Origin of the sequence: Sphingomonas cannabina, from assembly GCF_021391395.1 — a bacterium.
Lineage (GTDB): Bacteria > Pseudomonadota > Alphaproteobacteria > Sphingomonadales > Sphingomonadaceae > Sphingomonas > Sphingomonas cannabina.
Genome location: NZ_CP090059.1, coordinates 1,593,917 through 1,650,218, shown reverse-complemented (window position 1 = coordinate 1,650,218; position 56,302 = coordinate 1,593,917). Strand labels below are relative to the sequence as shown.

52 protein-coding genes (2 of these 52 cut by a window edge) are annotated in these 56,302 nt (G+C 69.2%); 29 read left to right on the top strand and 23 right to left on the bottom strand.

Annotated features, from left to right (window positions below):
* A protein-coding gene (locus LZK98_RS07930) for an endonuclease V (RefSeq protein ID WP_233785860.1) crosses the window boundary here: on the bottom strand, positions 1 to 517 show its 5' portion. The gene continues 182 nt to the left of window position 1, outside the view; the window shows 517 of its 699 coding nt (coding positions 1-517); the start codon lies at positions 515 to 517; its stop codon lies beyond the left edge, outside the window.
* Positions 518 to 726: 209 nt separating this feature from the next.
* Between LZK98_RS07930 and LZK98_RS07925 the strand changes: the two genes are divergently transcribed.
* Together LZK98_RS07925 and glnA are read left to right on the top strand one after the other, a co-directional pair.
* The gene (locus LZK98_RS07925) at positions 727 to 1,065 is read left to right on the top strand and encodes a P-II family nitrogen regulator (protein WP_233785859.1); all 339 of its coding nucleotides are present in this window, start codon (positions 727 to 729) and stop codon (positions 1,063 to 1,065) included.
* Positions 1,066 to 1,159: 94 nt separating this feature from the next.
* Positions 1,160 to 2,572, top strand: a complete 1,413-nt coding sequence (gene glnA / locus LZK98_RS07920) for a type I glutamate--ammonia ligase (RefSeq protein ID WP_233785858.1) — start codon at positions 1,160 to 1,162, stop codon at positions 2,570 to 2,572.
* A gap of 210 nt (positions 2,573 to 2,782) precedes the next feature.
* Here glnA and LZK98_RS07915 read toward each other — a convergent pair whose 3' ends face one another.
* Positions 2,783 to 5,050: a TonB-dependent receptor gene (locus tag LZK98_RS07915; RefSeq protein ID WP_233786530.1), complete on the bottom strand. Its 2,268-nt coding sequence runs from the start codon at positions 5,048 to 5,050 to the stop codon at positions 2,783 to 2,785.
* A gap of 225 nt (positions 5,051 to 5,275) precedes the next feature.
* Between LZK98_RS07915 and LZK98_RS07910 the strand changes: the two genes are divergently transcribed.
* A complete protein-coding gene (locus LZK98_RS07910; protein WP_233785856.1) occupies positions 5,276 to 6,586 on the top strand; it encodes a M20/M25/M40 family metallo-hydrolase in 1,311 nt (436 codons plus the stop codon).
* A 144-nt stretch (positions 6,587 to 6,730) separates the two neighbouring features.
* On the opposite strand, the gene LZK98_RS07905 is transcribed toward LZK98_RS07910, so the two are convergent.
* On the bottom strand, positions 6,731 to 7,708 hold the full coding sequence (locus tag LZK98_RS07905; RefSeq protein ID WP_233785854.1) for a quinone oxidoreductase family protein: 978 nt from the start codon (positions 7,706 to 7,708) through the stop codon (positions 6,731 to 6,733).
* 88 nt (positions 7,709 to 7,796) lie between these two features.
* Here LZK98_RS07905 and LZK98_RS07900 point away from each other — a divergent pair, with 88 nt between their 5' ends.
* A complete protein-coding gene (locus tag LZK98_RS07900; protein WP_233785853.1) occupies positions 7,797 to 9,221 on the top strand; it encodes an aldehyde dehydrogenase family protein in 1,425 nt (474 codons plus the stop codon).
* Here the strand turns inward: LZK98_RS07900 and LZK98_RS07895 are convergent.
* The 4 genes from LZK98_RS07895 to LZK98_RS07880 all read right to left on the bottom strand — a co-directional run bounded on the left by LZK98_RS07895 (position 9,218) and on the right by LZK98_RS07880 (position 18,002).
* Positions 9,218 to 9,985: a nuclear transport factor 2 family protein gene (locus LZK98_RS07895; RefSeq protein ID WP_233785851.1), complete on the bottom strand. Its 768-nt coding sequence runs from the start codon at positions 9,983 to 9,985 to the stop codon at positions 9,218 to 9,220. The two genes, LZK98_RS07900 and LZK98_RS07895, sit on opposite strands and share 4 nt — an antisense overlap.
* A gap of 76 nt (positions 9,986 to 10,061) precedes the next feature.
* A complete protein-coding gene (locus tag LZK98_RS07890; protein WP_233785850.1) occupies positions 10,062 to 11,819 on the bottom strand; it encodes an SLC13 family permease in 1,758 nt (585 codons plus the stop codon).
* Positions 11,820 to 11,862: 43 nt separating this feature from the next.
* A complete protein-coding gene (locus LZK98_RS07885) occupies positions 11,863 to 16,050 on the bottom strand; it encodes a translocation/assembly module TamB domain-containing protein (protein ID WP_233785848.1) in 4,188 nt (1,395 codons plus the stop codon).
* Complete coding sequence (locus tag LZK98_RS07880; RefSeq protein WP_233785846.1) at positions 16,047 to 18,002, bottom strand: autotransporter assembly complex protein TamA; 1,956 nt, start codon at positions 18,000 to 18,002, stop codon at positions 16,047 to 16,049. The genes LZK98_RS07885 and LZK98_RS07880 overlap by 4 nt, the downstream gene beginning before the upstream one ends.
* A 329-nt stretch (positions 18,003 to 18,331) precedes the next feature.
* Between LZK98_RS07880 and LZK98_RS07875 the strand changes: the two genes are divergently transcribed.
* Together LZK98_RS07875 and LZK98_RS07870 are read left to right on the top strand one after the other, a co-directional pair.
* The gene (locus LZK98_RS07875; RefSeq protein WP_233785845.1) at positions 18,332 to 18,517 is read left to right on the top strand and encodes a hypothetical protein; all 186 of its coding nucleotides are present in this window, start codon (positions 18,332 to 18,334) and stop codon (positions 18,515 to 18,517) included.
* A 69-nt stretch (positions 18,518 to 18,586) separates the two neighbouring features.
* Positions 18,587 to 19,486 (top strand): hydrogen peroxide-inducible genes activator, encoded by a 900-nt coding sequence (locus LZK98_RS07870; protein WP_233786529.1) that lies wholly within the window; start codon positions 18,587 to 18,589, stop codon positions 19,484 to 19,486.
* A gap of 125 nt (positions 19,487 to 19,611) precedes the next feature.
* Here the strand turns inward: LZK98_RS07870 and LZK98_RS07865 are convergent, their stop codons facing one another.
* The 3 genes from LZK98_RS07865 to pgsA are packed head-to-tail and all read right to left on the bottom strand — an operon-like array spanning position 19,612 to position 20,869.
* A complete protein-coding gene (locus LZK98_RS07865; protein ID WP_233785844.1) occupies positions 19,612 to 20,061 on the bottom strand; it encodes a molybdenum cofactor biosynthesis protein MoaE in 450 nt (149 codons plus the stop codon).
* Positions 20,058 to 20,315, bottom strand: coding sequence for a molybdopterin converting factor subunit 1 (moaD, locus tag LZK98_RS07860; protein WP_233785843.1), 258 nt, complete (start codon positions 20,313 to 20,315; stop codon positions 20,058 to 20,060). Before moaD ends, LZK98_RS07865 begins: the two co-directional genes overlap by 4 nt.
* Positions 20,315 to 20,869, bottom strand: coding sequence for a CDP-diacylglycerol--glycerol-3-phosphate 3-phosphatidyltransferase (gene pgsA, locus LZK98_RS07855; protein ID WP_233785842.1), 555 nt, complete (start codon positions 20,867 to 20,869; stop codon positions 20,315 to 20,317). The genes moaD and pgsA overlap by 1 nt, the downstream gene beginning before the upstream one ends.
* Positions 20,870 to 20,985: 116 nt before the next feature.
* Between pgsA and LZK98_RS07850 the strand changes: the two genes are divergently transcribed.
* A complete protein-coding gene (locus LZK98_RS07850) occupies positions 20,986 to 22,281 on the top strand; it encodes an MFS transporter (RefSeq protein WP_233785841.1) in 1,296 nt (431 codons plus the stop codon).
* A 130-nt stretch (positions 22,282 to 22,411) separates the two neighbouring features.
* On the opposite strand, the gene LZK98_RS07845 is transcribed toward LZK98_RS07850, so the two are convergent.
* The 8 genes from LZK98_RS07845 to LZK98_RS07810 form a co-directional block, all read right to left on the bottom strand.
* A complete protein-coding gene (locus LZK98_RS07845; RefSeq protein WP_233785840.1) occupies positions 22,412 to 22,576 on the bottom strand; it encodes a hypothetical protein in 165 nt (54 codons plus the stop codon).
* A 73-nt stretch (positions 22,577 to 22,649) separates the two neighbouring features.
* Positions 22,650 to 23,879, bottom strand: a complete 1,230-nt coding sequence (locus LZK98_RS07840; protein WP_233785839.1) for an NAD(P)/FAD-dependent oxidoreductase — start codon at positions 23,877 to 23,879, stop codon at positions 22,650 to 22,652.
* 165 nt (positions 23,880 to 24,044) lie between these two features.
* Positions 24,045 to 27,254, bottom strand: a complete 3,210-nt coding sequence (locus LZK98_RS07835) for an autotransporter outer membrane beta-barrel domain-containing protein (RefSeq protein WP_233785838.1) — start codon at positions 27,252 to 27,254, stop codon at positions 24,045 to 24,047.
* Positions 27,255 to 27,332: 78 nt separating this feature from the next.
* Positions 27,333 to 29,816, bottom strand: a complete 2,484-nt coding sequence (locus tag LZK98_RS07830; protein WP_233785837.1) for a TonB-dependent receptor domain-containing protein — start codon at positions 29,814 to 29,816, stop codon at positions 27,333 to 27,335.
* Positions 29,792 to 30,718, bottom strand: coding sequence for a FecR family protein (locus LZK98_RS07825; RefSeq protein ID WP_233785836.1), 927 nt, complete (start codon positions 30,716 to 30,718; stop codon positions 29,792 to 29,794). Before LZK98_RS07825 ends, LZK98_RS07830 begins: the two co-directional genes overlap by 25 nt.
* 36 nt (positions 30,719 to 30,754) lie before the next feature.
* Positions 30,755 to 31,270, bottom strand: coding sequence for an RNA polymerase sigma factor (locus tag LZK98_RS07820; RefSeq protein ID WP_233785835.1), 516 nt, complete (start codon positions 31,268 to 31,270; stop codon positions 30,755 to 30,757).
* A gap of 95 nt (positions 31,271 to 31,365) precedes the next feature.
* The gene (locus tag LZK98_RS07815; protein WP_233785834.1) at positions 31,366 to 32,271 is read right to left on the bottom strand and encodes a FecR family protein; all 906 of its coding nucleotides are present in this window, start codon (positions 32,269 to 32,271) and stop codon (positions 31,366 to 31,368) included.
* Positions 32,268 to 32,798 (bottom strand): RNA polymerase sigma factor, encoded by a 531-nt coding sequence (locus tag LZK98_RS07810; RefSeq protein WP_233785833.1) that lies wholly within the window; start codon positions 32,796 to 32,798, stop codon positions 32,268 to 32,270. Before LZK98_RS07810 ends, LZK98_RS07815 begins: the two co-directional genes overlap by 4 nt.
* Before the next feature lie 178 nt (positions 32,799 to 32,976).
* Between LZK98_RS07810 and LZK98_RS07805 the strand changes: the two genes are divergently transcribed.
* The 11 genes from LZK98_RS07805 (at position 32,977) to LZK98_RS07755 (ending at position 46,080) form a co-directional block, all read left to right on the top strand.
* Positions 32,977 to 36,348: a TonB-dependent receptor gene (locus tag LZK98_RS07805; protein ID WP_233785832.1), complete on the top strand. Its 3,372-nt coding sequence runs from the start codon at positions 32,977 to 32,979 to the stop codon at positions 36,346 to 36,348.
* Positions 36,348 to 38,078 carry a gamma-glutamyltransferase gene (ggt, locus tag LZK98_RS07800; protein ID WP_233785831.1) on the top strand — a complete coding sequence of 577 codons (1,731 nt, stop codon included), beginning with the start codon at positions 36,348 to 36,350 and terminating at the stop codon, positions 38,076 to 38,078. The genes LZK98_RS07805 and ggt overlap by 1 nt, the downstream gene beginning before the upstream one ends.
* Before the next feature lie 128 nt (positions 38,079 to 38,206).
* On the top strand, positions 38,207 to 39,673 hold the full coding sequence (locus LZK98_RS07795; protein ID WP_233785830.1) for an amidohydrolase: 1,467 nt from the start codon (positions 38,207 to 38,209) through the stop codon (positions 39,671 to 39,673).
* 99 nt (positions 39,674 to 39,772) lie between these two features.
* A complete protein-coding gene (locus LZK98_RS07790; RefSeq protein ID WP_233785829.1) occupies positions 39,773 to 40,357 on the top strand; it encodes a DNA-3-methyladenine glycosylase I in 585 nt (194 codons plus the stop codon).
* Positions 40,358 to 40,392: 35 nt separating this feature from the next.
* Positions 40,393 to 41,553, top strand: a complete 1,161-nt coding sequence (locus tag LZK98_RS07785; RefSeq protein ID WP_233785828.1) for an alpha-hydroxy-acid oxidizing protein — start codon at positions 40,393 to 40,395, stop codon at positions 41,551 to 41,553.
* Between the two features lie 131 nt (positions 41,554 to 41,684).
* Entirely contained in the window at positions 41,685 to 42,791 is a 1,107-nt protein-coding gene (locus LZK98_RS07780; protein WP_233785827.1) for a DUF47 family protein, read from the top strand.
* A 16-nt stretch (positions 42,792 to 42,807) separates the two neighbouring features.
* Positions 42,808 to 43,821: an inorganic phosphate transporter gene (locus LZK98_RS07775; RefSeq protein ID WP_233785826.1), complete on the top strand. Its 1,014-nt coding sequence runs from the start codon at positions 42,808 to 42,810 to the stop codon at positions 43,819 to 43,821.
* 69 nt (positions 43,822 to 43,890) lie between these two features.
* Positions 43,891 to 44,493 carry an FMN-binding negative transcriptional regulator gene (locus LZK98_RS07770; protein WP_233785825.1) on the top strand — a complete coding sequence of 201 codons (603 nt, stop codon included), beginning with the start codon at positions 43,891 to 43,893 and terminating at the stop codon, positions 44,491 to 44,493.
* Entirely contained in the window at positions 44,490 to 45,176 is a 687-nt protein-coding gene (locus tag LZK98_RS07765) for an HAD-IA family hydrolase (protein ID WP_233785824.1), read from the top strand. Before LZK98_RS07770 ends, LZK98_RS07765 begins: the two co-directional genes overlap by 4 nt.
* Positions 45,173 to 45,391, top strand: a complete 219-nt coding sequence (locus LZK98_RS07760; protein WP_233785823.1) for a hypothetical protein — start codon at positions 45,173 to 45,175, stop codon at positions 45,389 to 45,391. The genes LZK98_RS07765 and LZK98_RS07760 overlap by 4 nt, the downstream gene beginning before the upstream one ends.
* Positions 45,388 to 46,080 (top strand): ATP12 family chaperone protein, encoded by a 693-nt coding sequence (locus LZK98_RS07755; RefSeq protein WP_233785822.1) that lies wholly within the window; start codon positions 45,388 to 45,390, stop codon positions 46,078 to 46,080. Before LZK98_RS07760 ends, LZK98_RS07755 begins: the two co-directional genes overlap by 4 nt.
* On the opposite strand, the gene LZK98_RS07750 is transcribed toward LZK98_RS07755, so the two are convergent.
* The 3 genes from LZK98_RS07750 to LZK98_RS07740 are packed head-to-tail and all read right to left on the bottom strand — an operon-like array spanning position 46,069 to position 47,541.
* Positions 46,069 to 46,635 (bottom strand): hypothetical protein, encoded by a 567-nt coding sequence (locus tag LZK98_RS07750; protein WP_233785821.1) that lies wholly within the window; start codon positions 46,633 to 46,635, stop codon positions 46,069 to 46,071. The genes LZK98_RS07755 and LZK98_RS07750 overlap by 12 nt on opposite strands.
* 14 nt (positions 46,636 to 46,649) lie before the next feature.
* Positions 46,650 to 47,306: a guanylate kinase gene (gmk, locus tag LZK98_RS07745; protein WP_233785820.1), complete on the bottom strand. Its 657-nt coding sequence runs from the start codon at positions 47,304 to 47,306 to the stop codon at positions 46,650 to 46,652.
* 31 nt (positions 47,307 to 47,337) lie between these two features.
* Positions 47,338 to 47,541 carry a hypothetical protein gene (locus tag LZK98_RS07740; protein ID WP_233785819.1) on the bottom strand — a complete coding sequence of 68 codons (204 nt, stop codon included), beginning with the start codon at positions 47,539 to 47,541 and terminating at the stop codon, positions 47,338 to 47,340.
* A 107-nt stretch (positions 47,542 to 47,648) separates the two neighbouring features.
* Between LZK98_RS07740 and LZK98_RS07735 the strand changes: the two genes are divergently transcribed.
* Entirely contained in the window at positions 47,649 to 47,987 is a 339-nt protein-coding gene (locus LZK98_RS07735; protein ID WP_264757870.1) for an ArsR/SmtB family transcription factor, read from the top strand.
* Positions 47,984 to 48,466: an SRPBCC family protein gene (locus LZK98_RS07730; RefSeq protein WP_233785817.1), complete on the top strand. Its 483-nt coding sequence runs from the start codon at positions 47,984 to 47,986 to the stop codon at positions 48,464 to 48,466. The genes LZK98_RS07735 and LZK98_RS07730 overlap by 4 nt, the downstream gene beginning before the upstream one ends.
* 142 nt (positions 48,467 to 48,608) lie before the next feature.
* On the opposite strand, the gene fumC is transcribed toward LZK98_RS07730, so the two are convergent.
* A complete protein-coding gene (fumC, locus tag LZK98_RS07725) occupies positions 48,609 to 50,003 on the bottom strand; it encodes a class II fumarate hydratase (RefSeq protein WP_233785816.1) in 1,395 nt (464 codons plus the stop codon).
* A 106-nt stretch (positions 50,004 to 50,109) separates the two neighbouring features.
* A complete protein-coding gene (locus tag LZK98_RS07720) occupies positions 50,110 to 50,589 on the bottom strand; it encodes an SspB family protein (RefSeq protein ID WP_233786528.1) in 480 nt (159 codons plus the stop codon).
* 73 nt (positions 50,590 to 50,662) lie between these two features.
* Here LZK98_RS07720 and hisB point away from each other — a divergent pair, with 73 nt between their 5' ends.
* From hisB to LZK98_RS07675, 9 genes are all read left to right on the top strand, one after another.
* On the top strand, positions 50,663 to 51,250 hold the full coding sequence (gene hisB, locus LZK98_RS07715) for an imidazoleglycerol-phosphate dehydratase HisB (protein ID WP_233785815.1): 588 nt from the start codon (positions 50,663 to 50,665) through the stop codon (positions 51,248 to 51,250).
* The gene (locus LZK98_RS07710; RefSeq protein ID WP_233785814.1) at positions 51,250 to 51,558 is read left to right on the top strand and encodes a YciI family protein; all 309 of its coding nucleotides are present in this window, start codon (positions 51,250 to 51,252) and stop codon (positions 51,556 to 51,558) included. Before hisB ends, LZK98_RS07710 begins: the two co-directional genes overlap by 1 nt.
* Entirely contained in the window at positions 51,555 to 52,157 is a 603-nt protein-coding gene (hisH, locus tag LZK98_RS07705; protein ID WP_233785813.1) for an imidazole glycerol phosphate synthase subunit HisH, read from the top strand. Before LZK98_RS07710 ends, hisH begins: the two co-directional genes overlap by 4 nt.
* Positions 52,158 to 52,296: 139 nt before the next feature.
* A complete protein-coding gene (hisA, locus tag LZK98_RS07700) occupies positions 52,297 to 53,016 on the top strand; it encodes a 1-(5-phosphoribosyl)-5-[(5-phosphoribosylamino)methylideneamino]imidazole-4-carboxamide isomerase (RefSeq protein WP_233785812.1) in 720 nt (239 codons plus the stop codon).
* Positions 53,017 to 53,155: 139 nt separating this feature from the next.
* Positions 53,156 to 53,917, top strand: coding sequence for an imidazole glycerol phosphate synthase subunit HisF (hisF, locus tag LZK98_RS07695; protein ID WP_233785811.1), 762 nt, complete (start codon positions 53,156 to 53,158; stop codon positions 53,915 to 53,917).
* 24 nt (positions 53,918 to 53,941) lie between these two features.
* Complete coding sequence (locus LZK98_RS07690; protein ID WP_233785810.1) at positions 53,942 to 54,130, top strand: hypothetical protein; 189 nt, start codon at positions 53,942 to 53,944, stop codon at positions 54,128 to 54,130.
* Between the two features lie 33 nt (positions 54,131 to 54,163).
* Positions 54,164 to 54,478: a phosphoribosyl-ATP diphosphatase gene (locus tag LZK98_RS07685; protein WP_233785809.1), complete on the top strand. Its 315-nt coding sequence runs from the start codon at positions 54,164 to 54,166 to the stop codon at positions 54,476 to 54,478.
* 17 nt (positions 54,479 to 54,495) lie between these two features.
* Positions 54,496 to 54,873, top strand: coding sequence for a histidine triad nucleotide-binding protein (locus tag LZK98_RS07680; RefSeq protein ID WP_233785808.1), 378 nt, complete (start codon positions 54,496 to 54,498; stop codon positions 54,871 to 54,873).
* 99 nt (positions 54,874 to 54,972) lie between these two features.
* Positions 54,973 to 56,302, top strand: partial view of an amino acid permease gene (locus LZK98_RS07675; RefSeq protein WP_233785807.1) — the 5' portion only. 224 nt of this gene lie beyond the right edge of the window; the window shows 1,330 of its 1,554 coding nt (coding positions 1-1,330); the start codon lies at positions 54,973 to 54,975; the stop codon falls past the right edge of the window.

Sequence of the window (56,302 nt, the reverse complement as noted above, 5' to 3'; positions counted from 1 at the left end):
CGCCCACCACCTCGTCGCGGTCGACCAGCGGCGCGCGGTCGCCTGGCGCCGGCCCCAGCTCGCCTTCGACGCGGCCGCACAGCAATGTCTTCGCGCAGCCGATCGTCGGCACGTCGGCGACGACACCGAGATGGGTCGCGATCCCGCAGCGGCGCGGATGCGCGCGGCCGTGTCCATCGACCAGGATCAGGTCGGGCATCGCGCCGAGCCGCCGCAGCGCCGCGACGATCGCCGGCGTCTCGCGGAAGCCGAGATAGCCGGGGACATAGGGAATCCGCGGCACCATCGTCACGCTCGCCGCCGGCAGCGGCTCGCCCGGCGGCCAGGGCAACGGTGCGACCGCCGCATGGATCGGCCCGCGGACGTCGCGCCAGCGCATCGAGGTATCCACGCCCGCGACCATGCGGACCGGTCCCACCCGGTCGGCGGTCTCCCCCGCCGCCGCGATCTCGCGCTGGACCTTGGCGGCAGCCGAGAGATCGGGCGGGGCCAGCCAATCCGCGGGAACGTCACGCATCCGTCCGTCTCTCCTTCCCTGCCGCCCAATTGGGCAACGGAGCACCCGCTGCCCAATTGCTGGGCAACGCTCGAAGCCCATTAGCGATGCGGCGGTGCAACGGCGCGAGGATTTCCGCCGCATTTGCGAATGGCACGCTTGCTGCAAGCCGCGCGATCAGGGAGTATGGGGCCGCTCTCAACAAGCGACCAACAGGGAAACCCAAGCCGGTGAAGAAGATCGAAGCCATCATCAAGCCGTTCAAGCTCGACGAGGTGAAGGAGGCGCTGCACGAAGTGGGCGTGTCCGGCATCACCGTCACCGAGGCCAAGGGCTTCGGCCGGCAGAAGGGGCATACCGAGCTTTACCGGGGTGCCGAATATGTCGTCGACTTCCTGCCGAAGGTGAAGCTGGAAGTGGTGGTCGAGGACGGACTCGCCGAACGGGTGGTGGAGGCGATCGCTTCGGCGGCGCAGACCGGCCGGATCGGCGACGGCAAGATCTTCGTGATCCCGGTCGAGACGGCGCTGCGCATCCGCACCGGCGAACGCAATGAGGATGCGATTTGACGCGACGCAATAATCTGTGAAGACGGTGCGCCGCGGCGCAACATGATTCTGCCGCATCCCGGCGGCACATTTTTTAGAGAGCAAAGGGCAAGACATGGCGAATTCGGCGAGTGACGTCCTCAAGATGATCGAGGAGAAGGAGATCGAGTGGGTCGACCTCCGCTTCACCGATCCCAAGGGCAAGTGGCAGCACCTGACGATGGTCTCGTCCGTGCTCGGCGAGGACGAGCTGACCGACGGCCTGATGTTCGACGGCTCCTCGATCGCGGGGTGGAAGGCGATCAACGAGTCGGACATGATCCTGAAGCCGGATCTCGACGCGGTCTATGTCGATCCCTTCTCGGCGACGCCGATGCTGATCCTGATCTGCGACATCGTCGAGCCGTCGACCGGCGAGCTCTATGCCCGCGATCCGCGTTCGACCGCCAAGCGCGCCGAGGCCTATCTCAAGACCACCGGCATCGGTGACACCGTCTACGTCGGCCCCGAGGCCGAGTTCTTCATGTTCGACGACGTCCGCTTCGAGAACGGCTACAACACCAGCTATTACAAGATCGACGACATCGAGCTGCCGACCAACACCGGCCGCGAATATGAGGGCGGCAACCTCGCCCACCGTCCGCGCGCCAAGGGCGGCTATTTCCCGGTCGCGCCGGTCGACAGCGCGGTCGACATCCGCGGCGAGATGGTCTCGACCATGCTCGAGATGGGCCTTCCTTGCGACAAGCACCACCATGAGGTGGCGGCGGCGCAGCACGAGCTCGGCCTGACCTTCGGCACGCTCACCACCACCGCCGACCGGATGCAGATCTACAAGTACGTCGTGCACCAGGTCGCGCACGCCTATGGCAAGACCGCGACCTTCATGCCCAAGCCGATCAAGGAGGACAACGGCTCGGGCATGCACACCCACTTCTCGATCTGGCAGGGCAAGGAGCCGCTGTTCGCCGGCAACGGCTATGCGGGCCTTTCCGACACCTGCCTCTACTTCATCGGCGGCATCATCAAGCATGCCAAGGCGATCAACGCCTTCACCAACCCGACCACCAACAGCTACAAGCGGCTGGTGCCGGGTTACGAGGCGCCGGTGCTGCTCGCCTATTCGAGCCGCAACCGCTCGGCCTCGTGCCGCATCCCGTACGGCGCGGGCGCCAAGTCGAAGCGCGTCGAGGTGCGTTTCCCCGATGCGATGGCCAACCCCTATCTCGCCTATGCGGCGCTGATGATGGCGGGCCTCGACGGCATCCAGAACCGCCTCCATCCAGGCGAGGCGATGGACAAGAACCTCTACGACCTGCCGCCGGCCGAGCTCGCCAACGTGCCGACCGTGTGCGGTTCGCTCCGCGAGGCGCTCGACAGCCTGGAGGCCGACATGGACTTCCTGCTGAAGGGCGACGTGTTCTCGAAGGACCAGATCGAGGCCTATATCGAGCTCAAGCGCGAGGAGGTCGCCCGCTGGGAGATGACGCCGAGCCCGGTCGAGTTCGATATGTACTACAGCGCGTAGGTGCGGCCACGCCGCGCCGTTGCGGACCGGCGAAGCCCGGTCCGCAACGCGCTGTACGGCCGGCCTCGCCAGAGCGAGGACCGACGGCGCGGCTTCGCCGCGGCGTCCTGCCCGACAAAGAAAAGGGCGCCCGGATCACTCCGGGCGCCCTTCTCGTTTCCAGCTTGGAGCATCCTTAGCCCCTCCCCTGAAAGGGAGAGGCTAAGAGCCTCAGCGGAACTTGCCGCTGAGCTGGACGCCGATGATGCGCGGTTCGTTGAACACCGCTGCCATGTAGTTCTCGATCACGCCCTTGAGGTTCTTCTCGTTGGTGATGTTGCGCGCGAACAGCGCGACCTCATAGGCATCGTTCTCCGCGGCATAGCCGATCTTCAGCCCGCCCTCGAAGTTGCCGTTCGAGGTGAACTCCTTGGTCCGGTAGAGCACGAACTGGGTGTAGCCCTGCAGGTTCCAGTCGGTCGCCACGAACGCACGGCCGCCGTTGCCGAGCGGCAGATCGTAGCGGGCGTTGACGTTGAGGTTGTACTCCGGCGCATTGGGCAGCGGCTCGCCGTCGATCTGCGCGAACACCGCCGGCGCGCCGAACACCGGGCGCGTGATCGTCGGGTCCTCGACCGTGCACACCACGACCCCGTTCAGCGCGCAGACCTGCGCATAGACGCGCTTGTCCTTGATCTCGCTGTGCAGCAGGCTGAGGCCCAAGCCGGCGGTGAAGTTGCGCGTCGGCCGCCACTCCAGGTCGGCCTCCAGGCCATAGGCATAAGCGTGGTTCGCGTTGAACAGCACGCCGTTGCCGTCGGCGTCGTTGCCGTTGAGCTGGATGTCCTTGACCGAATAGGCGAAGGCGGTAGCGTTGAAGCGCAGCGTGTTGTTGAACAGGTTGCTCTTGAAGCCGGCCTCGAGCGACGTGATCGTCTCCGAATCCGCGGTGGTGAAGTCGGAGTTGAACACCGCCGAACGCCCCTGGATCGTCGGACCGCGGAAGCCGCGTGCCAAGCGGGTGTAGAAGCTGAGGTCGGGGTTCGCCTGCCACATCAGGCTGACATCCCAGCTCGGCGTCGTGTCCGACAGGCGGACGTGGCGGCGGCCTTTGTAAGTCACCAGGCCGGCCGCAGTGTCGGCGGTCTTGAGCAGGTCGGTCTTCTTGGTGTCATTGGTCTCGCGCGCGCCGACCGTCAGCGTGAAGTCCGGGGCGAACTGATAGCTGAGCTGACCGAACACCGCCCACGACGTGTTGACGTTGTGCAGGCGCACCCAGTTGTTCGGGTTATTCGCCGGCGGCGTCAGGAAATAGGCGCGCTGGTAGAAGTCGGTGATGTCGCGGCTGTCGAAGTACATGCCGCCGACCTGCCACTTGAACGGGCCGTTGCCGTTGCTGGCGAGGCGGACCTCCTGCGTCCACTGGTCGAGGTCGCGGACGTTGCCCTGCGACTGGCCGAAGCCGTTGGGTGCGCCGTTCACCGGGAAGTTCGCCGCCGCGCCGCCGTCGGTGTCGCCGCGGCTGTAGCCCGAGGTGGTCTCATAGGCGGTGATCGAGGTCAGCGTGACCGGGCCGAAATCATAGGCGGCGCGCAGCGACCCGCCGTAGGTGTCGTAAGCCTGCGGATTGTCATGCGCCTCGTCATAGGCGACCGTGCCGCGCGGCTCGTCCGAGACGTCGTTCGAACCCTTCTTGAGCGCGGCGCGGTGGAACAACGTCGAGGTGCCGTCGTACCAGCGGGCATGGGCCGACGCAGTGATCGACAGCGCGTCGGTCGGCTCGAGCAGCAGCTGGAGGCGGACGTTGCGGTCGTCGTAGCCGCCCATCGCATCCTTTTTCGGCGTCTTCGTGCCGTCCGCGCTGGCGCCGGCGAACGTGTTGTCGACCCAGTCGTCGCGATGCTGGATCAGCGTCGACAGGCGGAAGGAGATGCCGTTGGCGATCGGCCCGCCGACGCCGGCGTCGAGGCTGACCGTGTTGTAGCTGCCGTAGGACAGGTCGGCGCGGCCCTCGAAGTCGTGGCTCGGCTGGATGGTGTCGAACTTGACGATGCCGGCGGTGGTGTTGCGCCCGAACAGCGATCCCTGCGGCCCACGCAGTACCTCGACCTGGCGGATGTCGTAGGCCGGGTTGGACTTGAGCACGACATGCTCGAGCACGACGTCGTCCTGGATGATCGACACCGGCTGCGATGCGCCGAGGTAGAAGTCGATGTTGCCGAGCCCGCGGATGTAGAAGCGGGGGAAGATGCGGCCGGTGGTGGATTCGGCGTAGAAGCTCGGCACGCGGCCCGACAGCGCCAGCAACGTGTCGTCACCGCCGCTGGTGTAGGTGCGCAGATCCTGCCCGCCGACCACGCCGACCGAGACCGGCACCTTCTGGAGGTTCTCCGAGCGGCGCTCGGCAGTGACGACGATGTCGCCGACGCCGTCCTGCGGCGCGGCGTCGGCCGCCGGTGCGGCGCTGTCCTGCGCATGGGCGGAGACGGCGCCGAGCATCGCCGTGGCGGCGCTCAGCAGCAGAATGGATTTGGTGAGTTTCAGATGCGGCACGAAGGCCCTCCCTGGGACTGAGATTTGGTTCTGTCCCCTCCAGTGCCGGCGTTCTTCGACGCCCGGCGCGGGCGCGGTATCGGTGGGTTGTGACCGAATCATGACCTGCCGGGCCGTGCTGTCATGCAACCGCCGCTTCCCTCGCCGCATGGGCTTTGTTAGCCCGGCGGAATGATCCGAACTCCATCCACCCTGATCGCCGCCGGCCTCGCCGTTGCCGGCCTGCCCGCCGCCGCGCAGAGCCTTGCTCCCACCGAGGCGAAGATGAAGACGGTGATCGCCGCCGAGCAGGACCGCGACATCGCGCTGCTCGAACGCGCGGTGAACCAGAATTCGGGGACGCTGAACCTCGAAGGGGTACGCAAGGTTGGCGACATCTTCCGCACCGAGCTGGAGCCGCTCGGCTTCACCGTGCGCTGGATCGACCAGTCGGCGGTCGGCCGCGCCGGGCACCTGATCGCGACGCACAAGGGCAACGGCCGAGGCAAGCGCATCCTGCTGATCGGTCACCTCGACACCGTGTTCGAGCCCGATTCTCCGTTCCAGAAGTTCGTCCGCGACGGCAATCGCGCGACCGGCCCCGGCACCAGCGACATGAAGGGCGGCAACGTCGTGATCGTCGCGGCGATGCGGGCGATGCAGGCGGCGGGGACGCTCAAGGGCGCCGACATCCAGATCCTCCTGACCGGCGACGAGGAACGCACCGGCACCCCGCTGGAGGTCGCGCGCAAGGACCTGATCGAGGCGGGTCAATGGGCCGATGTCGCGCTCGAATATGAAGGGCTGGCCGAGCAGGACGGCCGCGACATGGGCACCGTCGCCCGGCGCAGCGCGGCGAGCTGGGAGCTCAGGACCAGCGGCAAGACCGGCCATTCGGGCGGGGTGTTCGGTCCATCGCTCGGCTATGGCGCGATCTACGAGATGGCGCGCATCCTCGACGATTTCCGCCGCGAGCTGCCCGAGCCCAACCTCACCTACAACGTCGGCGTGCTGGCAGGCGGGACTCCGGCCGAGATCGATTCGTCAGGCTTCCGCGTCACCGCGCAGGGCAAGACCAACGTCGTCGCGGCGAGCGCGGTCGCGCGCGGCGACCTGCGCTCGCTGACGCCCGAGCAGGACGCGCGGGCGCGGGAGAAGATGCAGGCGATCGTCGCCAAACACCTCGCCGGCACCGACGCGACGCTCAAGTTCTTCGACAGCTACCCGCCGATGGCACCGACCGAGGGCAATCGGGCGCTGCTGGCGAAGCTCAACGGAGTCAACCGCGACCTCGGGCTCGAGGAGATGGGCGAATACGACCCCGCCAAGCGCGGCGCGGCGGATTCAGGCTTCGTCGCCGCCTACGCGGACACGCTGGGCGGCATGGGCGTCGGCGGCGGGGGTGCCCATGCGGAGGGCGAATGGGTCGACCTCGACAGCATCCAGCGCCAGGCGCTGCGCTCGGCGGTGCTGATCAGCCGGCTGGCTAAAGAGCGGCGGTAACGCAAAGCTCCTCCCCGGCACGGGGAGGGGGACCGCGCACGAAGTGCGTGGTGGAGGGGGATCACCTCCCGGCCGTCGCTTGTGGCCTACCCCCTCCACCGCCTTCGGCGGTCCCCCTCCCCGCAAGCGGGGAGGATCTTGGAGTTACGGAATCAGCAAGCTGCTCCCCAGCGTCTCCCCCGCCTCCATCGCGCGGTGGGCGTCGGCGGCGTCCTCCAGCGCGAAGGTGCGGCCGATCTCAGGCTTGATCGCCCCCGCGCGCAGCATGGCGAACACGCGCTCGACGCCGGCCTTCCGCTCCTCGGGCGTCGCATAATAGTCGAACAGCGTCGGCCGGGTGACGAACAGCGATCCCTTGGCGGACAGCACGCCGAGATTCACCCCCGTCACCGCCCCGCCGGCATTGCCGTAGCTCACGATCAGCCCGCGCCGCGCCGCGCTCGCGAGCGACACTTCCCATGTCGCCGCACCGACGCCGTCGAACACTACCGGCACGCCCGCACCGTCTGTAATCTCGCGCACGCGCTTCGCAACATCCTCGGACTTGTGGAGGATGACATGGTCGGCGCCAGACTTTCGCGCGGCCTCAGCCTTCTCCTCGCTGCCGACGGTGCCGATCACCGTCACGCCCAATGCCTTGAGCCAGCCGACCAGCAGTTGTCCCACCCCGCCCGCGGCGGCATGGACCAGCGCAGTCTGCCCCGGCTCCACCTTCGCGATGCGCTCGACGAGGTATTCGGTGGTGCAGCCCTTCAGCATCAGCGCTGCGGCGGTGCGTTCGTCGATGTCGTCGGGGAGATGGAACAACTCCTTCGCCGGCACATTGCGCGCGGTCGTGTAGGCGCCGCGGGTCGGGCCGAACGTCGCCACTCGATCGCCGGGCGCGAAACCCTCGACGCCCTCGCCCACCGCCTCGACCACGCCGGCCGCCTCTCCGCCGAGCCCGGTCGGCAGCTCGAGCGGATAGAGTCCGCTACGATGATAGGTATCGATATAGTTGAGCCCGATCGCAGTATTGCGCATCCGGACCTCGCCGGGGCCGGGCTCGGGCACCTCGACGTCGACGATGCGGATCACCTCCGGTCCGCCGGTTGCCTCGATCCTTGCCGCCCGTGCCTGCATCGTCACCTCCGAACGCGTTTCGACTTGCAACTCTCCGCCCGCATCGCCATCCACATACCCAAGGTTCGAACCCGAGATGGAGGCGAGGATGCGGAGCTATCTCAACCACTATATTGGCGGCCGCTGGGTCGAAAGCCAGGGTGGCAAGCGCCATGAGGTGATCAACCCCGCGACCGAACAGCCCTGCACCGAGATCACGCTCGGCACCGCCGCCGATGTCGATGCCGCGGTCAAGGCGGCGCAGGCGGCGTTCGAGCGCTTCAGCCGCACCTCGGTCGACGAGCGCGTAGCGCTGCTCGAGGCGATCCTCGCCGAATACAGGAACCGTGCGGACGACCTCGCCGAGGCGATTGCGCTGGAGATGGGCTGCCCGATCGGCATCGCCAAGACGGCGCAGGTCGGCTCGGGCCTTGGCCATCTGATGGCGGCGATCAAGGCGCTGAAGGAGTTCCGGTTCGAGGAGACGATCAACCAGAGCCTGGTCGTCCACGAGCCGATCGGCGTGGTCGCGCTCATCACGCCATGGAACTGGCCGATGAACCAGATCGTCGCCAAGGTCGCGCCCGCGCTGGCAGCGGGCAACGCGATGATCCTGAAACCGTCGGAGGAAGCGCCCTCCTGCGCCGCGATCTTCGCCGAGGTGATGGACAAGGCAGGCGTGCCGGCCGGCGTGTTCAACCTGGTCCAGGGCGACGGCCCCGGCGTCGGCACGGCACTCGCGCAGCATCCGGGGATCGACATGGTGAGCTTCACCGGCTCGACCCGCGCCGGCATCCTCGTCGCCAAGAACGCCGCCGACACGGTCAAGCGCGTGCACCAGGAGCTCGGCGGCAAGTCGCCCTCCGTGGTGCTCGACAGCGCCGATTTCAGCCGCGCGGTGCCGGGCACGCTGATGAGCGTGCTGCTCAATTCCGGCCAGAGCTGCATCGCGCCGACGCGCCTGCTGGTGCCCAAGGGCCGGCAGGAGGAGGCGGTGGCGATCGCCAGGCAGGTGATGAGCGCGACCGAGACCGGCGATCCGCTTACCGAAGGCCGCCACATCGGCCCGGTGGTCAACAAGGCGCAGTGGGACAAGATCCAGGGCCTGATCACCAAGGGGCTTGAGGAAGGCGCCAAGCTGGAGGTCGGCGGCCCGGGCCGGCCCGACGGGATCGACAGCGGCTATTACGTCCGCCCTACCCTCTTCTCCAATGTCACCAACGACATGACGATCGCGCGCGAGGAGGTGTTCGGCCCGGTCGTCACCATCATCCCCTATGAAGACGAGGAGGATGCGGTACGCATCGCCAACGACACAAACTACGGCCTGTCGGCGGTTGTGTTCGGCGATGCGGACGGCGTGAAGCGCGTCGCCCCCCGTCTGCGCGCCGGCATGGTCTATGTGAACGGCGGCGCGCCCGATCCGAACGTACCGTTCGGCGGCTACAAGCAATCGGGCAATGGCCGCGAGTATGGCAAGTTCGGGCTCACCGAGTTCATGGAGGTGAAGTCGCTGATCGGTGCGCTAGCCTAATCGGCGGGCGCGTCCTTCACGAACAACAACGCCATCATTCGCCAGCGGCCGTCGGGCCGGCGCATGATCAGCGCGCGATCGCTCCAGTCACTGCCGCTCGGCGAATGGAAGGTCCAACGCGCCGCGCCGATGCTGCCGCGGACATCCACCTGCCGGCTGGTGACCGTGACGGCATTTCCGGGCGAATGTTTCCGCCGCTCGACGTAACGCGCCTGCCATTCGGCCAGCGTCGCGGCGACGAACTCGCCGTTCTCGACGGTCATCACCAGCGCGCGGGCGTCGATGCTGTCTGCGAGCAGCGCGCCGTTCCAGGCGCGGTCAGCGGCCAGCTTGGCGTCGATCACCCGCTCCGCCGCGGCCGTGGCCGGCGGGATCGAGTCATCCACGCCAGCCTCGCAGAGTTTGCCGACGATCCGCCATCCCTCACGAAGCCGTGCGATCAGCAGGTAATCGGTGAAGCGCAACGCTCCGCGCACCGCGGTCAACCGCGCCACCGCGCTTTCCTTGCCCTCGTCGAGCCAGTCGATGCGCGTCGAAGCCGGCGTCGGTGGCAGGCTCGCGGCAAGCTTGGTCTTCCATTCGACTTGGCCGGTGGCGCGGGTATCGGTACCGTCGGCACAATACATGACTGCGCTCGGCTGAACCGCTTCGTTCAGCGCTTCGGGATCGCTCCGCTCGGTCGCTCGCGCGTAGGCGGCGATGGCGTCGCGCGGCGTCGTATTAGCGGTGGCGGCAAGCGCGGCCAGCAACAGGAGCGGTGACATGCCGGTCATGCTATGCGCTCGACCATCATTCGAAAATTCGATGTTTATATGTTGATAATTCGGGCAGGCCGAATGTTCACCTCACCGGCCACACCCACAGGATCAGCGGCGTCGCGACCAGCAGCACCAGCAGCGACAGGGGAGCGCCGAGGCGGGCGTAATCGCCGAACCGATACCCGCCCGGTCCCATCACCAGCGTGTTGCACTGGTGGCCGATCGGCGTCAGGAAATCGCACCCCGCCCCCACGGCGGTCGCCATCAGGAACGCCTCGGGCCGATAGCCGAGATCGCCGGCGAAGGTAGCGGCGATCGGCGCCATCACCAGCACGGTCGCGGCATTGTTGAGGAACGGCGTCACCGCCATCGCCGCCGCCAGGATCAGCGCCACCGCGCCCCAGGGCGGCAGGCTGGCGGCGGCATGGGACAGCCAGGTGCCGATCAGCTCGGTGACGCCGGTGGTGCGCAGGCTGTCGCTCACCGGGATCAGCGCGCCGAGCATGATCAGGATCGGCCATTCGATATGATCATAGGCCTCGCGCGCCGGCAGTGCACCCGTCGCCATCACCAGCCCCGCGGCAGCGAAGAAGGCGACCGCCACCGGCACCAGTCCCGTCGCCGTCGCGGCCATGGCGGCGGCGAGGATCGCGATCGGCAGCAGCCATCTGCGCGGGCTGCCGAGCCGGAGCTCCCGCTCGGCGAGCGGCAGCACGCCGAGGTCGGCCAACCGCTCAGACATCTGCTTGAGAGGCCCCTGGAGCAGCAACAGGTCGCCCGCGGCGAGCGTGATCCGCGCCAGCCGGCGATCGAGCCGTTCACCCCGGCGCGAGATCGCGATCAGGTTGACCCCGGTCCGCTCGCGCAGGTGAAGGTCGCCGGCGGTCTCGCCGACCAGCGGCGAATCGATCGTCACCACCGCCTCGATCACGCCGATGTCGTCGCCCTCGTGCTTGTCCTGGCCGACCAGCTCGAGCTCGTCGCGGGCGATCACCCGCTCGAGCACGTCGGGCGCGCCGCCCAGGATCAGCACGTCGCCTTCGCGCAACTTCATGTCGGGCAGCGGCGCGGTGCGCAGGCCCGCACGCAGCAGCGCCGCGACGGCGACGTCGCCCTCCCCGCGCTCCAGCAGCTCGCCGAGCGGAACGCCGATCGCGCTCGATCCCTCGCCGACGCGCACCTCGGTGACATAGCTCGCCACATCCAGCGCCTGCCCCATCGTCGCAGGTGCCTGGCGCAGCGCCTGGACGCGATAGGCGAAGCGCAGGAAAATAAGCCCGACCACCGTCAGCGTCAGCCCGACGGGGGCATAGTCGAACATCCGGAACGGTTCACCGGTCATATCCTCGCGCACGCGGCTGACGATGATGTTGGGCGAGGTGCCGACCAGCGTGATGAGGCCGCCGAGCAGCGAGGCGAACGACATCGGCATCAGGAATACCGACGGCGAGCTGTCCGACCGCTTCGCCATCGAGAAGGCGGCGGGCATCAGCATCGCCAGCGCGCCGATGTTCTTGACCAGCGCCGACGCGAAGCCGACGCTGGCGGTCAGCAGCAGCAGTTGCGAGCGCACCCGCGTCACGCGCTTGGCGAGCGACCCCAGCAGCCGCTCGATCACCCCCGAGCGCTGCACCGCGCCGGACATCACCAGCGCCGAGCCGACGATGATGACGATGTCGTCGGAAAAGCCGGTGAAGGCGTCCTTCGGCTCGACCACGCCGACCGCCAGCGCAGCAAGCAGCGCCAGGATCGCGACGATGTCGTAGCGCAGCCGTCCCCAGACGAAGAGCGCCATCATGCCCGCGAGCACGGTCACGGACAGGATCTGCGGCAGCGTCATCGCTCAGCGCTGAACCGCGCTGGCGCCAAGGGGTTCCGGTGCCTCAATAATCCTTCGACACCCGGACGTTCACGCTCTGGCGTCCGATCGTCGAGACCGATGCGAGCAGCGACAGCCAGCGCGTCAGCCGGAACTCCAGCCGCGTCGCAGAATAGCCCTGCCCGTCGGTGATGATCTCCGCATAGGTCCGCCGGGTGATGTACTTGCCCGCCGCGATCGACGTGGCCGCGCCGGTCTGCGGGTCGGCGGGCAGGATGCGGAGGCGATCCAGGCCCGCGGCGCGGCGCACCGCGTTGATCGGGTTGAGCCCGTCGCCGCCGTCGCCCTGCAGCGCGGCCACGGCCGCGGCGAGCTGGAGCGCTTCCGGCGCCGACAGGTTGGTGATCGAGGTGCCGAACAACAGCCGCGACAACAACTCGTCCTCGGGCAGCGCCGGCGTGCTGGTGAAGCTGATGTCGGGCTTGGACGCGGTGCCGGTGACACGGATCGTCGCGTTGAGCCCTTGGGCGTCAGCATCGGCGGAGATGTCGAGCGCCGGATCGGCGGGTACGCTGCCGTCGAAGCGGATAACCCCGCGTTCGAGCTCGAAGGTGCGCCCGGCGAACTCGTAATCGCCATCGACCAGATTGAGCTGGCCGGTGATCTTGGGATTGGTCGGCTCGCCGGCGATGGCGAGATCGCCCGACCAGCGGCTGTCGAGGCCCAGGCCCTGCACGCTGATGCCGCTCGGCGCCCGCGCATGGACATCGAGCTGCCATGGCACGGCGGCGGCCGCCTCATCGTCATCGTCGGCGCCGCGAACGTTGATCTCGCGGATGTTGAGCCTCGGCACAGCGGCGGCGGTAGCTGCCTTGCCGAGCTGATAGCGGCCGTTGTTGATGACGATGTTGCCCGAGATCGTTCCGCCCGATCCGTCCGAATGGAAGCGCAGCGGTCCGGTCACCGTGCCGGCGATGTCGTCGCGCGCGATCAGCCGGGCGCGCTGCGCCTGGATGTTGAGATCGATGCCGAGCCCGTTCGCGCGGGATAGGTCGAACACACCACTGCCGCTGACCGTCCCCTGCCCCGGATCCTGCGCCGCCAGCCGGTCGAGCACCAGGCGCGAGCCATCGAACCGGCCCGAGGCCTGGACGTTGCGCAGCACCGTGCCGGTGACTGCGCTTTCCAGCCGGGCATTGTCGGCACGCACCGACCCGCGGATGCGCGGATCGTAAAGGCTGCCGGTGACGTCGGCGCCGATCGCGACCGGGCCGGACAGGTCGAACAGCTCGATCCCGGTCATCCGCCACAGGGTATCGGCCGGCCCCGCGTAACGGAGCTGCGCGAACAGCGGCGCGTTCATCAGGCGGCTGGAGAGGTCGCCCTCGCCCAGCGGTGCGATCTGCATCTGCGCGCGACCGATGACGCTGCCGCCGCGATTCGCCACCACCGCGCGCGCCGCCGCCTTGTTCGGCTGGAGGATGCCGGCGATACCGACGTCGATCGGGGTCGAGGACAGCACTAGCCCGGACCGGGTCAGCCCGCGGACGGTCATGTCCATGCGGCCGGTCGGCGCGCCGTCGCCGCTCTGCGCATAATGAAGCGTGCCCGAGGCACTGCCGCCGAGACCGAGGCCTGGATAGCCGATGTCGAGCACCGACATCGGCATCCGCGACAGCGTGGCGTCGAGGGCGGTCCCCTCTCCCGAGAATCGACCGGAGACCTGCGCCGTGCCGCCGGCGAAGCTGAGCTGGGCCGGCTGCAGCTGCCAGCCGTCGCCGTCGCCGTCGCGGACGATCACCGCCGGCGTGGTCAGGCTGATCGGCCGGCGATCGACCGTGCCCTGCGCCTGCACCGTGTAGCGGTCCGGCGCGATGCCGATCACCGACTGGATGTCGAACGCGCGCCCGCGCCGCCCGCTGATCGCGACGCGCGCCTCGCCGGTGCCGCCGGCCAGCTTGACGGTGGCGTCGAGCCGCCCGACCGCCATCGCGCCGCGGCGCACGCCTCGCGCGCTGATGGTCGCGTCGATGTTGGCGCCGTCGGGATCGAGCACGATGCTCCCCTCCAGATGCCCGCGGCGGATGCGCAGCCCCTCGGCGAGGCGCGCCCGATCGGCGTCGACGCTGGCGTCGATCCGCTGCACGCCGTCCTGCGGTCGGAAGGCGAGCACGCCGGTGAGCCCGTTGCCGGCGATGTTGAGCCGCCCCTCGAACCCGCCGGTGACGATGTCGAGCCCGCCGTTCGCGCGCATCCCCGCCACGTCGAGACGGGCGATCTCGATGCGGCTGGTGCCGCCCTTCGGCAGCAGGATCGCGCCTTCCCCGGTGAAGGCGCCGAGCAACGATCCGCCTGCGGCAGTGAAGGCAAAGCCGGCTGGCGTGGGAGTGAGATGTGCTTTGACGTCACGCAGCCCCATCGCCGCATTGGGCCGCGCGAGGATCAGGTCGATGGTCGGACGGCTGATGTCGCCGTCGAGGCGGAGCTGCACGGGGCCATAGGTCGCCTGGCTGCCCGAGCCTTCGAAATGGAAGGTGCCGTCGCGGCGGCGGAAGCCGTTGCCGCTGAGCTTGAGCCCCGGCGAAGTCAGCACCAGCCCGCGGAAATAGAGCACGCCGTCGGGCCCGCGCTCCAGGCCCGTCGTGATGCGCGGCAGGCCCTCGGTCAGCGACGCGAAGAAGCTGTTGTCGAACCGCACCACCTGCGCCACGCCGCGCCCGACCACGCGGGTGCCATGTCCGCCCGGCCCCGGCACCACCGTCAGGCGGGAGGTCACGTCGACCAGGCCGATGCCGGGGATGAGATAGCGCCGGAGCCCGCCGCTGAGGCCGACCTCATAACGGCCGGTGCGCAGGTCCAGGAACAGGCTGATGCGGCCGTTGAGCTTGTCGGACCGCAGCACCAGGTCGTCACCGGTGACGTTCTGGGCAGTGACGCGCAGCGGCCCGCGCACGCTGAGGTTGCGCAGGATGCCGCCGGCAACGTCGCCCACGCCGGTGACGCGTGCGGCAGTGAAGGCGACCGGCACCAACACCGGCGGCTTCGACAACCGCCCGCGCCCGGCGGCGCGTGCCACCTCGAAGCCGGTATTGTCGAACGCGAAGCGGTCGGCGGTGATGCGATAGTCGAAGCTCGCAGTCGCGAAGGTGCCGTCGAGGATCGCACGCAGCTCGATGTTGCGCCCGGTCATGTTCGGGAACAATGCCGGCGGCCGCAGCAGCCGCGCGGTGACGCGCAGGTTGCGATAGGCGCTGACCGCGAGGTCGAGCCCGCCGGTCGCCTCGACCGCCAGCGATGCCGAGCGTAGCGACAGCGTGCCCTCCATCCGCCGGTTGGCGAGCGTGCTCGCGCCGCTCACGATCACGCGCGGCGCGGTCAGCCGCTGGAGCTTGCCCTTGAGCAAGCTGCCGGGGGTCACCGTGCCGCCGAGCGAATAGCGGCCGGCATCGTTGGCGAGGCGCAGGTCGATCACCCGCGTGCCGCCAACGTCGGCGGTGCCGGCGCCGCGCCATGCCTTCCAGCGGCCGTCGCCCTGGACGTCGAGCGCCAGCGGGCGCGATACGCCGGCGAGCTTCGCCAGCACGCCGTTCGCCGCACCGCGCGCGGTGAGGTCAATGTCGAAGCGGTCGCGGTCCGGCTCGGCATCGAGCTTAAGGATGAGGCGGTCGCTCCCCTGCACCACCGCCGCCAGGTCGATCATCGCGCGGCCCGAGCGGATGTCGGCGCGTCCCCTGAGGCTGCCGTTGCGGATGACGCCGGTGACGGCCGGCGCCACCGTCAGCCGGTCGACGCGCAGCTCGCCGATCGCGATGTCGAAGCTCGGCAGGATCGGTCCCTTGCGCCCGGTCGGGGTCGTCTGCGGCAGCTTGGCCAGCGTCGCGCGTGGGATGACGAGGCTGCGGATGACGAGGCGATTGTTGAGCCATTCGAGCGGCCGCCAATCGAGCTCGGCTCGCTGCGCCTGGAACACCAGCCCCTTGGGATCGCGCACGCGCACGTCGATCAGCACTGCCTTGCCGTAGATCGATCCCTCGATCCGCCCGACCGAGTAGCGCAGGCCATTGGACGGCCGGAGCGCCCCGATCCGGTCGGCGATGAGGCGGTGGCCGATGCTGGTGTCGAGCAGCACCACCGCGCCGCCCGCGAGCACTGCCAGCAGCACCAGCAGCCCGACGATCCACTGCCACCAGCGCCAGCGGCGCGGGCGCGCGGGCGGCGGCGGCGCGGAAAGGGCCTCGGGCTCGTCGCTCAAAACGCCTGTCCCAGCGAGACGTAGACGGCGATGCGGGCATCCCCCGGCTGCGGGTTGATCGGCGTGCCGACGTCGACGCGGATCGGGCCGAAGTTGGAATAATAGCGCACGCCCACGCCCGCGCCGTACCGGAAGCCCGAGAATTTGGGCAGCGCGGAGGTGTAGATGTTGCCCCCGTCGAAGAACGGCACCACGCCGAAGTTACCGAACGCCTTCACCCGCGCCTCGAGCGAGAACTCCGCCAGGCTGCGTCCGCCGATCGGGTCGTTGTTGGGATCGCGCGGCCCGATGCTCTGATAGCCGTAGCCGCGCACCGAGGCGCCGCCGCCCGCATAGAAGCGCCGCGACGGCGCGACCGCGTCGCGCGGCGCGCCGCCGATCGTGCCGAGCCGCACCCGACCCGCGACGACGACGCGATCGTTGACCGGCTGGTACATGCTCCCGTCGAGCTGGATGCGGGCGTAGCCGAACGCCTTGCCGACCAGCGACAGCTCGGGGCTGATCCGCGCACCGAGGCGGAAGCCGCGCGTCGGGTTGAGCAGGTCGTCGGAGCCGTCATAGGTGAGATTGCTCGGCAGCGCGCCGATGAAATAAGTCCGCCGCCGGGGCTGGCCGGTCGAGACGATCACGTCGCGCTCGTCCGATGCGACCAGCTCGGCACCGAGCGACCACACCCATGCCTTCTGGAAGAAGATGTTGGTCTGCCGCTCGATGCTGCCCATCAGCGACAGCGTGTCGGCCTCATAGGCGTCGCGTTCGAGGTGCGCGGCGGTGAGCTGCGCGGTCAGGATGCGGTCGCGCTCGTGGAAATTGTTGCGGCGGAAGACGATGCTGCCGAGCTGCTCGCGCGTGCCGAGCACGCCGCGCAGGGTGATCGCACCCTCCGGCCGGAAGAAATTGCGGTGCGTCCAGCTCACCTCGGCCCGCGCGCCCTCGCCGGTGCCGTAGCCGAGCTCGCCCGCGATGGTGCGCGGCGGCGCCGGCTCCACGTTCACCGCGACGTCGACGGTCGAGGGATCGCCGCTCTCGACCGGCTCGACCTTCACCGTCGAGACGAGGCCGGTCTGGACGAGCGCGCGGCGCAGGTCGTCGAGCGCGGAGGCATCATATTCCTGGCCCGGCTTGAAGCGGGCGATGTCCTGGACGTGCTTGGGTCCGAACACGGGGCGCGGTTCCGGCATCACGATCTTGCCGAAGCGGCGGAGCGTCCCCGGCTCGACATTCTGCACCAGCGTCGCGGTCTGGGTGGCATGGTCGACGACGATCTCGGGCTCGCCGACCTTTGCGAAGGCAAAGCCCTCCTCGCCCACCGCCGTCCTCAGCCGCGCGTCGGCAGCGGCGATGGCGTCGCTGTTGACCGGCGCATCCTTTTCGAGACCGAATGCCTTGGTCAGCGCCCCGGCCTTGCCGTCCGCGCGCTCGACGCCGGCGAGCGTCACGTCGGACAGACGATAGAGCGGCCCCGGCTCGGCCTCGAGCGTGACGATGAGCTTGCCTGCCTGGGGCTCGACCCGCGTCGCGATCTGCGCGTCGTAATAGCCTTCGGAGCGCAGCAGCGTGGTCAGCAGCTCGGCATCCTCGCGCGCACGGCGGTCGAGCTGCGCGGCGTTGGCCGGCTCGCCGCGGTTGGCGCGCAGCGTCGAGCCGGCATCGAAGCGCTGGCGCATCAGCGGGCTGCCGACGCCGTCGATGCCGGTGATCCGGTAATCGTAACGGATCTCGGTCGCGACCTCGGCCCGCTCCTGCGACACGACATCCTGGCCCGCCGGCGCCTTGCTGAGGTCCGGCCACTCGACGCCGAGGTCCGGCAGCGGCGCCATCGGCGACGTGGGATCGAGCGCGTCCTGCGCGGCCGGCGGCGGTTGAGGGGTTTCCTGGGCAACGGCGGAAAGCGGCGTCAGCGCAAGGCTCGCTGCCGCCCACACGCTGTGCCGACGGACGAACGCGGACATGGACAGGACTTAACCCGATTACCCGCGCCAAGCCAACCGGTTAGTGGACGGTTACGGCCGCACCGTCGCCCGAAGGCAACACCGCCAGCTGCTCGATCCGGCACCGGCGGGCGAGGGCCCAGACATTCCAATCCTCCCCCGCCAGGGGGAGGTGGCACGCGAAGCGTGACGGAGGGGGAGGAAGCGAGCCGATAGTGAGTTGCCGTCCTCCCCCTCCGTCAGCCTGCGGCTGACACCTCCCCCTGGCGGGGGAGGATTAAATGGGCCACACCTTCACGGTTCCGACAGGGACGGTGGCATCTGCGGCCGGGACATGGCAGGAGGGAAGGATGCCGACCCCCGATCCCGCTCCGTCTCCCAAGTCGCCCACCGGCGGCGGTGCCCTGTTCGTCCTCGCCCTGTTCGCCGGCATCGTGATCGGCTTCCTTCTCGGCCAGACGACGATCGGCTTCCTGGCAGGCGCCGCGATAGGGATCGCGATCAACCTGTGGCTGCTGTGGCGCGATAGACAATAGCCCCAGGCTGGGGCTGGCGTCATCGTCGGAACCGCTTATCTAGGCCGTGACCATCGACGGAGACGATCACTGGCCGCCACTTATCTTCCCACGCTCAAGCAGCTCCAGTATCTCGTGGCGCTGAAGGACCATGGCCATTTCGGCCGCGCTGCCGAGAGCTGCTTCGTCACCCAGTCCACCCTCTCCGCCGGCATCCGCGAGCTGGAGACGCTGATCGGCATCACCTTGGTCGAGCGCACGCGCCGGGTGGTGCGCTTCACGCCCGTGGGCGAGCGCATCGCCGACAAGGCGCGGCGGGTGATCCGCGAGGCGGAGGAGCTGGGCGACATGGCCCGCGCCGCCGGCCGGCCGCTGTCCGGCGAGATGCGGATGAGCGTGATCCCGACGATCGCCCCCTTCATGCTGCCGCGCATCCTGCCGCGGCTCCGGGCCGATTACCCGGACCTCAAGCTCTACCTGCGAGAGGAACCGAGCGGTGCGGCGTGCGAAGGACTCAGTCACGGGCGCACCGATTGCGTGCTACTAGCCCTCCCCTATGCCTGCGGCGACGTCGAGGTGGCGCGGCTGTTCCAGGACCGGCTGTTCCTCGCCTATCCCGAAGGCGAGATCGCGCCGACCCCGCCGGGCGTGAAGCCCAGCGAGATCGACGAGACGCGGCTGCTGCTGCTCGAGGACGGCCATTGTCTCAAGGACCATGCACTGGCGGCGTGCAACCGGCCGGAGATCCGCGCCGAGGCGACGATGCTCGGCACCTCGCTCCACACCATCGTACAGATGGTCGACAACGGCCTCGGCGTTACGATCCTGCCCGAGATGGCGATCGAGGCGGGCATCCTCGACAGCACCCATGTCGACGCGACGCCGCTCGCGGCCGACAACCCGGCCCGCGATATCGCCCTGGTATGGCGCCGCGCCTCGCCGCGCGAGAAGGACTTCCGGCTGCTGGCCGAGGTATTGGCGGAAGGGTGAGCCTTTCGATCGCCTCTTCTCCCGTTCGCCCTGAGCTTGTCGAAGGGCCGTCCTTCTCCCGCAACCGCTCGAAAGAAAGTATGGCCCTTCGACAAGCTCAGGGCGAACGGTGGAATGGGCGGACTCTACTCCGCCAGCCAGCGAGCGGAAGCGGCGATGTCGCCCTCCCTGGTCTCCACCCAGCGCGCCGCATCGCCACGTAGCTCGCGCTTCCAGAACGGCGCATCGGTCTTGAGCCGATCGATCAGATAGGCGCAGGCCTCCAGTGCGGCAGCGCGATGGCTCGCCGCGGCTGCGACGAACACCACCCGCTCGCCCGGCGTCATCCGGCCGACCCGATGGACGACGGTCGCGCCGAGCAGCGCCCAGCGCTCGACTGCCTCGTTGGCGAGATGGCGCAGCGCCGCCTCGGTCATGCCGGGATAATGCTCCAGCTCCAGCGCGGTGACGCCGTCGTCCGCGCGGACCAGGCCGGTGAAGCTCGCGACCGCGCCGGCCCCGCCGGCTTCCGCTTCAGCTAGCGCCAGCTCGGCGGCGGTGTCGATCGGCTCGGGCTGGACAACGACGCGGATCATCCGCCGGTCACCGGCGGGAAGATCGCGATCTCCCGCGCGCCCGCGATCGGCGCATCGAGCGGGGCGAAACGCTGGTCGACCGCCGCGCGCAGACGCCCCCTGTCGGCGAAAGCCGCGGCGTGGGGCCGGCTGTGCCCGCCGAGCCAGTCGAGCAGGTCGGCGACCGTCACCACCTCGGCGGGCGGTTCGATCGTTTCGCCGCCCCTCCCCACCGCCTCGCGCACCCAGGCGAAATAGAGCATCTCGACCGCCATCAGCTTTCCATGTGCCTGAGGCCGATGCGCAGATAGTCCCATCCGGTGATCAGCGTCAGCGCGGCGGCAGCCCACAGCGACGCCAGCCCGACCACCTTGATCCACAGCCACCCCGGCAGCGCGCCCGACAGGATCAGCGCGCCCAGCGCGACGAGCTGGAGCGCGGTCTTCCATTTGGCGAGTTGCGACACCGGCACCGAGACCTGGATGCCGCCCAGAAACTCGCGCAGGCCCGACACCATGATCTCCCTGAGCAGGATGACCAGCGCGGGGATGAGGTGAAAGCCCTCGATATCGTGGGTCGCGACCAGCATCAGGATCACCGCGGCGACCATGATCTTGTCGGCGATCGGATCGAGGAAGATGCCGAGCTTCGACACCGCCCCCTGCGCGCGGGCGAGATAGCCGTCGAGGTAATCGGTCGCCGCGATCACGCAGTAGAGCACGAACGCCAGCCAATAGCCGACCGTCCATTGCGGCCACCACAGCATCCACACGAGCAGCGGCACCGCGAAGATCCGCGAGAGGGTCAGGATGTTGGGCAGCGTCAGCATCATGTCCCGACTAGCACTCCGCTCCCGGGAGCGGGAGGGGTATGAGAGTTGCCCGCTCCTCCCCCGCTCGGCTATGGCGGCGGGGCTGTCTTAACGACCGGGGTGTATCCTCTTCCATGATCAACGCCCTCGGGCTCCTCAGGCAACGGCGTTTCCTGCCGCTGTTCGTCACCCAGTTCCTCGGTGCCTTCAACGACAATCTGTTCAAGACGACGATGGTCCTGTTCGCGACCTACGAGATCTTCAACGACGCCAAGCTCGAATCGAACTTCAACGCGCTGGCGACCGGTTTGTCGCTGATTCCCTTCTTCCTGCTCTCCGCCCTGTCCGGCCAGCTCGCCGACACGCACGACAAGTCGAAGATCATCCGGCTGGTGAAGACCGCCGAGATCGCGATCATGCTGTTCGGCGGCGCCGGGATGCTCGCCGCACGCGCCGGGCACACCACGATCGGCATCGGCATGATGCTGGCGTCGGTGCTGTTCCTCGGCATCCATTCGACCTTCTTCGGCCCGATCAAATACGCGATCCTGCCTCAGCACCTCAAAGAGGACGAGGTGCTGGGCGGCACCGGGCTGGTCGAGGCGGGGACCTACCTCTCGATCCTGATCGGCACGGTGGTGGCGGGGTTCGTGGTGCACGACATCCGCCTGGCCGCGGGCATGACGCTGGCGGTGGCGCTCGCGGGCTGGGTGACCGGCCGGATGGTGCCCCCGGCGCCGCGCGTCGGGCCGCAGCTCGCGATCAACTACAATCCCCTGACCTCGTCCTGGCGGCTGATCAGCGCGACGATGCACATTCCGCGCCTGTTCCTGGCGATCTGCGCGATCAGCTTCTTCTGGACGATCGGGGCGGTGCTGATCATCATCTTCCCCCCGCTGGTGAAGAACGTGCTGACCGCCGACGAGCGCGTCGCGAGCATGACGATCGCGATCTTCTCGATCGGCGTCGCGATCGGATCGGTGATCATCAACGCCATGCTCAAGGGCCGCATCTCGGCCAAATACGGGCCGATGTCGGTGCTGCTGATGGCGGTGTTCGTCGTCGCCTTCTCGCTGGAAGCGCGCAATTTCGTGCCGGCGCCCGACGGCGGACTCTACAACATCGCCGAGTTCGTGACGATGCCGCAGTCGCTGCTGGTGATCGTCACGCTCGTCGCGATCGCGATCACCGGCGGCATGTTCGTGGTGCCGCTCTACGCCTTCCTCACCACCACCGTCACCAAGGACCAGACCGCACGCACGGTGGCGGCGAACAACGTCGTCAACTCCGGCGCGATGGCCGTTGGCGCGGTGGTGGTGATCGCCCTCACCGCCCTGGGCGTGACATCGGAGAACATGCTGCTGCTGGTGGCGGTGATGTGCCTGATCTCGGCGTGGCTCGCGCAGAAGCTGCACAAGGCGTGTGACTAGAGTCCGTCCGGTTTGAAACTACACGAGTGCTCCTGCGAAAGCAGGAGCCCAGGCCGCTAGTGCGCCGCTCATGATCCAGGGCTCCTGCTTTCGCAGGAGCACGAGTTCACTTCATCCGGACAGCCTCAGCTCAGAACAGGAACGTATAGAAGCAGATGAAGAAGGCGGTGAAGCTCAGCGCGAAGAGCTTCAGGTCCTGATCATCGTCCCTGAGGCGCTCGATCCGCTGCGGCGGGAGCGAGCGGCGGAAGGGGTGGCGCCGGCCTTCATCGGTGAGAACGAGATAGCGTCGCATGGGCGGAAGTTAACGCCCCGTTTACGATTCTGGCCATGCGAAAAGGTGGTTAACCGGCGTCCCGGTGCGGGATTCAGCCGGCGAGCCCCTTGAGCGGCACCGCCGGATCGGCGAGCGCAGTCTTGTCGGGCGTAGCGCCGTTCACCACCAGCGCACGGCCCTGGACATAGTCCTTGACCGCGTTGACGCAGTCGAGGGCGATCACCCGCCCTTCCCTCAGATAGATCAGCGAGAAGGCGCGCGAGGCAGGATCGCCGCGCAGCACCGTCTCGTCGTGATCCGCCGACAGGCCCACCGTCTGCAGCTTGAGATCATATTGGTTCGACCAGAACCACGGCACCGCGCGATAAGGCTGCGGCTGGCCAAGGATCGCCTTCACTGCGGTCGCGGCCTGATCGTTGGCGTTCTGGACTGATTCGAGCCGGATGCGCCGGCCACCACAGAAGCCGTTCTCATGCGCGGCGCAGTCGCCCACCGCATAGACGTCCGGCAGCGAGGTGCGGCACAGCTCGTCGACGTCGACGCCGTTCCCGCCAGCTGCGCCCGCCTCCAGCAGCGGTTCGACGTTGGGAACGATCCCGATGCCGATCACCACCAGTTCGGCCGGTACGATCTCGCCTCCCGCGAGGCGTACCCCAGCCACGCGGCCATCCGCGCCGGTGAAACCCTCCAGCTGCGTCTCGAGCCGCACGTCGACGCCGTGCGCGCGATGCTCGGCTTCGTAGAAGCGCGACAGCGGCTCGCCCGCGACGCGCGCGAGCACGCGCGGCAGCGCTTCGAGCAGGGTGACGTGCTTGCCGAACTTGCGGAACACCGCCGCCGCCTCCAGCCCGATATAGCCGCCGCCGATTACCGCGACATTGGTCACGCCGCCGAGCGCCGCCGCGATCGCATCGGCGTCGGCGAGCGTACGCACGAGATGGATACCGGCGAGGTTCGCGCCCTCGCAGGCGAGCGTGCGCGCCCGGCCGCCTGCGGCCCAGATACAGGTGCGATAGCCGATCGCGTCCCCGTCCGAGAGGGCCAGCCGATGCGCCGCAGGATCGAGCGCGGACACGCGCCGGCCCGGAAGCAGGGTGACGTCGCGTCCGCGCCAGAACTCCGCCGGGCGGAGGTAGAGGCGCTCGACCGGCTTCTCGCCGAGCAGATACTCCTTGGAGAGCGGCGGCCGCTCATAGGGCAGCCCCGGCTCGTCGCCGACGAGCGCGATCGACCCGGCGAAGCCGTGCTGGCGCAGCAGGATCGCCGCCTGCGCGCCGCCATGGCCGGCGCCCACGATCACCACGTCGAACTCAGCTGCCATCATGCCACCCCCGCGGCGGGACGCCGCATGAAGCCTATAGGCACAACAGCCCGGCCGACATCAATCCGCAGCGGAAAAAGGGTGCGGCCGCGACATTGGGGAGAATGCCGCGGCCGCGATTGTCTGCCGTGCGGGGGACCGGTGCCCGGCAGCCAATCAGAGGGACTAGAGCCCGATCTGGAGCGAGGCGCGGATGCCGAGGACGAAGCGATCCTGCTGCTCCTCGGCGCTGGCCTCGCCGACCAGACGGAAATAATTGTTGCCGCCCATCGCGCGGAGCTTGCCGACCCAGCCGTTGGTGCGGTCCTCCGGTACCAGGGTGAAGGTCTCGCCGCCCTGGAAATGGGCCTTGGTGACGCCGAGCTCGCCGCCGACGATCTGGCGCCGGCCGCCCTCAGCCTCGACGCGGAACCAGCCCTCGTCGCGCTCGTAGAAGCCCATGAAGTCGATGCCGGCCGCCATCGCGCCGGTGACCGCAAGCTCGTCGCTGGTGCGCCCGGCGACGGTCAGGTTCATTGCGGTGCCGCCGCCGGTCTCGGTGTAGCCGTCCTCCTTGAGCTTGTAATAGTCGACCGCCGCCGACGGGCGGATGAAGAACATCGCGCCGCCGCTCTCGTGCGAGACCGCCGCCGAGAAGGAAGTCAGCTTGCCGCCCCAGCTGCCCTTGGCGACACGGCTGACCGCCTCGGTGCCGATCGATCCGTCGAAGCGGCGGGTGCTGTCGAAGTCGATCTTGGCCAGCGACGCGCGGACATTGGCGGCGAAGCCGTTCCAGCGCCCCTTCCAGTAGCTGCCGAGCTCGTACTGGTTGCCCATCACGTCGTTGTCGGTGCTGTTGTCGTTGTCCTGGCTCCACATGTACGCGGCGTAGACGCCGACGTTGCCGAAGCCGGTCTTGGTCTCGACGCCGCCCGCCGCGGTCCAGCCGCCGGCATTGTAGCCCGCGGTCGCGTCGCGATCCTTGGACGTGCCCCACACGGTCGAGGTGACCCAATAGCCCCAGTTGCCCTCGTCCTTGAACGGGCCGTGCGGGTCGGAAACCATGCGGGCGACGCTGCGCGAGCCCTGGGTCGCCGCCTCGAACGCGCCGCCGGCATGGTCGGGCAGGAGCTGGCGGAGCGAGCCGCGGAACACCTCGCCGTCGGTGATGTTGAGGAAGGCATCGCCGACCTTCTGATCGGTGCCGAGCGCCGTGTAGATCGCGTTGAACGCCGAGCTTTCCGAGCGGTTGAGCTCGAGCTCGGTGGTGGTCTTGCGGACGACGTCGACCGCGAGCTGGTTGGCGACGCTGGTGTTCAGCGTGCCCTTGAGGAGATAGGGCAGCAGCACCGAGCTGGTCTTGAGCTTGTCGGCGCCGGTCAGCGAGCCGGCCTGCAGGACGACGTAATGCCCCTCCACGTCCTTGATGCTGGCGACCTTCAGCGCCAGCGTCGCCCCATCGGCGAAGCTGGCGTTGCCGGCGACGTTGATCATCGTTCCGGTGCCGCCGGTCTTGTCGAGCGTGACGGCGAGTACGCCGCTGGCCCCGACGTTGAGCGAGGCGATCGACGCGGTCTTGGTGACGTCGAAGGCACCGTTGGTGACGGTGACGGCCAGGCCACCGGCATTGGCCAGCGAACCCGCGAACAGCGATCCGCCGTCGATCGTCAGCACGTCCGATCCGCCGCCGAAGTCCGCCGACCCGGTGAACTTCGAGGTGCCGGTGAGCGCCAGCGTGTCGTTGCCGGCGCCGAAGGTGGCCGCGCCGGTGTAGGTGCCGTCGCCCGACAGCGCCAGGCGGTTGTTGCCGGCGCCGAATGACACGTTGCCCTTGACTGCGCCGTCGGCGATGTCGAGCACGTCGTTGCCGGTGCCGAAGCGGATGTCGCCGGTGATCGAGGGCGCGGTGACGCCGCTCGCCACCGCGGTCTGGCGGACGGTGGCGCCGCTGGTGTTGGCCGAGAGGTCGATCGCGACGTTGCGGGTCGAATCGGCCTTGGCACCCGAGGCGGAGATGGTGCCGCTGTTCTCGACCAGCACCACGCTGCCCGACCGGTCGAGGATCGCGGTGGCGGTGCCGTCGTCGCCGCCGGCGACCGCCTTGATCGTGCCGCTGTTGCGGATGGTGCCGACCGAGGCGCCCTGGTCGATCAGGATCGCGGTGGTCAGCGAGGTGGTCGACTTGCCGCCGGCCGCGCTGATCGTGCCGCTGTTGCGGATCTCGGGCACGGTCGCCTGCGCGCCGATGCGGATCGCGGTCGCGCTGGCGCCGTTGCTGTTCGCCGAGACGGTGCCGCTGATGCCCATGCCGCCCGCGACCGTCACCGCGCCGCCGCGGCCGCCGATCACCAGGCCGTTGCCGTCGATGCCCGAATAGACGCCGTCGCCCTTGATCGTGCCGTCGATGATGATGCCGAAGCCGGTGCCGGTGCCCGCGACCGGGCCGATGGTGATCGCACGGTCGGTCGCGCCGATGACGACTGCCGGCGCCGCGCCCTGTGAGGAGACGGCGGCGCTGCCTTCCTTCGAATCCTCGATGCCGTCCTTGTCCTCGTCGTTGTCGGTGGTGCTGTTGTCCTTGGGCGGCACCGCGAAGATGATGCCGCCGCCGACATTGCCCGAGACGATCAGCGCCGAGCCGCCCTGGAGCAGGTCGTCGCCGTCGAGCTTGGAAGTATCGGTGGGCGCGGTCGGAAAGCGATAGCCGCTCGAGCTGATCGTGCCCTGCACCACCATTGCGCCGGAGATGTCGCCGGCGAAGCGGGCGCCGATCGCGTCCTTCCCCTGCGCGGTGACGGTCCCGGCGAGGCGCACGTTGCCGTTGATCGCGCCCGCGTCGACGCCGATCGAGCGGTCGCCGATGACCGTCGTCTTGCCGTCGTGGGTGAAATTGCCGGTCAGCGGGCCGCCGAGGCGGATGCCGGCGGAATCATTGCCTTCGACGGTGATGACGCCGGCCGTGCCGTTGACGATGTTGCCGGTGTAGGCGCCTTGCGTGCGGATGCCGGCGCGGTTGCCGCCGACCGCGAAGGGGCCGTCGGCGTCGCCGTCATTGTCGGCGTCGGCCGCGGTATAGGTCTCGTCGATGGTGATCGCGCCGTTGTTGGTGATGCCGCCGCCGGTGCCGGCGTTGGCGCCGATGCCGATCGCGCCGTCCGAATTGGTGATCTGGATGGTGCCGCCGTTGGTGACGGCATGGTTGGTGTCGACCGTGACCGCGGTACCGCTGGCCGGCTTGACCGAGCCCTTGTCGGTGATGTTGATCGCGTCGGGCGTGCCGTTCTTGATGGTCGAGGTGCTGATCGGCGTAGTGCGCGCAGTATCGACATTGGTCTGCGCGGCGGCGGGCGCCGCCATCGCGGCGAGCGCGGTGGAGGCAAGCAGGTAACGACGCATCAAGGGTCCCTTTTGCAGATGTTCTGATCTGCAGGACGGAGCCGATCGGCCGGCGCCTTGGCCGGTCCGCGATTTTTTTCAGAAGCTGGCGTCGAGACCGAGGCGGACGGTGCGCGGGCGCAGCGGCGTGATCTGGTCGCGTCCGGTGGTGAAGGGCGTGCCGAGCGCAAAGCGATTGCCCTCGACATCGGCGATGTTGGTGACGCTGAGCGTCGCGCCGATCCCCGGCGTGCCGATGCGGACGGTGAGGCCGCTGTCGAGATAGTCGCCCTGCCGCGCGCCGAGCTCCGGCCCGACGCCGAGCCGCGACGGACCGACGTAACGTACCCATCCGTTGGCGGTGAGCGAAAGATCGCCAATGAGATGCCGGCGATAGTCGAGCCCCGCCCGCCCGCCGAAGCGTGCGATGTTCGGCACCTGGTTCATCCGCGCGATCACCGCGAGCGCCCGCTGCCCGGCGCTGACCGGCGTCGCCGGCAGGCCGATGGCGTAGTCGAATGTCGGGGTCGAGATCGAATAGGGGAAGTCGCGCGCCGGCTCGTCGATGCGGCTGTCGTTGTAGCTGACGCCCGTGTCCAACCTGAGGCCCGGCGCCAGGCGCACGCTGGCGGCGGCGCTCAGCGACCAGATGCGGCCGTCGCCGATGTTCGCAGTGCTGGGCAGGCCCGTCGCGTCGATGAAGTCGGCCTGGATGTCGCGCCAGCGCGTGTAGGACAGGCTCGCCGACAGCGCGAACGGGTCCGAGCCGCGGCTGCCGTGGCGCGCGCCGATCTCGATGCTGGAGGCGCGGTCGTTGCGGAAGCGGCGGACGAAATCGGCTTCGACCGCGAGGCCGCCCGGGCGGAACCCCTCCTGATAGCGCACATAGATGCTGGTGCGCGGCAGCACCGCGGCGATCACCGACGCCGAGGGCAGGAAGGCGGTCTCGACCCGTCCCGCGGTCATTTCCGCGCGGGCGTAGGCGAGCGTCTCGGTCGTCGCCGGGGCGACGTCCTCACCCGCGCCGTCGAGCTCGGAGCGCGTGTAGCGCGCGCCCGCCGTGGCGGTGAGGCCGGGCACCAGCTCGACGCTGCCCTCGCCGAACAGCGACAGCTCATCGACGCGGTTCTCGACGCCGGTCACCGGCTGCGGGTCCTCGGGCGTGCCGAGCTCGCGCGACAGCCGGGTGGTGTTGTGGGTGAAGCTCACGCCCACCATGCCGCCCCACCCGTCCGCCATCGGCCGCCATAGCCGCGTCTCGTGCGCGATCATCGTGGTGTGGTTGTGCTGGACGAACAGCCGTGGCGCCTGATCCGGCAGCGTCGCGTCGTAGCGCTCCTCGAGCACCTGTCGGGAGATGCCGGTGGACGAGCTCAGCTTGAGGTCGCCGATCGGCCCGGCGACGACGACCTGCCCCTGCGCATAGTCGGCGTCGAAGCCCTCCTCCGTCCGCGCGGCGCGGGTGAGCGGCGGGCCATCGCGATCGGCGTACTGGCTGTCCTCGCCGCGGGTGCGCTGGCCGAGGCCGATCAGGTCGACCGTCCAGCCACCACCCGCGTCGAAGCGCAGCGCCGCACGGCCGCCGGAGATGCGGGTGCGGTTGACGTCCTTGCGGTCCAGCAGCGGCTTGTCGATGTAGCCACCCTCACTGGCGACGTCGGCGACGAGGCGGAGGCCCAGCCGCCCTTCCTCGATCGGCACGTTGAGCACCGCGCTCGCATCCGCTCCCGGTGCGCCATGCCAGGTCGCCGAGCCGCCGAACGCGATCGAGCCGCTCACTGTGTCGAGGTCGGGAGCGTTGGGCACCAGCCGGATGATGCCGCCGAGCGATCCCGCGCCGTAAAGCGTGCCCTGCGGCCCCTCCAGCACCTCGACCGCGGCGAGATCCGTCAGGCGCAGGTCCGGGTCGGGCGCGTTGTAGCTGAGGCGGAGGTCGCCGAAATATTGCCCGACTGTCGATTGGGTCGGGCCGGTGAAGCTCGAATCGGCGATGCCGCGGATGAACAGCTTGTTGCGGCCCGCACCGAGATGGGTGGAGGAAACGCTGGCGACGCGCGCCACCAGCCGGTCGGTGCCGCCGGCCCCGCCGAGCGAAAGCTCCGCCCCGTCGATGCGCGAGACCTGCCCGGCGAAATCGCGGAGCGTCAGGTCGCGCTTGCTGGCGGTGACGACGATGTCGGGTTGCGGCACCTCCACCACCGGTGCGGGAGGCAGTGGCGGAGGCGCCTTGCGGGGCACGGCCACGACGCGCGGGCGCGGCGGCTCGGGACGACGCGCAACCAGGCGCCAGCCGGTCGGACCGGCCGGCTGCACCTCGGCATTGGCGGCGCGGGCGAGCCTCTCCAACGCCTCCCGCGCGGTGTAGCGCCCGCGCAGCGCCGGCACCCGCCGGCCCCACAATGATGCATCCGCGACCGCGATGTTGGTGCCCGTCTGCCGCCCGAGCGCGAGCACAGCATCACCCAGCCTCCCCGCTGGCAGCACCAGCGCGACAGGTTCCGCAAGAGCGGGTGCGGCGGCGACCAGCACGGCCGCCGCGAGGATGCGGGCAGCGGCGATCACGGTCCTGCGGTCAGCACCCACCCTTCGCCCGACCGTTTCGCCGCAACGCCGAGCAGCGGCGCGACGGCGGCCGGGTCCTTCCTGAGCGTGGCCACGGCGAGCGTGCCGCGGAACGGGCGCTCCGCGACGTCGGGCGCGGCGGCGATCGACACGCCGAGCGCCCGCGAGAGATCGGCGGCCACTTCGCCGATCGGTTCGCCCTGATAGCTGAGCCGGCCCTCGCGCCAGCCGCCGACCGCCTCCGGCTCGATGCTGGAGAGGCGAAGCCTGTGCGCCGCCGCGTCGGAGACCAGCGCCTTGCCGGGGTCGACCCGCACCGCCTCACGGCCCGGGTTGAAGACCACCGCGCCCTCCGACACCGCGACGCGCATCACGCCGGCAGTGCGCTTGACGTCGAAGGCGGTGCCGACGTCGACCAGCTCGTCGCCGCCGACCTTGACCCGGAACGGATGCGCCGCATCGTGCCGAATCACGAACATCGCCTGCCCGCGCTCGAGCGTGGCGACGCGCTCGTCGCGATGATCGAGCACCAGCCGCGTGCCGCCGGCGAGTTCGATCGTGCTGCCCTCGCCGAGCGTCACCGTGCGGGTGCTGCCGGCGGCGGTCTCGATCGCATAGGGCTGCGGCTGCAGCGTCCAGGCGCCGTAGCCGACCACGCCGGCCAGCGCCGCAGCGATGCCGGTGCCGATCAGCCAGCGGCGTTGGGGACGCGCGGGAGCCTCGACCGGCTCGGGAGCAGGCACGGCACGCAGATCGTCGGCAGCTTCGGCGACATGGCTCGCGATCGCGTCGTAGCGGGCAGCACGTGCAGGATCGCCTTCGAGCCAGAGAGTGAAGGAGTCCCAGTCGTCGAACGCCGGATCGGCGGTGCGGACGGCCCACGCCAGCGCTTCTTCATCGATACGGTCACGCGGCTCGGCCATTACAATCTCCTAGCCGACATGACGGAGACATGCGCGTCAAACCTCATCGAGCCGCTCCCTGAGCTCGGCGAGCGCGCGATAGGCCTTGCGCAGGTCGCCCTCGACGGTGCTGAGGCTGACGCCCAGCTCGCCCGCGATCTCGCGCTGAGCGACGCCGTCGATGCGGTGGCGGCGGAAGATGGTGGCGACGCGCGGCCCCAGGGCATCGAGCGTCTCGGCGACCCGTGCCGCCGCCTGCCGTGCGGCGATCACCCGCTCGCCCGAGGGCTCATCGGACGTGCCGGGAACGGTCGTCCCCTCGGCCTCGCTCCAGTCGCGGTCGCGCTGCTCGGCCTGGCGGCGCGAGCGGTAGCGGTCGATCATCAGCGTGTCGGCGGCGCGATAGAGATAGGCGAGCGGCGCCGCCACCGGCCCGCTGCGCGCCGCGGAGACCTTGAGCCACAGCTCGTGCAGCAGGTCCTCGGCGCCGTCGCCCGCGCCGCGCGCGCGCAGGAAACGCAACAATTTGTCGCGATTGGCCAGGAAGACGGCCTCGAGTCCGGCGGGTTGCATGGGCGTTCGGGCGGCGCGAGCGGATCACAGCTTCAGGAAAAGCGCGGCGATAGCGGTTTGCCGCGATGGTTGGAAGCGGGCGCGAGGCCCGCGCCTCACCTTTCCGATCGGATCGCCACCGCATGGGGATCGGCGACGAGGTCGCGGATCGCCGAGGTATCGCCCTGATTGATCACCCCATAGACCGGGATCGATCCTGCCGCGGGATCGGTCAGCACGACGCGGTCATTGGTGTAGCGGTTGATCTCGGCGATCACCTCCCGCAGCGGTTCGCCGTGGAAGACGAGCTGGCCGCGCGTCCAGGCGGTCACCCCCGCGACGTCGACCGCATCGGCCTGGCGGATGAAGCCGGTGCTGCCGCTCCCGCTGCGATCGACCCCGAACGCCAGCCGCTCGCCCTTGCGCGCGAGCTTCTCGATCGGCTCGGCATCGCCGCCGCGCGTGCCGTCGGCGAGCGCGATGCGCACCACGCCCTCGACCACCGTCACCTCGGCCTCGCGCCTCCCCACCGCCACGTCGAAGGCGGTGCCGACCGCCTTCACCTCGCCGTGGCGGGTCTCGACGACGAACGGCCGCGCCTTGTTGTGGGCGACCGCGAACAGCGCCTCGCCCTCCGTCAGCCGCAGCCGGCGCTCGCCGGGCGTAAAGGCGATCTCGACGCGGCTGTCGGCGGCGAGCGTCACCGTCGACCCGTCGGCGAGCTGGACGCGCTTGCGCTCGGCATGGCCGGCGGCGATGCTGCGCACTTCGTCCCGCTCGGCCGGCGTGCGGGCGATCCAGCCGACGCCGCCGAACACCGCCACCGCCAGCGCCGCCGCGGCGGCCCAGCGCGGCCATGACCGGCGCGGACGCTCGGGGATGCCGGGATGCTCGAACCCGCCGAGCCACGACCAGAAGGCCGCCGCCTCGTCGCGGTCGGCCGGATGCAGCCCCGCCTCACGGCCGTCGAGGAACGCCTCGAACACTGCCGGCGCACGGCTGCCGAGCCTGTCCCTGGTCACGCGCCGCGCTCCATCAGATGGGCCAGGCGATCGTAGAGATGCGCGACGGCGTGGGTCAGGTGCTTCTGCACCATGCGCGGGCTGATCCCCAGCTCGCGCGCGATCTCGCCGGTACCGCGTTCGTCGAAGCGACGCATCACGAACACTTCGCGGCAGCGCGGCGACAGCTCGTCGAGCGCCGCAGCCAATGCGGCCTGAAGATCGGCGACGCGGCGGCCGTCCTCCTGCGCGGCCGGGACCGGCGGGTCGATCTCCGGGCCGAGCGGCACCGTCGGCGCGGCGCGGCGATGGCGGTCGACGATCAGGTTGGCGGCGATGCGGAACAGATAGGCGCGCGGCTCGTCCAGCGGCTGCTCGCGCTGGGTGGCGACGAGGCGGGCGCAGGCCTCCTGCACCAGGTCGTCGACCTCATTGGGGTCGTCGACGCGCCGGGCGATGAAGGCACGCAGGGCCGCGCGATAGGCATCGACGTCGGCGCTGCCCGCCGCGTCGATTGCCCGTGCCCCTGCCTGTCCCGCCGTTCCCACGCCGCCCCCTTTGCCCAATGCCGTCAATGCCATGACGCGGAGAATGCGCAAAGGCGAACCAGTCGGTTGCGACATGACGAAAAAAATCTGCGTCGCGGGGTTCGCATTTGCGGCGCAGCGGCGTCGTATACGGAACGAGCGTCCTGGGGAGGGCGCCAAAACAAGGGGGGAAAACCATATGAATACCCGCCATCTGCTGCTCGGCAGCGCGATCACGACCGTGATCGCCGCGCCCGCTGCCGCTCAGGCTGCGGAGACCGTCCGCGTTGCCATCAGCCTGCCGGCCGGACGGCTCGACAAGGCGCTGCTTCAGGTCGCCCAGCAGACGGGCGTGCAGCTGGTCTTCACAGATCCGGCGATCGCCCGCGCAAGAAGCCCGCGGCTGTCGGGCCGCTACACCGCGCACGAGGCGCTGGACGCGCTGCTGGCGAAGAGCGGCTATACGTGGCGCTACACCGGCCCCAACAGCGTCCGCGTGATCGCGCGCGAGACGGGCGCCGTTTCGGCGATGCGCCCGATCGCGCTGGTGCAGGAGACACCGGCAGCGGCGCAGACCCCCGCCCCACCCGGGGACGCCTCGACCGTCAGCGCGGAGCAGGCGGTGGAAGGCGACCAGCCCGCCGAGCCCGATATCGTCGTGGTCGGCACGCAGATCCGCGGCAGCAAGGTCACCGCGGCGCTGCCGGTGACGGTGGTCGATCAGGCGCAGATCGGCGCCACCGGCGCCGTCTCCGGCGACGAGCTGTTCCGCTCCATCCCGCAATTGGGCGACGTCAGCTTCAACTCGAGCTATCTCCCCAACAGCTCGAACTCGGCCCGCGGCGACGTCGGCTCGGTCAACCTCCGCAACCTTGGCGTCGGCAACACGCTGGTGCTGCTCAACGGCCGCCGCGTGGTCAACCACCCGACCAGCCGCGCCGACGAGAATCTGGTCCCCGTCCTCACCTACAACACCAACGCCATTCCGGTGTTCGGCCTCGAGCGCCTCGAAGTGCTGCGCGACGGCGCGGCGGCGATCTACGGCTCGGACGCGGTGGCCGGCGTCGTCAACACCGTGCTGCGCTCGGACTATACCGGCGTCGAGGCGGAGGGCCAGGTCGGTTGGGCCGAGGGCACCAACATGATCGAGAGCAACCTGCACCTGCTCGTCGGCCACAATCTCGGCAGCCGCGGCAACGTCACCCTGTTCGCGAGCTACGACCACCGCACCGCGCTCAACGCGCGGGAACAGGACTATACCGCCTCGGCCGACAAGTCCCCATTGTTCGTCGGCACGCCGTTCGAGGGCAGCACGCAGGTCGACGGCCGCAGCACGATCACGCCCTGGGGGTCGTTCCAGGTCTATCGCAACACGCCGGTTCGCCAGAACGGCACGCTGATCACCAACAACTCCGGCCAGTTCCATATCCAGCCGGGCACCAACGCCGGCTGCCTGGCCCAGCTCGGCAGCGGCATCTGCATCGACGACGGCACCAACTCGGCCGCCGCCGACCGCAACCTGCGCTTCGACGCGCCGCGCGCCTACAACACCACGGTGATCCCCGAGGTCGAGCGTGTGAACCTCTTCCTCAACGGCCATTATGAGCTGACCGACGGGCTCGAATTCTTCGGCGAGGCCGGCTATTACCGCGCGGAGACCGACAGCTACCAGGCGCCGACCGGCACGCTCTCGTCCGGTCCGCTCGTGATCCCGGCGAGCAGCTACTACAACCCGTTCGGCCCCGTCGGCAGCCCCAACCGGCTGCCCGGCATCAACGCCCCGGCGGCCGGCCTGCCGGTCACGCTCAGCAGCTACAATTTCGCCGACGTCGGGCCCAATCTGGTCGAGGTGCTCAACACCCAGTACCGCCTGCTCGGCGGCCTGCGCTTCGAGGCGCTGGGCTTCCGCTGGGAAAGCGCGCTGCTCTACTCCGAAGCGCGCGTGCGCGACCGCTCCGACGGCATCAGCCAGACCCTGCTCCAGAAGCAGCTCTCGCTGACCACGCCCGACGCCTACAACCCGTTCAACGGCGGCAATCTGCTCGACGTGAGCGGAGCTGACGCCACCTTCAGCAACCAGGCCGCGATCGACGCGATCAGGATCAAGACCACCCGCGTCAGCAAGTCGACGCTGGCGATGTGGGACATCAAGGGATCGAAATCCGACCTGTTCCAGCTCCCTGCCGGCAACGTCGGCATGGCGATCGGCGGCGAGGTCCGCCGCGAGACCCAGCTCGACGACCGCGACCCGCGGGTGGACGGCACCATCCAGTTCGTCGACGCGGTCTCCGGCGCCGTCAACGGATCGGACCTGATCGGCACCAGCCCCTCGCCCGACACCAAGGGCCACCGCACGATCGCCGCCGCCTATCTCGAGTTCGCGGTGCCGGTGGTCAGCCCGGAGATGAACGTCCCGCTGATGCGCTCATTGGAGCTCCAGCTGGCCGGACGCTTCGAGCATTACAGCGACGTCGGCTCGGTCGCGAAGCCCAAGATCGCGGCGGCGTGGGACGTAGTGAACGGCGTCCGCTTCCGCGGTTCCTATGCCGAAGGCTTCAAGGCGCCGAACCTGGAGCAGGTCAACGCCACCGTCGTCACCCGCTCCAACACCCGCACCGACTATGTCCGCTGTGAGGCACAGCTTCGTACCGGCGTCATCAAGAGCTTCGCCGATCCGGCCTGCATCGGCTTCTCCACCTCGGCGCAGCGATCAGGCAATCCCGATCTCAAGCCCGAGACTTCCAAGACCTGGACCGCGGGCGTGGTGTTGGAACCGCACTTCCTCGACGACGCGATCGGCCGGATCACCTTCACTGCCGATTATTGGCACATCCAGCAGAAGGGCATCGTCGGACTGTTCGGCGAAGGCAATGCACTCATCAACGACTATCTGCTTCGCGTGCAGGGCAGCAGTGATCCGAACGTGATCCGCGCTGCTCCCACGGCGGAAGACATCGCCTTGTATCAGGGAAGCAACCTCGCACCGGCCGGCCGCGTGCTCTACGTCAAGGACCAGTACGTCAATCTGCTGCCGCAGGAGGCGGCCGGCATCGATCTCGGCCTCAACTGGCAGCTGCCGGATTTCGGCGCGGGCCGGTTCGACTTCGGCGTCAACGCGGCCTATCTCGACAAGTTCTTCCTCCAGCCCTCGCCGCCGGTTCAGGCGCTGATCGACGCCCGCGCGGCCGGCACCATCAACCCGGACACCAACATCGCCGAGGCCGGCGACCGCATCCGCCAGAACGGCAAGCCGCGCTGGAAGGTGACCGGCACCGCCACCTGGACCTATCGCGAGTTCCAGATCGGCGCCTTCACCCGATATACCAGCGACGTCCTCGACACCGGCCTGTTCGACGCGACCAACGGCAACTGGGTCATCGACGACCGGATGACCTTCAACCTCTACGGCCAGGTCACGATCGGCGACGACAGCGCCGGCCGCTATCGCCTGCGCATCGGCGTCCGCAACCTCACCAACGAGCAGCCGCCGCTGTCGTCCGAAGGTTATCTCGGCTCGATGTACAACCCCTACGGCCGCTACTGGTACGCCAATTTGCGGGCATCGTTCTGATGCGCCGCATCCCAGCCCTGCTCGGCCTCCTCGCACTTTGCAGCCCCTTAGTCGCGCAGGAGGTCGAGCAGACCGCCCGGCCGGTCACCGGCGGCGACATCGTCGCCTATGATCAGATTCATAAGCCGGCGATCGGCCGCGGCGGCATGGTGGTGAGCCAGAACAAGCTCGCCGCGGCGGTCGGCGCCGACATCCTGCGCAAGGGCGGCAATGCGGTGGATGCCGCCGTCGCCACCGCCTTCGCCCTCGCCGTCACGCTGCCGCGCGCCGGCAACATCGGCGGCGGCGGCTACATGCTGATCCATATGGCGGCGAAGGACGGCAAGCCCGCCCAAACCATCGCGATCGACTATTACGGCCAGGCCTCGCGCCACACGACGCCCGACCTGCTGCTGGGACCCGACGGTAAGTTCGATCAGGCCAAGGGCTGGTCGATGAAGGGCGTGGCGATCCCCGGCACCGTCGCCGGCCTCTGGGAGGCGCACCGCCGCTTCGGCGCGCTGCCCTGGGGCACGCTGCTGGCGCCGGCCATCGCAATGGCGGAGCGCGGCGTGATCCTGTCCGACGACGAGGCGCAGGCCACCGCCGAGCAGAAGAAGGCGATGAGCAGGGACGCCGCCGCCATGGCCGCGTTCTTCAAGCCCGACGGCAGCGCCTATCGCCCCGGCGAGCTGTGGAAGCAGCCCGATCTCGCCGCGACGCTCAAGGCGATCGCCGCCAAGGGCCGCGACGGCTTCTATAAGGGTCCGGTCGCCGCGAAGATCGCGGCCGGCATGAAGGCGGGCGGCGGCGTGATCGACGAGAAGGACCTCGCCGATTACCAGGCGATCGTCTCCGAGCCGATCTGGTCGAGCTACCGCGGGAACCGGATCGCCTATATGCCGCCGACCGCCTCGGGCGTCAGCGTGGCGGAGGCGATGAACATCCTGGAGAATTTCCCGGTGCGCGAGGCGCGCTGGGGCAGCGTCGCCAACCTCCACCTGCTGTCGGAGACGATGAAGATCGTCGCCGCCGACCGCCGGCTCGTCGGCGGTGGTCCCGACTGGCGGACGCCGGCGAAGGGCCTCGCCAGCAAGGACTATGCGGCCGAGCGCGCCAAGCTGATCCGCCCCGACGCCTCGCTGGGCGCGAAGACGCTGCCGGACGGCAATCCCTACCCGTACGAGAGCAAGGACACGACGCACTTCTCCGTCGTCGACGCCGCGGGCAATGCCGTCAGCAACACCTACACGCTCTCGGCGTCCTACGGCGCGCATGTCGTGGCCCCCGGCACCGGCATCCTGCTCAACAACTCGCTCGGCAACCTCGCCTGGGGACGACGGGCAGAGGACGGCAAGGCGACGCTGCCGGTACCCGGCAAGCGCGTCGGCTCGACGATCACCCCGCTGATCGTGTTCAAGGACGACAAGCCCTGGCTGGTCACCGGCACGCCCGGCGGCGGCTATATCATCGCGACGATGGTGCAGCTCCTGTCCAACGTGATCGACCACCGCCTCAACGTCGCCGAGGCCGCGGAGCGCCCGCGCATGAACCAGGCCGGCGGCGACGCGCCGCTCGAGCTGGAGGACGGCTATTCGCCCGACATCGTCACGCTGCTCGAGGCCAAAGGGCACAAGGTGCGCACGTCGAACACGATGGGCAGCGTCCAGTCGATCATGGTCGACGGCGAGCGGTTCCTCGGCGCCGCCGACACGCGGCGGCCGGATGCGGCAGCGGTAGGAGCGCGCTGAAACTCCCTCTCCCCTTTTGGGGAGAGGGTCGGGGAGAGGGGCAGTGCGGCAGGCGACGGTCTCTGCGAGGCTCCTCCCCCTCTCCCAACCCTCTCCCCAATGGGGAGAGGGCTTTATAGGATGACCAGATGAAGCTCGCTCTCCTCGCCTCCACCGCCCTCCTCCCCCTCGCCGCCCATGCCCAGGTGCTGCCCGATCCGCAGCGCGGCGCTATCCTCGCCGACGTCGACAAACGCGCCCCCGCCTTCGCCGCGACCGCCAAGCAGATCTGGAACTGGTCCGAGGTCGGCTATCAGGAAGCCAAGTCCTCCGCCCTGCTCCAGTCGGAGCTCAAGAAGGGCGGCTTCACCGTCACCGCCGGGGTCGCCGACATCCCCACCGCCTTCGTCGCCAGCTTCAAGAACGGCAGCGGCCCCGTGATCGCGATCCTCGCCGAATATGACGCCCTCCCCGGCCTCGCCCAGCAGGCGGTGCCGACCCGCACGCCGATCGCCGGCAAGGCGGCGGGGCACGGCTGCGGCCACAACCTCTTCGGCGCCGCCAGCGTCACCGCCGCGCTGGCGATCAAGGACTGGATGGTCGCCAATAAGGTTCAGGGCGAGCTGCGCGTCTACGGCACGCCCGCAGAGGAGGGCGGTTCGGGCAAGGTTTACATGGTCCGCGCCGGCCTGTTCGACGACGTCTCAGCGGTGCTGCACTGGCATCCGGGCGACGCCAACGGCGTGTCGACGGGCAAGAGCATGGCCAACATCTCCGGCAAGTTCCGCTTCCACGGGGTCTCCGCCCATGCCGCAGCGGCGCCCGAGAAGGGTCGCTCGGCGCTCGACGGCGTCGAGGTGATGAACGTCGCGGTCAACTATCTGCGCGAGCACGTCCCGTCCTCGACGCGCATCCACTACGTCGTCACCAAGGGCGGCGAGGCGCCGAACGTCGTCCCTGACTTCGCCGAGAGCTATTACTACGTCCGCAACGTCGATCCCGCGATCGTCAAGGACGTGTGGGAGCGGGTGAAGAAGGCCGCCGAGGGCGCCGCGATGGCGACCGGCACCACCGTCGACTACGAGATCACCGGCGGCGTCTATTCGATGCTGGCGAGCGAGACGCTGGCCAAGGTGATGGCGCGCAACCTCCAGGCGGTCGGCGGCGAGCAATGGACGCCGGAGGAGACCGCCTGGGCGGCCGAGCTCCAGAAGACGCTGCCGACGCAGAAGTCGCTCGATTCGGTGACGCGGGTCTCGCAGGGCGAGCGCGGGCCGGACGGCGGCGGTTCGACCGACGTGTCGGACATCAGCTGGACGGTGCCGACGATCGGCCTCAACACCGCGACCTGGGTGCCGGGCACGCCCGCGCACAGCTGGCAGGCGGTGGCGGCCTCGGGCACCGGCATCGGGGTCAAGGGCGGCGTGGTCGCGGCCAAGACGATCGCCCTGACCGCCGCCGAGCTGTTCGGCAGCCCCGAGGTGCTGGCCGAGGCCAAGGCCGAGCTCGACAAGGCACGCGGGCCGGACTTCAGATACCAGGCGATGCTCGGCGACCGGAAGCCGGCGCTCGACTATCGCGCGCCGACGCCCGCGTGGGAGGGTGGAGCGAAGTAACCCTCCCCGTCATCCCGGCGAAAGCCGGGATCTCATGCGGAAACGCGATACGGCTTGAGATCCCGGCTTTCGCCGGGATGACGGATATAAGGTCGATCCATGACCGATTCGACCCTTCCCCAAGACCCTCATGCCGGACACCGCTGCCGCTGGTCGGAAGGCGATGCGCTTTACCGCGCCTATCACGACACCGAATGGGGCGTGCCCGAGCGCGACCCGCGGATGCTGTGGGAGACGCTGATGCTGGAGGGCTTCCAGGCCGGGCTTGCCTGGATCGTCATCCTGCGCAAGCGCGAGGGCTTCCGCCGCGCCTTCGCCGGCTTCGATCCGGCCAAGGTCGCGCGCTTCGGCGAGACGGACGTGGCGCGGCTGATAGCCGACCCTAGCATCGTCCGCGCCCGCGCCAAGATCGAGGCGACGATCAAGGGTGCGCAGCTCTACTGCGACATGGCCGAGCGCGGCGAGAGCTTCGCCGATTTCGCCTGGTCCTTCACCGACGGCCGGGTGCTGAAGGGCGACGGCCGCACCGTCCCCGCCTCGACGCCGCTGTCCGAGACGATCTCGAAGGAGCTGAAGCGCCGCGGCTTCAAGTTCGTCGGGCCGACGATCGTCTATGCCTGGATGCAGGCGACCGGCATCGTCAACGATCACGCCGCCCATTGCTTCCGCCGCGATCAGGTCTGACACTCGCCGCCGACACATAGGCAGGCGAGAATGCGATGGCCCATTACGGCGACTATCAGAACGAGATCTACGGCGCGGGGCTGCGCGGGATCGTGCCGAAGCTGCCGGTCGACCATGCCACCCTCTGCGCACGGGCGAGCGCGGCGATGCCGCCGCATGTGCTGAACTACGTCCAGGGCGGCTGCGGCGACGAGTTCACCCAGGAGGAGAACGCCCGCGCCTTCAACCGCTGGGGCATGGTGCCGCGGATGATGGTCGACTGCACGACGCGCGACCTGTCGGTCGAGCTGTTCGGCCTCGCCCTGCCCGCCCCGATCTTCATGAGCCCGATCGGCGTCACCGGCATCGTGACGCAGGACGGCCACGGCGACCTCGCCGCCGCCCGCGCCTCGGCCATGGCCGGCGTACCGCTCTGCGCCTCGACCCTGTCGAACGATCCGCTGGAGGCGGTGATCGGCGCATGCGGCGACACGCCCGCCTTCTTCCAGCTCTATACGCCCAAGAACCCGGAACTGGCAGAAAGCCTCGTCCACCGCGCCGAGGCGGCGGGCTACAAGGCGCTGGTGGTGACGCTCGACACCTGGGTCACCGGCTGGCGCCCGCGCGACCTCAACGCGGCCAACTTCCCCCAGCTGCGCGGCGCCGTCCTCACCAACTACACCTCCGATCCGGTGTTCCGGAAGCTGCTCGGCAAACCTCCCGAGCAGGACCCGGCCGCCGCGGTGATGCTGTGGGCGGGATTGTTCGGCAAGGTGCTGACCTGGGACGACATGGCCTGGCTCCGGTCGATCACGAAGCTGCCGCTGGTGCTGAAGGGCATCTGCCACCCCGACGATGCCCGCCGCGCGATCGATCTCGGCGCCGACGCCGTCTACTGCTCCAACCACGGCGGGCGCCAGGCCAACGGCGGCCTCGCCGCGATCGACATGCTGCCCGACGTGGTCGCGGCAGCGGGCGATGTGCCGGTGCTGTTCGATTCGGGCGTGCGGTCGGGCAGCGACGTGGTGAAGGCGCTCGCGCTCGGCGCCCGTGCGGTCGGGATCGGGCGGCCCTACACCTACGGCCTCGCGCTGGGCGGTGCCGAGGGAGCGGCGCATGTGCTCAAGTGCATCCTCGCCGAGGCCGATCTGCTGATGGCGGTGAACGGCTATCCCGCTATCGCCGACGTCCGCGCGGCCGGCGCCCGGCGGCAGTAGCGTGAACCGGCATTGACGGACCTCGCCCCCGACCCTAGCCGCATGTGACGGATTCGTGACAGCGCCCGCTGCACGGCCGGGAAGGTCTCAAAGGGGTCACGGGGAACGCCGTCATTCGCCAGATTGCCGCCTTGCCCTATCGCGCCGACGGACCGGCGGCCGATGCGGCCGTGCGCGTGCTGCTGGTCACCTCGCGCGAGAACAAGCGCTGGGTGATCCCCAAGGGCAACCCGCCGCCCGGCCTCACCCCCCACGCCGCCGCCGCGCTGGAGGCGGAGGAGGAGGCGGGCGTCCGCGGCCTCGTCTGCCCGACCCCGCTCGGCTCCTATCGCTATCGCAAGCGGCGCGCCAACGGCGCCTCGCTGATGGTCGACGTCGACGTCTTCCCCCTTGCCGTCAACGACGAGCTCGGCAGCTGGAAGGAACAGTCGCAGCGCGAGCGCCGCTGGTTCGCCTTGCCCGACGCCGCCGAGATCGTCGACGAGAGCGACCTGCGCGATCTCATCCGCTCCTTCGGCCCGTCCGAGTTCAAGGCCGCCACGCGCCGCGCCGGGATGCTCGGCGCGGTCGCCGCAACCTCGAGGATCAGCCCCATGTTCGCCTGGTTCCAGCGCCTGCTGCCCAAGACCGGCAATTTCTTCGACCTGTTCGAGGCCCATGCCACCACCGTCGTCGCCGCGGCGGACGCGATGGCGCGGCTGATGCAGGGCGGCCCCGCCGCGCCCGACCATATCCGCGAGGTGATCGAGCGCGAGCACGACGCCGACGACATCATCCGCGAGGTGCTGCAGACGGTCCGCCAGACCTTCCTCACCCCGTTCGACCGCGGCGCGATCATCAGCCTGATCGGCGCGATGGACGACGCCATCGACGAGATGCAGGCGAGCGTGGCCGCGATCGACCTCTATGAGGTCACCGCGTTCGAGCAGGAAATGCAGGACATGGTGGCGATCATCGTCGACGCCGCGCGATTGACCGCCGAGGCGATGCCGCTGCTGCGCGACGTCGGCCGCAACGGCGCCCGCCTCCACGAGCTCACCGAGCGGCTGGTCCGGATGGAGAGCCAGGCCGACGACATCCACACCGCCGGCGTCAAGCGCGCCTTCAAGGAGCAGGGCGCGAGCGACACGCTCGGCTTCATCGTCGCACGCGAGATCTACAAGCATCTCGAGCGGATCGTCGACGCGTTCGAGGATGTCGCGAACGAGATCGACGGCATCGTGATCGACCACGCCTGAGCCGGCCGCCAGCCCCGTGCACGACCTCGCCCTCCCGCTGCTGATCGGCCTGATCGCCGTCGCGCTCGCGTTCGACTTCCTCAACGGGCTGCACGACGCGGCCAACTCGATCGCGACGGTGGTGGCGACGCGGCTGCTGAAGCCGGTCCACGCCGTCGCCTTCGCCGCGGTATTCAACTTCGCCGCCTATTTCCTCACGATCGCCTTCCCCAGCCTGCACAAGGTCGCCGAGACGATCGGCCAGGGCCTGATCGCCAAGGAGCTGGTGACGCCGGCGGTGGTGTTCGGCGCGCTGGTCGGGGCGATGTTCTGGAACGTCGTCACCTGGCTCAAGGGCATCCCCTCCTCCTCCAGCCATGCGCTGGTCGGCGGGCTGATCGGCGCGGGCGTCGCCCATGCCGGGCTGACCGGGGTGCAATGGGGCGGGCTCAACAAGACGCTGGTCGCGATCGTCCTCTCGCCGACGCTCGGCATGATCCTGTCGATGCTGATCATGCTGGTGACGAGCTGGCTGTTCCGCGGCGCCACCGCGCGCGGTGCCGAGCGGACGTTCCGCGTCCTCCACCTCATCTCGTCGGGCGCCTATTCGCTGAGCCACGGCCTCAACGACGCGCAGAAGACGATGGGGATCATCACCGTCCTGCTCTATTCGACCGGCTATCTCCACGGCGCGTTCGAGGTGCCGCACTGGGTGGCGATCAGCTGCTACGTCGCGATCGCGCTGGGCACGCTCACCGGCGGATGGAAGATCATCGAGACGATGGGCTCGCGCATCACCAAGCTCTCCCAGCACCAGGGCTTCAGCGCCTCGCTCGGCGGCTCGATCATCCTGTTCGCGGCGTCGTGGATGGGGATCCCGGTGTCGACCACCCACACCATCACCGGCAGCGTCATCGGCGCCGGCACCGCGCGCCGCGCGTCGGCGGTGCGCTGGGGGGTGGCGGGGAACGTGATGGTGGCGTGGGTCATCACCATTCCGGCCTCGGCAGCGGTGGGGGCGCTCTTCTACCTGCTGGCGACACTCTTCTAAGGCCGTCCGATCGAGATCGGTCGCCCCTTTCACTTTCGCACCGGCCGCAATCGGGATTAGAGGAGGCCGATGCACCCCAACCCTGCCTTCCACTGGGAAGATCGCGACGCGATGCGCCAACTCGTCGCCGAGATTGGCTTCGGCGCGCTGTTCGCCGGCACGCCCGACGGCCCGCGCGTCGCGCATGTGCCGATGGTGTGGCTCGATGAGGCGACGCTCGCCATGCACATCGCCCGCGGCAACGGCATCGCCCGTCATCTCGACGGCGCGACCGCGCTGTTCAGCGTGATCGGCCCGGACGGCTATGTCAGCCCCGATTGGTACGGCCTCGGCAGCAGCGAGGTACCGACCTGGAACTATGTCGCCGTCGAGCTCGAAGGGACGATGCGGCGGATGGATCGCGACGAGCTGGTCGCGCAGGTCGACCGGCTCTCCGCCGAGCAGGAGGGGCGGCTCGCACCCAAGGCGCCGTGGACGCGCGCCAAGATGGACCCGAAGAAGTTCGACGCGATGCTGAACGCGATCGTCGGTTTCCGGCTGGAGGTGACGGCCTGGCGCGGCACGCTGAAGCTCGGCCAGAACAAGCCCGAGGCGGCGCGGTTGGGCGCGGCGGACGGGCTCGAAGCCTCCGGCCGCCGCGGCATCGCGCATTGGATGCGGTCGCTGGCATGAACCGGCTCGCACTGTTCGATTGCGACGGGACGCTGGTCGACTCGGGCGCCAACATCTGCCGCGCGATGGAGGAGAGCTTCGCCGGCCACCGGCTGGAGGTGCCGTGCCGCGAGGCGATTCGCCGCATCGTCGGATTGAGCCTGGTCGAGGCGGTGGCGGCACTGCATCCCGAGGGCGACGATCCGCTCCACCAGAGCCTCGCGGCCGAATACAAGCGCGTGTTCCTGGCGATGCGCGGCAATGGCGAGCTTGCGCCGGAACCGCTTTATCCCGGCATCGCCGAGGCGATCGCGGCGCTCGACGATGCCGGCTGGGTGCTCGGCGTCGCGACGGGCAAGTCCGACCGCGGGCTGCTGCTGATCCTCGAGCATCATGGCCTCAGGCACCGTTTCGTCACGCTGCAGACCGCCGACCGCCATCCGTCCAAGCCCCATCCGGCGATGGCCGCCGCCGCGATCGCCGAAGCCGGGGCCGCGCCCGAGACCACGGTGATGATCGGCGACACCAGCTTCGACATGATGATGGCGGCGAATGCCGGCGCCCATGCGGTCGGGGTCGGCTGGGGCTATCATCCACCCGAGGAACTCGCCGCAGCCGGCGCGTTGCAGGTGGTGGCCCACGCCGATCAACTGGCAGCAACGCTGCTTGCCTGCCTCGACCGGCCGGCTATGGCGGCACGATGAGCACCGAGCGCACCGCCCGCAACCGCTGGTTCGCCATCGTCGGCGTCCGTTGTGCCGCGGCCGCCGGCGCGGTGCTGGGGATCATCCTCGCCGCCCGCGCGCCCGATTGGACGAGCAAGGGGATCGGCATCGCGCTGGTGCTCGCCGCGCTCTACGTGATGGCGGTAGTGCCGCTCGCGCTGGCGCACCGGTGGCGCACGCCGCCCGATCAATGAAGCGGTTCTGGAAAGAGGTCGCTGTCGTCCGCGAGGGCGACGGCTTCGGCATCGCGCTCGACGACCGCCCGGTGCGCACGCCCGGCCGCACGCCGCTGGCGGTGCCGAGCGAAGCACTTGCCGAGGCGATCGCGGAGGAATGGCGCAGCGTCGGCGAGACCATCGACCCGCGCGCCATGCCCCTCACCGGCCTCGCCAATGCCGCCATCGACCGGATCGCGCCCGATCCGGATGCCTTCGCCGCGGGCCTCGCCCGGTATGGCGAAAGCGACCTCCTCTGCTACCGCGCCGAATCGCCTGAACCGCTGGTCGAGCGGCAGGGCGCCGCCTGGGACCCGCTGCTCGATTGGGCGCGCGGCCGCTACGACGTGCATTTCGAGACCACCGCGGGCGTGATCCACCGTCCCCAGCCCGAGGCGACGCTCGCGCGGCTGCGCGAGGCGGTGACGCACCTCGGCCCCTTCGAGCTCGCCGGCCTGTCGCCGCTCGTCACCGTCACCGGCTCGCTGGTCGCCGCGCTGGCGCTGCTGGAAGGCGCGGCCGATGCCGACACCGTCTGGCAGGCTAGCCGCATCGACGACGACTGGCAGGCCGAGCAATGGGGCGAGGACGAGCTCGCCCGCCAGGCGGCCGAGGCCCGCCGCGCCGACTTTGATGCCGGTGCGCAGTTCCTGAGGCTACTCGGTTAGCGGCGCCGCCGGCCTCGGCAGCATCCAGGCGATCACCGCGCCCGCCGCCAGGAACGACAGCACGTCGCAGACGAAGCTGTAGATGAAATAGTCCGACGGCCCGTGATTGAAGACGATCTGGCCAAGGTCGAGATAGGCCGGAATGGCGATGGCGAAGAGGCCGATCAGGGTCAGCCGCCGGCCGAAGCTCAGCCCAGCCGCGACGCGGTGGATGGCGAAGGCGATCAGCACCGCAGCGATGATCGCGAGGATCAACCCGCCGATCAGCGAACTGCCGTCGACCACCGGAAAGCCGCTCGCGTTGAAATGGACCATCGCCACCGGGCCCTGCGCGTAGAGCCCGCTTCCCACCTGCGTCCCGGGCCAGGGCACGGCATAGACGCCGGTCCCGGTCGGCCCGAGCTGCTGCGCCAAGGTAGATTGGACCGCCGCATTGGCGGCATCGGGCGCGACGCTGAGCGCGAGCCGGTTGAGCGGCGTGCCCCAGAAGATGAAACCCACGACCCACATGGCGACCCCGCCCAGGATGCCGCCCAGCAACGCTCGTCCCATCATCGTCGCTCTCCCTGCTATGTCGAGGTAGTGAGCCCCCTGATAAAGCCGATCAGGCCCGTCTGCCGCGACCTCTTCAAACGCTCTGCCGCCAAGATGGTGCGCACGCACTCGAAGCAGCGCTCGACGTCGTCGTTGACCAGGACATAGTCATAGCCGTCCCAGTGGCTGACCTCGGCCGCCGCGCGCGCCATCCGCGCCTCGATCACCTCCATCGAATCGGTGGCGCGGTGCGTGAGCCGGCGATGCAGCTCCTCCATCGACGGTGGCAGCACGAACACGCGCACCACGTCGCCGCCGGCGATCTGGTAGAGCTGCTGCGCGCCCTGCCAGTCGATGTCGAACAGCACGTCCTGGCCGGACTTCAGCATCGCCTCCACCGGTCCCCGCGGTGTGCCATAGCGATGGCCGAAGACATGCGCCCATTCGAGGAACTCGTGGTTCGACACCATCTCGCGGAAGCGCTCGAGGTCGACGAAATGATAGTCCTTGCCGTCGACCTCGCCCGGCCGCATCGGCCGCGTCGTCGCCGACACCGACATGCCGAGGCTCGGCTCGGCCGCGAGCAGCTTGCGCGCGATCGTCGACTTGCCGGCGCCCGACGGCGAGGACAGCACGAACAATACGCCGCGGCGGCGGAACTTGTGGGGATCGTCTTCTCGGGCGTCGGCCATGCACGCTAGTGGCGTGCAGGCGGGGGGAAGGTCAAGCGGTCGCGGATGTCTCGCGGAGCTTGCGGGCGAGATAGCGGGCGCCCAGCGCCGCACCGCCGAGCACGATCGCGGCCGGCACGACTCGCCTGGCGACTCGCCAGGCGGCAACGCCGGCGAGCGCGCCTATCGTGCCGCCCTCCCCGTCTCGACGGTCGATATTGCGGCCCACGACCGCCGCGATCACGTCACCCAGCATCGACCATCTCCTTGAGATACATCGCGAAAGCGTCCGATCCGGCAGAAAGTTCCCCCAGGCAACACTTAAGCACTTGCTAAACTATTCGACCTGGAATACTTAAGCACATGCTTAACGAATCGCCTTCTCTCGATCGTGTCTTCCATGCGCTCGCCGATTCCACCCGGCGCGCGATGGTGGCGCGGCTCGCGCTTCGGCCGATGCCGGTCAGCGAATTGGCGCAACCCTTCGCCATGTCGCTGTCCGCCGTCATGCAGCACCTCGCGGTGCTCGAGGACTCGGGGCTGGTCCGGTCGCACAAGGCCGGGCGGGTCCGGACCTGCCGCATCGATCCCCAGACGTTCGGCCAGGTCGAACGCTGGCTGGCCGATTGCCGCAGCGAGTGGGAGAGCCGGCTCGATAAGCTGGAAGACTATGTCAACACGCTGAAAGGACAGCAGAAATGACCGAGAAGACCGTCATCCGCCCGGAACCGCTGGTGATCGAGCGCCATTTCGACGCGCCGCGTGCGATCGTGTTCCAGGCCTGGACCACCGCCGAGCACATAAAGAACTGGTACAGCCCCGAATGTTTCACGACCCCCGACGCGGTGATCGAGTGCCGGCCCGGCGGGACGTTCGACATCTGCATGCAGGCGCCCGACGGGCAGCAATTCTGGAGCCGCGGCCGCTTCATCGAAGTGGTCGAGAACGATCGCCTGTCGCTCGAGACCAACGTGCATTTCGATGACAGCGGCAACGTTCCTTTCGCAGCCAGGACCCAAGTCACTTTCGCCGACGACGGTGACGGGACGCTGATGACCGTGCGGCAGGAATATGAGATCTACGACGAGGTCGTCGGCAAGGCCGCGGTCGGCGGCGCGCCCGAAGGCTGGCGCACCACGCTCGACAAGCTCGAGCGCGAGGTGGCGAGGATCAAGGGGTGAGCGGGATCGAGTTGACTTGATTGTGCCCCGGCGAAGGCCGGGGCCCAGTTCCAACCCGGTCATTGGAGAGGTAGACGGCCGCCTTGACCAAGGCGCGACTGGGCCCCGGCCTTCGCCGGGGCACGGGAAGTGGCTGAGATGCCTACCGCCCGACCATCGTCTCCGGCCGTACCACGCGATCGAAGGTCGCCTCGTCGACCAGCCCGAGCGCCAGCCCCGCTTCCTTCAACGTCAGCCCCTCGGCATGGGCGTGCTTGGCGATCTTGGCGGCGTTGTCGTAGCCGATCTCCGGCGCCAGCGCGGTGACCAGCATCAGCGAGCGCGCGACCAACTCGCCGATCCGCCGCTCGTCCGCCTCCATCCCTTCGACGCAGCGTTCGGCGAAGCTCTCCATCCCCACCGTCAGCAGGTGGATCGAGCGCAGCACCGCGGCGCCGATCAGCGGCTTGAACACGTTGAGCTCGAGATGCCCCTGCAGCCCGCCGACGGTGATCGCGGCATGGTTGCCGATCACCTGCGCGGCGACCATCGTCAGCATCTCGCACTGGGTCGGGTTGACCTTGCCAGGCATGATCGAGCTGCCCGGCTCGTTGGCGGGCAGCACCAGCTCGCCGATCCCCGAGCGCGGGCCGGAGCCGAGCAGGCGGATGTCGTTGGCGATCTTGGTCAGCGCGACCGCGAGCGTGTTGAGCCGGCCGGAGAAATCGACCAGCGTGTCATGCGTCGCCAGCGCCTCGAACTTGTTGGGCGCGGTCTCGAACGGCAGGCCGGTGATCCGCGCGAGTTCGGCGGCGATGTCCTCGGCGAAGCCCGGCGGCGCGTTGAGGCCGGTACCAACCGCCGTCCCTCCCTGCGCGAGCTTGGAGAGGCCATGCTCGACCAGCGGCACCAGCCGCGTGCGGGCGAGCCGGACCTGCGCGTAATAGCCGGAGAATTCCTGCCCCAGCGTCAGCGGCGTTGCGTCCTGAAGATGGGTACGACCGATCTTGACGATCCCGTCCCACGCCTCGGCCTTGGCGAGCAGCGCCGCCTCGAGCCGCTCCAGCGCCGGCACCAGCCGCCGCGTCGCCGCGATCGCCGCCGCGACGTGCATCGCGGTCGGGAAGCTGTCGTTCGACGACTGCGACTTGTTGACGTGATCGTTGGGGTGGACCGGCGACTTGCCGCCGCGCGTGCCGGTGAGGATCTCGTTGGCGCGGCCCGCGATCACCTCGTTGACGTTCATGTTGGACTGGGTGCCGCTGCCGGTCTGCCAGATCACCAGCGGGAACTGGTCGTCGAGCTTGCCCGCGGCCACCTCGGCGGCCGCAGTCTCGATCGCATCGGCGATCTCGGCGGGAAGGCCATGCTTGCGGTTCACCCGCGCCGCCGCCTGCTTCACCAGCGCGAGGGCATGGACGAGCTCGATCGGCATCCGCTCGGTCGGGCCGAAGGGGAAGTTCTCCAGGCTGCGCTGCGTCTGGGCGCCCCAATAGGCGTCGACAGGCACCTCGATCGCGCCGATCGAGTCGGTTTCGGTTCGGGTTGCACTCGCCATCCATTCCTCCGTCATGCCGGACCCGTTCCGGCATCCACGGTGCCGCGAACCTCACGCCGGCGAATGTGCGGATGGGTGGGCCCCGGAACAAGTCCGGGGCGACGGATCATTTCTTACGCTTGAAATCCACCGCGACGACGTTCGACCCGTCTTCGACCGGCTTGGCGACGGGCTCGTCGTTGTCGGCGGGCTCGTGCGGCTCGTCGTCCTGCTCGTCGCCGGCCTGGAAGCGGAGCTCGAAATTGACCGCCGGATCATGGAAGCCGGTGATCGCGGCAAAGGGGATCACCAGCGTCGAGGGTACCTGGTTGAAGCTCAGGCCCACCGAGAAGCCCCGGTCGTCGACCTTGAGGTCCCAGAACCGGTGCTGGATGACGATCGTCATCTCGTCCGGGAAACGCTCGATCAGGCGCTGGGGGATGTCGACCCCGGCCGCCTGGGTCTTGAAGGTGATATAGAAATGATGCTCGCCCGGCAGGCCGCCCGCGTCCGCGATCGAGCCGAGCACGCGCCCCACCACTGCACGCAAGGCTTCTTGCACGATCTCGTCGTACGGAATCAGGCTGTCGGGAACGGGCGTACTCATCGCGCGCACGCTGGCCTCCTTTCCCGGCACGGTCAAGATTGCACAGACGCGTTACTACGCTATTGGGCTGCCGATGCGCACCGCCAGCCTCACCCGCGCCACCAGCGAGACCCGGATCGAGGTCGCCGTCAACCTCGACGGCACCGGCCTCTATGAGATCGCCACCGGCATCGGCTTCCTCGACCATATGCTCGAGCAGCTGTCGCGCCACTCGCTGATCGATCTCAGGCTCCAGGCCGAGGGCGACCTCCACATCGACCAGCACCACACCGTCGAGGATTCGGCGCTGGCGCTGGGCACGGTGCTGGCCGAGGCGCTCGGCGACAAGAAGGGCATCCGCCGCTACGGCGACGCGCTCTCGCCGATGGACGAGACGCTGACCCGAGTCGCGCTCGACATCTCGGGCCGGCCCTATCTCGTCTGCAAGCTGCCCTTCACCCAGAAGCGGCTGGGCGAGATGGACACCGAGCTGTTCGAGCACTGGTTCCACAGCTTCGCGCAGACCGCGGGCCTCACGCTGCACGTCGAGACGCTCTACGGGTCGAACAACCACCATATCGCCGAGAGCGCGTTCAAGGGCCTCGCCCGCGCGCTTCGCACCGCGATCGAGATCGATCCGCGCAAGGCGGACGCGGTGCCCTCGACCAAGGGCACGCTCTGATGGCGCGGGTCGAAGCCGCACCGGTCAGCATCATCACGCTGACCTATCGCGCGCCGGTCGAGGAGATCGACCGGCTGCTGCCCGAGCACGTCGCCTGGCTGGAGAAGGGATTCGACGAGGGCCTGTTCCTGATCGCCGGCCGGCAGGTGCCGCGCGTCGGCGGCGTCATCCTGTGCCGCGGCCATCGCGCCGAGGTCGAAGCGCTGGCGGCCACCGATCCGTTCGTGACAAGCGGTGCCAGCGATTTCGCCGTCACCGAGGTCGCGGCTAGCATGGCGGCGCCGGCGATCGCCGCGTTGCTGCGATGAGCGTCGCGCTGATCGACTATGGCGCGGGCAACCTCCATTCGGTCCACAACGCGCTGAAAGCGGCGGGCGCCACGGATATCGCCGTCACCGCCGATCCGGATGCCGTGCGCGGCGCCGAGCGGGTCGTGCTGCCCGGCGTCGGCGCGTTCGGCGCCTGCGCCGGCGGGCTGCGCGGCATCCCGGGCATGGTCGAGGCGCTGGACGAGCGCGTGCTGCGCGGCGGCGCGCCGTTCCTCGGCGTATGCGTTGGGATGCAGCTCATGGCGACACGCGGGCTCGAGCTCGGCGAGCACCAAGGGCTCGGCTGGATCGCGGGCGAGGTCGCGCCGATCGCCCCGAAGGAAGGCGTACGCGTACCGCACATGGGCTGGAACGACGTGATCCCCACCGTGCCGCACCCGCTGATCGAGGCGGGCGAGGCCTATTTCCTGCACGGCTTCGCCTTCACCGGCGAGGACGTGATCGCGACCACCGAGCACGGCGGCACGCTGACCGCGGCGATAGGGCGCGACAATCTGGTCGGCGTGCAGTTCCACCCGGAGAAGAGCCAGCGTTACGGCATCGAATTGCTGCGGAGGTTCCTGACATGGCAGCCATAAGCTCCTCCCCGGCACGGGGAGGGGGACCAGCCGAAGGCTGGTGGAGAGGGCCCTCCACATTCGAAGCGCTTGGGGCGGAGCTCCCTCCACCACCAGCTGCGCTGGCGGTCCCCCTCCCCGTGCCGGGGAGGAGCTTTCGATGATCGTCTTCCCCGCCATCGACTTGAAGGCAGGCCAGGTCGTGCGCCTCGCGGAAGGCGATATGGCCCGCGCCACCGTCTACGGCGACGATCCCGCCGCGCAGGCCGCCGCCTTCGCCGCGGCCGGTGCCGAATGGCTCCACGTCGTCGACCTCGACGGAGCCTTCGCCGGCGATTCGGTCAACGGCGCCGCGGTCGCGCGCATCCTCGAGACGTTCCCCGGCAAGGTTCAGCTCGGCGGCGGCATCCGCAGCCGCGAGGCGATCGAACGCTGGTTCTCCCTCGGCGTGACGCGCGTCGTGATCGGCACCGCGGCGTTGGAGAACCCCGAGCTGGTGCGCGAGGCGGCGCGTGACTACCCCGGCGCGGTGGTCGTCGCGGTCGACGCACGCGACGGCATGGTCGCGACCAAGGGCTGGGCCGACGTCTCCGACGTGGCCGTAGTCGATCTCGCCCGCCGGTTCGAGGACGCGGGCGTCGGGGCACTGCTGTTCACCGACGTCGGCCGCGACGGGCTGCTCAAGGGCTGCAACGTCGAGGCGACGGTCGCGCTTGCCGAAGCCGTGGCGATTCCGGTGATCGCGAGCGGCGGCGTCGCCGGGATCGAGGACATCGAAGCGCTGGCCGGCCGGCCCGGCATCGAGGGAGTCATCACCGGACGCGCGCTCTACGACGGCCGGCTCGATCTCGGCGAGGCGATCCGGGTGGCGACGTGCTGATCCTCCCCGGCACGGGGAGGGGGACCAGCCGAAGGCTGGTGGAGGGGGCGCGCCGCGAGCGGGTCGCCGGGAGGAGGGCCCCCTCCACCCCCGGCTACGCCGGCGGTCCCCCTCCCCGTGCCGGGGAGGATCTTACGTCATGACCGTCCGCGCGCGCGTCATCCCCTGTCTCGACGTCGCCGGCGGGCGCGTGGTGAAGGGCGTCAACTTCGTCGATCTCAAGGACGCCGGCGATCCGGTCGAGCAGGCCCGCGCCTATGACGCGGCCGGCGCTGACGAGCTCTGCTTCCTCGACATCGGCGCCAGCCATGAAGGGCGCGAGACGATCGTCGACGTCGTTCGCCGCACCGCCGAGGTATGCTTCATGCCGCTAACCGTCGGCGGCGGCGTGCGCTCGGTCGAGGATGCGCGCGCGCTGCTGCTCGCCGGGGCGGACAAGGTCGCGGTCAATTCCGCCGCGGTCGCGCGGCCCGAGGTGGTCGCCGAGATCGCCGAGCGGATGGGCAGCCAGTGCGTGGTCGCCTCGGTCGACGCGCGGCGGGTGGACGGGCGCTGGGAAGTGTTCACCCACGGCGGCCGCCGCGCCACCGGCATCGACGCTGTCGCGCACGCGCTGCGGCTGGCAGAGCTCGGCGCGGGCGAATTGCTGATCACCTCGATGGACCGCGACGGCACCCGCGACGGCTATGATCTGGAGCTGACCCGCACGATCGCCGACCAGGTCACCGTGCCGGTGATCGCCAGCGGCGGCGTCGGCGGGCTGCAGCACCTGGTCGAGGGCATCCGCGACGGCCACGCCAGCGCGGTGCTGGCCGCCTCCATCTTCCACTTCGGCGAGGCGAGCATTGCCGATGCCCATGCCGCAATCGCTGAAGCCGGCATTCCGGTGAGGCACGCTTAACCTCTGCCGGAGTAGAGGGCGCCTATGCGCGCGCTGGCCTTCCTATCCTTCGCCTTGCCCGGCCTCGCCGAAGCGGCGGCTCCTCATTCGGGCCAGATCGTTCGCAACGGCTTCGCGCTCAGCGATGTCGCGCTGTTCGTCTTCGCTGCGATCGGCGTCTGGCTGGCGCAGCGGAGCATGCGGCGGCGGGCCGGCAAGCGCGCCAAGGATTGACTTGCGCGCGCCGCTCCGCCTGAACGGGCGGCGATGGACCAGCTCGACGCTCTCGAAGCCACGATTCGCCAGCGGCTGATAGCCGACCCCGACAGCTCCTATGTCGCGCGCCTGGCCGCGAAGGGGCGCGCCAAGATCGCGCAGAAGCTCGGCGAGGAAGCCGTCGAGACGGTGATCGCGGCGATGGGGGACGACGGTGCGGCGCTCACCAGCGAGGCGGCGGACCTCACCTTCCATCTCCTCGTCCTGCTTGCCCATGCCGGCGTCAGCTTCGACGATGTCCGCGCCGAGCTCGCCCGGCGCGAGGGTGTCTCGGGATTGGACGAGAAGGCGAGCCGCTCCGCATGACGATGGAGGTTTGAGACGTGCCGATCGACGCCACCCAGCCCTACGACGACCAGAACATCTTCGCGAAGATCCTGCGCGGCGAGATCCCGTCGAAGCGCGTCTACGAGGACGAGTTCGCGCTCGCCTTCCACGACATCAACCCGCAGGCGCCGCACCATGTCCTGGTGATTCCGAAGGGCGCCTATGTTTCGTGGGACGATTTCAGCGCCAGGGCTTCGGAAGCGGAGATCGTCGGCTTCGTCCGCGCGATCGGCCATGTCGCACGCGAGGCGGGCCTCGTCGCGCCCGGCTATCGCCTGCTCGCCAACACCGGCGTCGATGCGCACCAGGAGGTGCCGCATCTCCACGTCCATATCTTCGCCGGCAAGCCGCTGGGGCCGATGCTCGCGCGTTAAGGGATTGCGCGGAACGGTTTTCGGTCTAGGCTCCCCCGCCATCCGTAAACCGCTGCGGCGCATATGCGCGCGCTGCTTCCCTGGGGGGATGTTGTTTTCATGATTTTCGGGCGTATCAAGCCACTCGACGCCATATTGGCGACGGCCGAGAAGAAATCGCTGCACCGATCGCTCGGCGCATTCCAGCTCACCATGCTCGGCATCGGCGCCGTGATCGGCACCGGCATCTTCGTGCTCACCGCCGAGGCCGCGCAAAAGGCCGGCCCCGGCATGATGCTGTCTTTCGTCATCGCCGGCTTCGTCTGCGCGGTGGCGGCGCTCTGCTATGCCGAGATGGCGGCGATGGTGCCGGTCTCGGGATCGGCCTACACATATAGCTATGCCGTGATGGGCGAACTGGTCGCCTGGATGGTCGGCTGGGCGCTGATCCTCGAATATGCGATCGCGGCCGGCGCGGTCTCGGTCGGCTGGTCGGGCTATTTCATCGGCTGGCTCAACACCAGCTTCAATATCTCGATACCCCTTGCGCTGGTGCGCGGGCCGTTCGACGGCGGCATGATCAACCTGCCGGCGATGCTGATCGCCGCGGTGGTGACGGCGCTGCTCGTCAAGGGCACCAAGGAGAGCGCGACGGTCAATGCCGTGCTGGTCGCGATCAAGATCCTCGCACTGTCGATGTTCGTGATCCTGACGATCCCCGTTATAAGGACGGGCCAGTTCACGCCGTTCGCCCCGCTCGGCTTCGCCGGCATCTCGGGCGCGGCGGCCTCGATCTTCTTCGCCTATGTCGGCTTCGACGCGGTGTCGACCGCCGCCGAGGAGACCAAGAACCCGCAGCGCAACATGCCGATCGGCCTGATCGGCAGCCTCGCGATCTGCACCATCTTCTACATGCTCGTCGCCGCCGGCGTAATCGGCACGGTCGGCGCGCAGCCGGTGTTCGGCCCGGGGCATGAGGTGCTGTCGCCCGGCACGCCGGCGCTGTCGCAGGCGTGCGCCGCGATCCAGGAAAACGCCGTCGTCTGCTCGAAGGAGGCGCTAGCCTGGACGCTGAAGCAGGTCGGCTGGCCGTTCGTCGGCTGGCTGGTCGGCGCGGCGGCGATCATCGCGCTGCCGTCGGTCATCCTGATGATGATGTTCGGCCAGACCCGCGTCTTCTTCGTGATGAGCCGCGACGGCCTGCTGCCCGAGCTCTTCTCGAAGATTCACCCCACGTTCCGCACCCCCTATGTCATCACGCTGCTGACCGGCCTGTTCGTCACCCTGTTCGCGGCGTTCTTCCCGGTCGGCCTGCTGGCGGACGTCTCGAACTCGGGGACATTGTTCGCCTTCGCCGCGGTGTCGATCGCGGTGATGGTGCTGCGCAGGACCGATCCCGGCCGCGCCCGTCCGTTCCGGACCCCGGCGATCATGCTCATCGCGCCGATCT

Excerpts from the sequence above, each read along its gene's own strand:
- LZK98_RS07915 (WP_233786530.1), bottom strand. The coding sequence starts at position 5,050 with ATGCTCGGCGCCGTCTCCGCCCATGCGCAGGACAGCGCCGCACCGGCG.
- LZK98_RS07760 (WP_233785823.1), top strand. The coding sequence starts at position 45,173 with ATGAGCACCGAGCGCACCGCCCGCAACCGCTGGTTCGCCATCGTCGGC.
- LZK98_RS07835 (WP_233785838.1), bottom strand. The coding sequence starts at position 27,254 with ATGCGTCGTTACCTGCTTGCCTCCACCGCGCTCGCCGCGATGGCGGCG.
- LZK98_RS07795 (WP_233785830.1), top strand. The coding sequence starts at position 38,207 with ATGAAGCTCGCTCTCCTCGCCTCCACCGCCCTCCTCCCCCTCGCCGCC.
- LZK98_RS07910 (WP_233785856.1), top strand. The coding sequence starts at position 5,276 with ATGATCCGAACTCCATCCACCCTGATCGCCGCCGGCCTCGCCGTTGCC.
- LZK98_RS07755 (WP_233785822.1), top strand. The coding sequence starts at position 45,388 with ATGAAGCGGTTCTGGAAAGAGGTCGCTGTCGTCCGCGAGGGCGACGGC.
- LZK98_RS07850 (WP_233785841.1), top strand. The coding sequence starts at position 20,986 with ATGATCAACGCCCTCGGGCTCCTCAGGCAACGGCGTTTCCTGCCGCTG.
- LZK98_RS07740 (WP_233785819.1), bottom strand. The coding sequence starts at position 47,541 with ATGCTGGGTGACGTGATCGCGGCGGTCGTGGGCCGCAATATCGACCGT.
- gmk (WP_233785820.1), bottom strand. The coding sequence starts at position 47,306 with ATGGCCGACGCCCGAGAAGACGATCCCCACAAGTTCCGCCGCCGCGGC.
- LZK98_RS07825 (WP_233785836.1), bottom strand. The coding sequence starts at position 30,718 with ATGGCCGAGCCGCGTGACCGTATCGATGAAGAAGCGCTGGCGTGGGCC.
- LZK98_RS07805 (WP_233785832.1), top strand. The coding sequence starts at position 32,977 with ATGAATACCCGCCATCTGCTGCTCGGCAGCGCGATCACGACCGTGATC.
- glnA (WP_233785858.1), top strand. The coding sequence starts at position 1,160 with ATGGCGAATTCGGCGAGTGACGTCCTCAAGATGATCGAGGAGAAGGAG.
- LZK98_RS07690 (WP_233785810.1), top strand. The coding sequence starts at position 53,942 with ATGCGCGCGCTGGCCTTCCTATCCTTCGCCTTGCCCGGCCTCGCCGAA.
- LZK98_RS07845 (WP_233785840.1), bottom strand. The coding sequence starts at position 22,576 with ATGCGACGCTATCTCGTTCTCACCGATGAAGGCCGGCGCCACCCCTTC.
- LZK98_RS07720 (WP_233786528.1), bottom strand. The coding sequence starts at position 50,589 with ATGAGTACGCCCGTTCCCGACAGCCTGATTCCGTACGACGAGATCGTG.
- LZK98_RS07685 (WP_233785809.1), top strand. The coding sequence starts at position 54,164 with ATGGACCAGCTCGACGCTCTCGAAGCCACGATTCGCCAGCGGCTGATA.
- hisH (WP_233785813.1), top strand. The coding sequence starts at position 51,555 with ATGAGCGTCGCGCTGATCGACTATGGCGCGGGCAACCTCCATTCGGTC.
- fumC (WP_233785816.1), bottom strand. The coding sequence starts at position 50,003 with ATGGCGAGTGCAACCCGAACCGAAACCGACTCGATCGGCGCGATCGAG.
- LZK98_RS07765 (WP_233785824.1), top strand. The coding sequence starts at position 44,490 with ATGAACCGGCTCGCACTGTTCGATTGCGACGGGACGCTGGTCGACTCG.
- LZK98_RS07770 (WP_233785825.1), top strand. The coding sequence starts at position 43,891 with ATGCACCCCAACCCTGCCTTCCACTGGGAAGATCGCGACGCGATGCGC.
- LZK98_RS07900 (WP_233785853.1), top strand. The coding sequence starts at position 7,797 with ATGCGGAGCTATCTCAACCACTATATTGGCGGCCGCTGGGTCGAAAGC.
- LZK98_RS07880 (WP_233785846.1), bottom strand. The coding sequence starts at position 18,002 with ATGTCCGCGTTCGTCCGTCGGCACAGCGTGTGGGCGGCAGCGAGCCTT.
- LZK98_RS07820 (WP_233785835.1), bottom strand. The coding sequence starts at position 31,270 with ATGCAACCCGCCGGACTCGAGGCCGTCTTCCTGGCCAATCGCGACAAA.
- LZK98_RS07865 (WP_233785844.1), bottom strand. The coding sequence starts at position 20,061 with ATGATCCGCGTCGTTGTCCAGCCCGAGCCGATCGACACCGCCGCCGAG.
- LZK98_RS07895 (WP_233785851.1), bottom strand. The coding sequence starts at position 9,985 with ATGTCACCGCTCCTGTTGCTGGCCGCGCTTGCCGCCACCGCTAATACG.
- hisB (WP_233785815.1), top strand. The coding sequence starts at position 50,663 with ATGCGCACCGCCAGCCTCACCCGCGCCACCAGCGAGACCCGGATCGAG.
- hisF (WP_233785811.1), top strand. The coding sequence starts at position 53,156 with ATGACCGTCCGCGCGCGCGTCATCCCCTGTCTCGACGTCGCCGGCGGG.
- LZK98_RS07875 (WP_233785845.1), top strand. The coding sequence starts at position 18,332 with ATGCCGACCCCCGATCCCGCTCCGTCTCCCAAGTCGCCCACCGGCGGC.
- LZK98_RS07730 (WP_233785817.1), top strand. The coding sequence starts at position 47,984 with ATGACCGAGAAGACCGTCATCCGCCCGGAACCGCTGGTGATCGAGCGC.
- LZK98_RS07790 (WP_233785829.1), top strand. The coding sequence starts at position 39,773 with ATGACCGATTCGACCCTTCCCCAAGACCCTCATGCCGGACACCGCTGC.
- pgsA (WP_233785842.1), bottom strand. The coding sequence starts at position 20,869 with ATGCTGACGCTGCCCAACATCCTGACCCTCTCGCGGATCTTCGCGGTG.
- LZK98_RS07785 (WP_233785828.1), top strand. The coding sequence starts at position 40,393 with ATGGCCCATTACGGCGACTATCAGAACGAGATCTACGGCGCGGGGCTG.
- ggt (WP_233785831.1), top strand. The coding sequence starts at position 36,348 with ATGCGCCGCATCCCAGCCCTGCTCGGCCTCCTCGCACTTTGCAGCCCC.
- LZK98_RS07840 (WP_233785839.1), bottom strand. The coding sequence starts at position 23,879 with ATGGCAGCTGAGTTCGACGTGGTGATCGTGGGCGCCGGCCATGGCGGC.
- moaD (WP_233785843.1), bottom strand. The coding sequence starts at position 20,315 with ATGGCGGTCGAGATGCTCTATTTCGCCTGGGTGCGCGAGGCGGTGGGG.
- LZK98_RS07890 (WP_233785850.1), bottom strand. The coding sequence starts at position 11,819 with ATGACGCTGCCGCAGATCCTGTCCGTGACCGTGCTCGCGGGCATGATG.
- LZK98_RS07750 (WP_233785821.1), bottom strand. The coding sequence starts at position 46,635 with ATGATGGGACGAGCGTTGCTGGGCGGCATCCTGGGCGGGGTCGCCATG.
- LZK98_RS07710 (WP_233785814.1), top strand. The coding sequence starts at position 51,250 with ATGGCGCGGGTCGAAGCCGCACCGGTCAGCATCATCACGCTGACCTAT.
- hisA (WP_233785812.1), top strand. The coding sequence starts at position 52,297 with ATGATCGTCTTCCCCGCCATCGACTTGAAGGCAGGCCAGGTCGTGCGC.
- LZK98_RS07735 (WP_264757870.1), top strand. The coding sequence starts at position 47,649 with ATGCTTAACGAATCGCCTTCTCTCGATCGTGTCTTCCATGCGCTCGCC.
- LZK98_RS07905 (WP_233785854.1), bottom strand. The coding sequence starts at position 7,708 with ATGCAGGCACGGGCGGCAAGGATCGAGGCAACCGGCGGACCGGAGGTG.